Raw genomic sequence first — 55,165 nt, 5'->3', positions numbered from 1 at the left:
CAATCTCGCGGTATTCGAAGATCTCTTCGAGCTGCTGGAGATCGAACGGCGCGATGGCGTAGCCGCGCTCTGCCTTGACCACGAGCCCTTCGCGGATCAGTTCCGCCAGCGCCTGCCGGATGGGCGTGCGCGACACGCCATAGGCTGCCTCCAGCGAACGCTCCGAGACGACCTCGCCCGGCGCGAGCTTGAGCGACAGAACATCGCCGCGAATGCGCGACAGGACACGCTCGCCAAGCGGCTGTTCGGACATGTCGCGCGCGGCCTCACCCATGGGTCGTCTGTCTTCCTCCCGGATGCGCAGCCGAGTGCGTGGGCCGCGCCATTGTTCTTCCGGTCGCCATTTTCTGAAGGGCCATTGACCGGACTTTGCGAGACGGTATACCAATCCGGTCTACCGATGCAATCAGGTGGGAGGAAAAATCGTGACAGCAGCAACCGGCCACCATGTGAAGGGCTTCCCCGAGACCGTCAGCGTCATCGAGGTGGGGCCGCGCGACGGATTGCAATCGGAACCGGAATTCGTGCCGACGGACAGGAAAATCGCCCTCGTCAACGGGTTGATCAATGCCGGCATCCGTCATCTGGAGGTGACCTCCTTCGTCTCGCCGCGCGCGGTGCCGCAACTGCGCGATGCAGCAGACGTTCTGGCCGGGATCGACCGCTCGAAGGGGGCGGTGCTGACTGCGCTGGTGCCCAACGCAAAGGGCGCGGTTCGTGCAGCCGAGGCCGGCATCGACGCGATGGTCGTTTTCATGTCGGCGTCGGAGAGCCACAATCTGAAGAATGTGAACCGCACCCGCGCCCAGTCTCTGGAAGGATTTGCGGACATCGTGCGGATTGCCGGAGAAGCGAACATTCCCGTCTTCGGCGCGATTGCGACGTCTTTCGGCTGCCCGTTTGAGGGCAATCTGCCGGTGAGCGCCATCGTGGACATTGCACGGGCCTATCGGGACATGGGCATCACCACGCTTTCGCTGGGCGACACCACCGGCATGGCCACGCCGCCGCTGGTGCAGGAGCGCTGCCGCGCGCTTGGCGAGGCGGTGCCGGAAGCCGACATCGCGCTGCATTTTCACAACACGCGCGGTGTGGGGCTGGCCTGCGTCTATGCCGGGCTTCTGGAAGGCGTGACCCGCTATGAGGCAAGCATTGGCGGGCTCGGCGGCTGCCCCTACGCGCCGAATGCGACGGGCAATATCTGCACCGAAGATCTGGTTTACATGCTGGATGAATGCGGCGTGGAAAGCGGCGTCGATCTCGACAGGCTGATCAGGGTTTCGCGGGAGGCGGAAGCGGTGATCGGGCGCACCCTGCCCGGCCAGGTTATGAAGGCGGGGCCACGGCTTCAAACCTACGGCATGGACAGTGTTGCGACGGCCAATGGCTGACGGGATGACCGACATGAAAGCGCCTCTAGACGGTATCCGCGTCATCGACCTGACCCGCGTTCTCTCCGGCCCCTTCTGCACCATGATGCTGGGCGACATGGGCGCGGAAATCATCAAGGTGGAGCCCGCCAAGGGCGACCCTATCCGCGAACAGGGCACGCTGCGGGATGGGTTTTCCGCCTATTATGCGAGCTTCAACCGCAACAAGAAGTCGGTCGTCATCGATCTTTACAGCGATAGCGGCCGGCAGGTGCTGGAACGCCTGATCGCCAGCGCGGATGTGCTGGTCGACAATTTTCGCCCCGGCGTGATGGCCAAGATGGGCTTTGGCGAAGAGCGCCTGAACGCGCTGAACCCGAAGCTGGTGACCGCCAATGTGAACGGCTACGGCTCGACCGGCCCCTATGTGGAGCGCCCGGCTTTCGACTTCATCGCACAGGCGATGAGCGGGCTAATGGGCGTGAATGGTGCGGAAGGCGGGGAACCCATGCGGGTTGCGCAGCCGATCACCGATCTTGTGGCCGGGCTCTACTGCGCTTTCGGCATCGTCAACGCGCTGCGCGCCCGCGATCTTAATGGCGCGGGACAGCATGTGGAAACCGCCATGATGAATGGCGCAATCAGCATGATGGCCTATCTGGCGTCCGAATATTTCATCACCGGGGAACTGCCCGCCCGTACCGGCAACGACCACCCGCTGGTCGCCCCTTACGGGCTGTTCCGGGCGAGCGATGGCGAAATTGCGGTGGCTCCATCGAATGATGTGATCCTGAAGCGCTTTCTCGATGTGCTGGGGCTTGGCCATCTGCTTGAGGACGCGCGCTATGACACGAATGAAAAGCGTTTCGGCCGACGCGCCGAGCTGAACGAGATGATCAACGGCGCGGTCGGCGGCGACACACAGGAGGCCTGGATCGCGCGCCTGAATGCCGCCGGTGTGCCCTGCGGCAAGGTGCAGAACCTGGCCGAGGCGCTGAATGACCCGCAGACGCGCGCGCAGGAAATGGTTATCGAGGTGGACCAGCCGAACCATGGGCCGATCCGGATGCTGGGTTTCCCGGTGAAGCTGAGTGGAACGCCATGCCGATTACGCCACCCCGCCCCCGCACTGGGGGAAGACACCAGGGCGGTTTTGGAAACGAGTGGTTTCTCTGCGGACGAGATTGAGGCGCTGGCAAAAGAGGGCGCCATCGGCGGCGATTAGGCTGTGGCATTCAACGCGCCACCCTTGGATCGGCGTTGAACGGCACCCATATGCCGGGGAGTGTCCTGCCCCTCCGGAGTTTCCCCATGGTTCCGTTTTCCGTTCTCGATCTGGCTCCCGTTCCCGACGGTTCGAGTGTTGGAGACGCCCTGCGCAATACGCTTGATCTGGCGCGCCACACCGAGAGCTGGGGTTATCGCCGTTTCTGGCTGGCCGAACACCACAATATGAGCGGCATTGCCAGTGCGGCCACCGCAGTGCTTATCGGCCAGGTGGCTGCGGCGACACAGTCCATCCGCGTTGGTGCGGGCGGCGTGATGCTGCCAAACCATGCGCCGTTGGTCATCGCAGAACAGTTCGGCACGCTCGCGACGCTTTATCCCGACCGCATCGACCTCGGTCTTGGTCGCGCGCCCGGCACCGACATGGCGACGGCGCGTGCGCTGCGGCGCGGGCTGGAAGATGGCGACGGCTTTCCGCGCGATGTGATGGAACTGATGGCCTATCTCGGCGACGGGCAGCCCGGCCAGCAAGTGCGCGCCATTCCCGGCGCGGGCACGCATGTGCCGATCTGGATTCTCGGTTCAAGCCTTTATGGCGCGCAGCTTGCGGCGCATCTGGGCCTGCCCTACGCCTTCGCCTCGCATTTTGCACCCGCGGCGCTGGAACAGGCGAGCGAGATCTATCGCCAGACCTTCCGTCCTTCGGAGCATCTGGAGAAGCCGTATTTCATGATGGCGCTGAACGTTTTTGCAGCCGATACGGACGCGGAAGGCATGTTCCTGAAGTCCACAATGCAGCAGGCTTTTGCCAATCTGCGCCTCGGGCGGCCAGGCCCCCTGCCCCGGCCGATGGAGAATGTGGAAGCAACGTTCGACCCGGCAATCGCGGCAGGTGTGGCGCAGGCGCTGGCCTGCACGGCGGCGGGCAGTCCTGATACGGTGCGCGATGCGCTGCATGGTTTCATCACCCGCTACAGGCCGGATGAAATCATCATCACCGGCCAGATCCACGACCATGAGGCGCGCCTCAAATCCTTCCGGATCGCGGCGGAAATTCTTTCAGAAACCCGGACTTCGCAGGAGGTCTGAGCTCACAGGATGACCCCATAACAGCTCTGTTAGAGATATGCTTTAAGTCTGAACTGATCCAAGGATTTTGGAAAATTTGGTCTGATCGACCTTGAAATCGGCAAATTAAGACCAAACGAGTTTTTGCTCCTGTTATCGTCAAGTGAACAAGAGCGCGGGGAAAACGCGCCTTTCTTCGAACGATAATGGGAGAGAGACATGTCGTCCTCGCAAAAGGCATTGCCAAGCTTACCGCTTGCTCTGACGCCGGTGCTGCTCACGCTCATCGTGCTTGGCGTACAGCTATTCTACTTCGACGATTTTACCCCGCATGTGCCATTGGCCATAGGGCTGGCGATTACCGGCCTTGTCGGCGTCAAGCTGGGGTTTGACTGGGAAGACATCGAAAAGGGCGTGTTCCACGTCATCCACGTGTCGCTGCCTTCCGTTTCGGTTCTGATCACGGTTGGCATGATCATCGGCGTGTGGATCGCGAGTGGCACGGTGCCGACGCTGATCTATTACGGTCTCACCATCCTGTCTCCGCAGATATTCCTCGCCGCCGCCATGCTTTTGTGCGCGGTCGTTTCGCTGTCGCTGGGAACCTCGTGGGGTACGGTCGGCACGGTCGGCCTGGCGCTGATGGGCATTGGCGCGGGGTTCGGCATACCCGTCTACTGGACGGCAGGCGCGGTGGTTTCCGGCGCGTTCTTCGGCGACAAGGTTTCGCCGCTCTCCGACACGACGAACCTTGCCCCGGCGGTGACGGGTGTCGACGTGTTCTCGCACATCAAGAACATGATGCCGACCACCATTCCCTCCATGCTGATTGCGCTTGGTATCTACCTTTTCGCCGGCTATGCGCTGATCGAGTCCGGTGGTGCATCCTTTGACAAGATCACCGCGATCACCTCGTCGCTGCAGGACAATTTCGTGATTTCGCCCTGGCTGCTTCTGCCGGCCATTCTGGTGATCGCGCTGGCCGTGAAGCGCATGCCGCCGATCCCGTCTCTTTTTGCAGGCGTTCTGGCTGGCGGCCTGACGGCGATGCTCGTGCAGGGCGTTGGGCTGCATGATGTCTTCACCTATGCCAATAGCGGCTACAAGATCGACACGGGTGTGAGCGAAATCGACTCGCTGCTCAATCGCGGCGGCATCCAGTCGATGATGTGGACGATCTCACTGGTGCTGATCGCGCTGGGCTTTGGCGGGGCTCTGGAGAAGACCGGCTGCCTGGAGACGATCATCCGCGCCATCATGATGAAGGTAAAGAGCTTCGCCGGCATCCAGACGGCCGCCGTCGGCACCTCCATGGCGACCAATCTGGTGGCGGGCGATCCCTATCTTTCCATCGCGCTGCCCGGCCGCATGTATGCGCCGGTCTATCGTGGCATGGGCTATTCCACGCTCAACCTGTCGCGGGCGATCGAGGAAGGCGGTACGCTGATTTCGCCGCTGGTTCCGTGGAATGCTGGCGGCGCATTCGTCATCAGCGCGCTGGCGCTCGGCGTCTCGGACGGGCATCTGGAGAACCTGCTCTACATTCCGCTCGCCTTTGCCTGCTGGCTCTCACCGGTGATCGGGCTCGTCTATGCCTATACGGGGCTTTTCTCGCCACGGGCGAGCGAGGCGGAGATACAGGGCTGGCACGATAGCGGTGAGACCATCGCTGATCTGAGCGACCATGGCTGGGAGACACCCGCCATACCGAGCACGACACCGGCGGAATAAGCCGCTGTGACACGGACAGGCCCCTTGGATGGACGCGCGGCGATCTACGGGGCCTGTTTCACATTCAGCGGGCGGGGTAGTGAAACGGCTCGCCCGCAAAAGCTTCTGCGCCACGGCCGATCTGGTGGATCGCGCGGATCATCCGGCCTTCGCGCTCAAGGAGCCGGTCGCCCAGCGCGACGATGCGCCGATTGGGCGTGGCGCTCGGCGCGCGCTCGCGCAGCATCTGCGCAAGGGCGAATTCGTCCATCTCGCGGGCGAAGGCGTTGGCGATGACATAGGCGGCGGCGGTGGAGCGGCTGATGCCCGCATAGCAATGCACGACCATTGGCGAGCGCCAGTCCCAGTCCTGTGCGAAATCGAGCAGACGTTCGACATGATCGAGCTCCGGGGCGATGAGGCCGGGACGCAGATCCGCGATGTCGTGCATGGCGAGATGCAGGCGGTTCGGCACGGCGCTGGCATCATCCAGAGCCGGGGGCTCGCCGTTCGAGGTGAGCGAAATCATGTGCTGTGCGCCGGTGGCCTTGAGCATGCGCTGTAGATGCGCGCCGGGGCAGACATAAAGCATTATGCCCCTCCCCCGTCCCGGCTTTGAAGCGCGGCGCGCACGCGCTCGAAAGCCTCATCATCGCCCGGCAGGCCGATGCGCAGGCAATCCGGCCGTCCGGCGAAGCGCCGGACGAGAATGCCGCTGCGGCCAAGATGATCGAAAAGATCCGCCGCGCGCGGATGGCGCAGGAAGCGGAAGAGATCCGTTCCGCCGGCGATGGTCAGACCCTTTTCGTGAAAGAGCGCGTCGAGACGTAAGCGCTCTGTTTCGAGCCTCTGGCGCATGGCGCTTTGCCAGCCATGGTCTGCAAGCGCCTCGAGCCCGGCGTGGAGCGCCGGCCCTGCAACAGCCCACGGACCGAGCCAGCCTGAGAGTTTTTGGGCGCGTTCAGTGGAGGTGAGCGCGAACCCCAGGCGCAGGCCTGCGAGACCGAAGAACTTTCCGAACGAGCGCAGCACGAGGATGTTGCCGGCATCCAGATCGTCGGCGAGGCTTTCGGCCTGCGGGCCGACATCCATGAAAGCCTCATCGACCACCAGAACGCCGCCATCAGCGCGCATGCTTGTGGCGAGATCGAGAAGGTCGCTTCGACCGATCAGCCGCCCGTCGGGATTGTTTGGATTGACCACCACGGCGAGCCGCGCGCCACGAAGCGCATCGAAGCTCTCCACCTCTTCGACCGCATGACCGGCCAGTGCGGCTGCGCGCGCGTGTTCGGCATAGGTGGGGCCGAGAATGCGGGCCGGGCCGGGTGCGAGAAGCGATGCGACCAGCGGGAGAAGAAGCTGCGTTCCGGGCGCGGCGATGACGTTTGCCGCAGACGGCGCGCCGTAATGCCGGGCCGCGTGCGCGGTCAGCGCGGCAATGTCGGCTTCTTCGGGCAGGCGCTCGACGGCGCTGGCAGGCAGCGGCGAAAAAGGATAGGGGTGCGGGTTGATGCCGGTGGACAGGTCGAGCCAGGGTGTCGGCGCGTCTGGAAACTGCGCCGAAGCCCGAACGAGACTGCCGCCGTGATCGGTCACCTTCTCCGCCGCCCGGTCAGCCAGTCGAGGCCTGATGTCCATTCTGATCGCCCTTTCATCCATGCTGGTCGAGCTCGCCATCGGTTATCCGCAGCGGCTCTTTCGCCTGATCGGTCACCCCGTCACCTGGATTGGCCGTCTTATCGCGCTGGCGGACGCGCGATGCAATGTCGAAACCCTTTCGCCCGGTGCGCGCCACCTGAATGGCGCGCTTGCGCTGGTCGGCATTCTGATGCTCGCAGGTCTGGCCGGCTGGTTGATCCAGACGGCCCTTTCCGGCTGGGCCGGGCTGCTGGTCGCCGCTCTCGCCGGCAGTTCGCTGATCGCCCAGCGGAGCCTTGCAAGCCATGTGAAAGCGGTGGCGGACGGGCTGGACGCCGGCGGGCTTCCGGAAGGCCGAAAAGCGGTTTCGCAGATCGTTGGCCGGGACCCCGAAAGCCTCGACGAGGCCGGGGTTTCGCGCGCGGCCATCGAGAGCCTTGCCGAAAACTGCTCCGACGGCGTGGTTGCGCCGGTGTTCTGGCTGGCGGTTGGCGGACTGGCGGGCGGCGCGCTCTACAAGGCTGCGAATACGGCCGATTCCATGATCGGCCACAAGACCGCGCGGCATCTTCATTTCGGCTGGGCGGCGGCGCGTTTCGACGATCTGATCAACCTCCCCGCTTCGCGCCTGACGGCGTTTCTCTTCATTGCCGCCGCGTTCTTCATGCGTGATGCCTCGGCCGGAGCGGCGTTGCGTGCGGTGCGCCGCGATGCGCGCCATCATCGCTCGCCCAATGCCGGCTGGCCGGAAGCGGCGATGGCGGGTGCGCTGGGCCTCGCCCTTGCCGGCCCGCGCCGCTATGGCGGCGAGGTGGTGGATGACGCGGTGATGGGCGATGGCGGCCGCCGCGCGGCCAATGCCGGCGACATCCGCCGGGCGCTCACGCTCTATCGGATTGCAGACGGGCTTTTGATCGGGCTTGTGGCGCTTGCAGCCGGGCTCTGGCATCTGATTTGATCCGTGGCAGCGACGTGGTGCGTGGTTCGACAAGCTCACCATGAGGTAGGGAGAGACGCTGCAATTGCGTCTCCATGCTGATGAACAGGCTCGCAGGATACCGCTTCCCTCAAGGTGAGCTTGTCGAACCACACACCACCTCAAAGCAGGGCGATCTAAAACTCGATGCCCTTCTGCGCTTTCACACCAGCGGCGAAGTGGTGTTTTACCTGCCCCATTTCGGTGACGAGATCGGCGGCCTCGGTGAGTGCTGGCTTGGCGTTGCGGCCGGTCACGACCACATGAAGGTCGTCACGCCGGTTGGTCAGCGTGGTCACGACGCGTTCAAGATCGAGATAGTCGTAGCGCAGTGCGATGTTCAGCTCGTCGAGAACGACAAGACCGATCGTCGGATCGGCCATCAGTTCCTCGGCCTTTTCCCACGCCCGCTCGGCGGCGGCGATGTCGCGCTGGAGATCCTGTGTTTCCCAGGTGAAGCCCTCGCCCATCGTGTGCCAGGAGACCTGATCGCCAAAGGCGGCGAAGGCATCCTTCTCACCGCAATGCCATGCGCCCTTGATGAACTGCACGACACCGACGCGGCGGCCATGGCCGAGCATGCGCAGCGCAAGACCGAAGGCGGCGGTGGATTTTCCCTTGCCCGGCCCCGTATTGACGATCAGAAGACCCTTCTCGACCGTCTTGTCGCGCACCTCGGCGTCTTGGACCGCCTTGCGCTTGGCCATCTTTGCCTTGTGGCGCCCGGCTTCGTTTGCGTCGATCTCTCGCATGTCACTTCACTTTCATAGGCAGGCCGGCAACCACCAGCGTGACGCTGTCGGCAGCGGCGGCGACTTTCTGGTTCAGGAACCCCGCCTCATCGCGGAAACGGCGTCCGAGCGGGGTTTCGGGCACGATGCCGAAGCCGACTTCATTGGAAACGAGAACCGTGGTTCCCTCTCTTGCGGCAAGAGCTGCAAGCAGTCGCTCGGCGGCAGGTTTTAGCTCATGGTCGTTCAGCATGAGATTGCTGAGCCACAGGGTGAGGCAATCGACCAGAACCGTTTCGCGGGCCGGCAGGGTTTGAAGCACCCCCGGCAGGTCGAGCGGGGCGTCGTGCGTCTGCCACGCCCCCTCTACTTCCCCCGGCCCCGCCAATGCCCCTTTGCGCCGCGCGCGGTGAATGGCGATGCGTTCGCGCATCTCGTCATCGAAGGCCTGGGCCGTGGCGATGTAGTGCCAGGGCGCGGGTGCGGCTTCGATCAGCGTTTCGGCATGGCGGCTCTTGCCGGAGCGCGCGCCGCCCAGAACGAAATGAAGTGAACGCATCGTCAGATCCGCCGGCTCAGCCGACAAGCTGTCCGGCAAGGAAGGTTACGCCGACACCGACAATGGCGGCGCCAGCAAGCCGGGGCTGCATGGCCTCAACCGCCCAGCCGCGCGAGCGGACGAGAAAATAGACGCCAAGCGCGATGGCGCTCTGTATTGCGGCAAGGCCTGCGAGATAGGCGATGAGCGGCGTCTGTTCGCTGCCGACAATGGCTTCGCCGAAGGCATAGCCATGGAACACGCCGACCACCAGGAACAGAGCGAAGACGAGCATGTGGCTTTCCACGGCCCGACCGCGCGCCAGAAGCCAGCCGCCAGCAAGAACGCTTGCCGCGATGACGATTTCGGCTGCCGGAAGATCGAGCAGCATCAGGTGCAGGCCGACGCCGACAAGCGAGCCGGCAACAAAGAGAAGCGGCGCGAAAAGGCTCATGCCGGCGACGGCGGCAAACAGGCCGGCAGCGACGATGAAGGCCAGATGATCAAGCCCGATCACGGGATGGGCGAGCCCTGAAACCAGCCCTTCGTAAAGGGTCGTGGGCGTCTGCCCGTCCATGGCGTGATGGGCCTGGGCGCTGGTTGCGAAGAGCGATGCAAAAGCGAATGCGGAAAAAGTGCGCAGGAAACGCGTGTTCATGTCCGGTCCTTTCCCCTCCACCCGAGGGTTACGGTGTTTCTTTCAGGCCGTCGGCAGGTTTCCTGGCTCACGGGTCGATGCGTTTTCCAGCCTTCCCAAGGCGTCATGCCTCAGTGGCTATCAGGAAAACGCTCTCCGCTTACAGTTGCGGGGGCAGCCGTGGTTTTGGCGCGATTGCGCCGCACCACGTTCCCTCTGGGTCCGCTTCAGCGGAACCGACAGCGGGCGGAGCATACAAGAATCGCCACGCCCCGCAAACGCTTTGTTGCCCACATTGACAGACGTGGCAGGCGAGCCGTAAATGCGCAGCAGACGGTCCTTCTCCCGCAATGGAGAGGGCCAGGGTCAGGACCTATCAATATGACCACAATGGTCGGCCTGATTTGTGCGGATACGCGAAGCAAGACAGTAGGAAGACTTCATGTCTTTCAAGGTCTTGCGACAAAGTTGCCCGTGCAAAACAGGCCGATCCGAAGGACGCTCGATAGACCGGCGATCTGCCGCGTCAAACCCCTTGACCGGGGAGAGGCCCCGCTCTGCGGGCTTTTCCTCGCATCTCTTGGTCTATCGAACGCCATTGCGGTCATATTGATAGGTACTGACCCTAGAGGGAATGCGGTGCGGGCCTTGCCCAATGCCGCAGCTGTCCCCGCAACTGTAAGCGGAGAGCGCACCTGACACGCCACTGGGGTTTGCCCTGGGAAGGCTGGAAAGCGCATCGACCCGTGAGCCAGGAAACCTGCCGTCTGCGAATGAAATCCTGACCGCCTGGCGGGTGTCCCGGGCAAGGAGTGTGCATTGTGACTGCTGACAGCGCCGCTGCGCGCCTTCTCCCGACCATTCATGGTGTCTCTGCCAGTACGCGGCCGCAAAAGGCCCGTGCGCCCCTCACCCGCGTCTTATCGTTCTCCACACTCCATCACCTGAAGGATATCCCATGACCACGAGTTTCGACCGGGTTCCCTGCACCGTCGTGACCGGCTTTCTCGGCGCCGGCAAGACGACGCTGATCCGCAATGTTCTGGAAGGCGCGCATGGCAAGCGGCTGGCGATCATCGTCAATGAGTTCGGCGATGCCGGCATTGATGGCGAGGTGCTGAAAAGCTGCGGGCTGGACAATTGCCCCGAGGAAAACGTTCTCGAACTGGCCAATGGCTGCATCTGCTGCACGGTTGCCGATGATTTCGTGCCGGCGCTCGACCAGATCCTCGCACGTGAGCCGAAGGTCGATCACATTCTGATCGAGACGTCCGGTCTGGCGCTGCCAAAGCCGCTGGTGCAGGCCTTTCAGTGGCCGGCAATCAAGAACCGTGTGACGGTCGATGGCGTGATTGCCGTGGTGGACGGGCCGGCGCTTGCCGACGGTCATGTGGCTGCGGACATGGACGCGCTGGATGCACAGCGCGCAGCCGACGATTCGCTCGACCATGATGATCCGATCGAAGAAGTGTTCGACGACCAGGTGGCCTGCGCTGACCTGATCGTTCTGTCGAAGAACGATCTTCTGGATGAGGAAGCCGCCGGGCGCGCCCGCGCGCGGATTGCGGGGCATCTGTCGCGCAATGTGCAGATCGTGCCGAGCGCGCATGGCAAGGTGGACCCTGCCCTGCTGCTGGGTCTCGGGCTTGCCGTCGAGGACGACATCGAGAACCGCAAGACGCATCACGACGATGCGCATGACCATGAGCACGACGATTTCGATACATTCGTTGTCGATCTGCCATCGGTTCTGCGGCCCGAAGATCTGGAAGCGCGTGTCAATGCGGCGGTGGAGACCGGCGAGGTTCTGCGCCTCAAGGGCTTTGCGCATGTGAAGGGCAAGCCCATGCGCCTGCAGGTGCAGGCAGTCGGTCCGCGCGTGTCGCACCATTACGACCGCCCGTGGAAGGCCGGCGAAGCCGCCGAGACGCGGCTTGTCGTGATCGGTCTCAAGGGCATCGACCGCGCGCGTATCGAAAGCCTTCTCTCGGCCTGATCCGATGCACATCCTCGCCACCACCAGTGCCTCACTCGACGATCTGATCGAGCCTGTCGATCTGCAGCAGTCGCCGGCGGACATGGTGGCGCTGTCGTTCACCGACAGCGATCTGGCGGGGATTGCCTCTGCATGGCAGGCGCAGCGCGAGGCCCTGCCCGCGCTGCGCCTTGCCGCACTGCGCGACCTGAGACACCCCATGTCGGTCGATCTGTGGATCGACAACACGGCAGCGCATGCCCGCGTCATTCTGGTGCGGGTGCTGGGCGGCTATGAGTGGTGGCGCTATGGCTGCGACCGGCTTTCCGCACTGGCCCGGCAAAAGGGCATCGCGCTGGCGCTGCTTCCCGGCGAATGCCATCAGGACGACGCGCGCCTGGCCGAGCGCTCCACCGTTTCGCCGGAAGCGCGCGCGGCGCTGCTCGCCTGCTTCCGCGAAGGCGGACCGGACAATATGCGCGCGCTGACCATGCAGCTTGCGTGCCTTGCGGGGCGGGACATCGAAGCGCCGGAGGCGGAACCGGTGGCCAAGGCCGGTTTCTATGCGCCGGGCCATGGCATTGTCGAAGCGTCGTTCTTCCCGGCCAGTGCGAATGCCGACAGGCCTGTCGTGCCGATCCTCTTTTATCGCTCCATGCTGCTGGCAAGCGATGTTGCGCCCATCGACGCGCTGGTGGAGGCGCTTGAGGAACAGGGGCTGTGTGCGGTTCCCGTTTTCGTTTCCAGCCTGCGTGACCCGGTTGCCGCCGATCTCGTGCGCAACGCCGTGGAGGCGTTGGAGCCGCAGGCGCTCATCACCGCGACGGCCTTTTCGAGCGGCGCGGAGCCCGGCGAAAAAACGCTGTTCGACCGCTTTGGCGTGCCGGTTTTTCAGGTGGTCACCGCCACCACGCGGCGCGAAGCGTGGCAGGAAGGGCAGCGCGGTCTCGCGCCTGCGGACCTCGCCATGCATGTGGTGCTGCCGGAACTCGATGGCCGGCTGATGGCCGGCGCGATTTCCTTCAAGGATGAGGCGGCGCTGGATGAAGGGCTTTCCTTCGGCGTTCAGCGCAACCGGCCCGAACCCGCGCGCATCCGGCAGGTTGCGGCGAGGATCGCCGCCTTTCTGAAGCTCGGTGGCACTCCGGAGGCTGAGCGCCGCATTGTCGTTCTCATCCCGGACTATCCAAGCGCCCCCGGCCGCACCGGCTATGCGGTGGGGCTCGACGTGCCATCGAGCGTGCTCGCCATGCTGCATGACCTTGATGAAGCGGGTTATGCGGTTTCTGGTGTTCCGGAGACCCCAAGGGCGCTGATGCAGCAGCTTGAAGAGCCGTCGGAAGCGCTTTCGCTGGATGAATACCGGTGCGCTTTCGATGCGCTGCGCGAAGAAGCGCGTGAAACGCTGTTCGCCACCTGGGGACCGGCGGAAGGCGATGCGGAAGATGGCGTCTTTCCGTTCCGCGCGGCGCGGTTCGGCAATGTCACCGTGGCGCTTGCGCCGGATCGCGGGCGCTCGGCAGACCGACGCGTGGACTATCATGACCCGACGCTTGCACCGCGCCATGCGCTGGTCGCCTTCGGCCACTGGATGCGGGAGGGGCTCGATGCCCATGCGCTGATCCATGTGGGTGCGCATGGTACGCTGGAATGGCTGCCGGGCAAGACCGTGGCGCTGACGGAAACCTGCTTTCCGGAGATCGTGGCTGGTGCGCTGCCGGTGGTCTATCCCTTCATCGTCAGCAATCCGGGTGAAGCGGCGCAGGCCAAGCGCCGGATCGGCGCTGTGACGCTTGGGCATCTGACGCCGCCACTGGCGGGCGCAGGGCTTTCGCAGGACCAGCAGGAACTGGAACGGCTGGTGGACGAATATGCGCAGGCCGACGGGCTGGACCGCCGCCGCCGCGACCGGCTGGCGCAGCTGATCGTGGAAACCGCCGAGCGCACCGGTCTGACCCGTGATGCCGGCGTTGAGGACACGGGCGACACGGATGCGGCGCTGATGCAGATCGATGCCTGGCTCTGTGATCTGAAAGATTTCGCCATCAAGGACGGGCTGCACATCTATGGCCGGGGCAGCGGCATGGATGAAGGGCCTGAACGCAGCGCCTGCGCGGAGAGCGAAAAGCGCGCGCTTCTGGCCGCACTCGATGCCCGACACATTGCGCCCGGCCCCTCCGGCGCGCCGGCGCGGGGGCGTACCGATGTGTTGCCGACCGGCCGCAACATCTTCACCGCCGATCCGCGCACCCTGCCGACGCCGACCGCAACCGCACTGGGCAGGATGGCGGCGGATGAGGCCGTGCGCGGCTATCTGCAGGAGCATGGCGACTGGCCGCGCTCGCTGGTGATCGACCTGTGGGGCAGCGCCAGCCTGCGCACTGGCGGCGAGGAGATCGCACAGGGGCTGGCGCTGATGGGGTGCCGGCCGCAATGGGATCAGGCGACGGGGCGCGTGACGGGCATTGAAGTGCTGCCGCCGGCAAGCCTTGGCCGTCCGCGTATTGACGTGACGTGGCGCATCTCCGGCCTGTTTCGCGACATGTTCCCGACCCAGATCGCGTTGCTCGACACAGCGGTTGCCGCCGTGGCCGCGCGCGACGAAGACGAGAGCGAAAACCCGCTTGCCGCTGCTGCGCGCGTGGCCGGCAAGGCTCCGGCGCGCATTTTCGGCTCCGCGCCGGGCACCTATGGCGCGGGACCGGAAGAAAAGCTGGCGCGCGGAGACTGGCAGGAGCGCGCCGAACTCGGGCAGGCCTATCTGGACGCCGGCGCGTTTGCCTTCGGCGGTGCGGAGGGCGAAGGCCGGCGGGAAGATGGCGCGTTTGCGCGGCAGGTGGCGGATGCCGACATGCTCATCCATACGGGCGACGATGCCGGGCGGGACATTCTCGAAGGCTCGGCGGATGTGGCCTTTATCGGCGGGTTCGCGGCGGCGGTGGAAGCGCTGGGCGGCAAAGCCGATCTGGTGGTGCTCGACACAACCGATCCGGAGCGCCCGCGCGCCCGCTCGCTGGCGCAGGCCATTGCCCGCACGGTGCGCGCCCGTGCGGTCAATCCGCGCTTTATCGAGGGGCAGTTGCGCCATGGCCCGCGCGGCGCCGCGGAACTGACGGAAACGGTCGACCGGCTGATCGGCTTCGCCGAGACCACGGATGCGGTTTCAGGCAGCCTGATCGATGCCGTGTTCGATGCCTATCTCGGCGATGAGCGTGTGCGCGATTTCCTGGTTGCCGAGAATCCGGCGGCGGCCCGGGCGATGGCGGAACGGTTTTGCGCTGCGCGCAGGCGCGGCCTCTGGCACCCGCGGCGCAACTCTGTCGATGACGATCTGGCGGCACTACTCGCGGAGGCGACGGCATGACGATGCGGCGCGGCGCTTGCCCCACACTCTCCGCCCCCATGAAGACCGGCGACGGGCTGCTCGCGCGGATTGCGCCGGCCCATGGCGCACTGACGCCTGAGAAACTGGCGGATATCGCAAAAGCGGCGGGCCGCCACGGCAATGGAATTCTGGAAGTGACCGCGCGTGGAAAGCTGCAGATCCGGGGTCTGACGGCTGAGAGCGCGCCCCTGATTTGCGCGGAAATCAACGCGCTCGATCTTGGGGCCGTGGATGGCTTCGCGGTGGAGACGGGAGCGCTTGATGGTCTGGCGCAGGATGCGCTGGGTGACCCGATGGCGCTTGCCCGGCGGATCGATGAACATGCGGCAGCGCATTGCCTTGCCCCGCGCCTTGCCCCCAAGGTCTCGGTGACGGTCGATGGTGGCGGGACGCTGCATCTCGACGCCATCGGAGCCGACATCAAGCTTTTGGCGCTGGGAGACGGTCTCTGGCAGATCGGTGTCGGCGGCAATGGCGCGACGGCGGGCTGGTTAGGCCAGGGCGATGAGCAGGCGGTGGGCGCTGCAGCGCTTGCGGTTCTTGATCTGCTGGCGCAGACCGGCGGACGCGCGCGTAATTTTTCGCAGGCGCAGAAGGGTGCGCTCCGGGCCGGGCTTGAGCCATCAGTGCAGTATTCCGCGCGGGCTGACAGCGCACCGGTTGGCCGGTTTGCGCTGAAAGACGGGGACAGCGCGCTCGGGATCGCGCTGCCCTTCGGTCAGATCGCTGCGGAGGCGCTGGTCGCGCTTTGCGAGGCCGCCTCGGATGCCAGGGAAATACGCCTTGCGCCGCGCAGCGGCCTGCTGCTGATCGGGCTTGATGAGCCCCGGCAGGATGCGCTGTCGCGGGGGGCTGAGGCTCTTGGCTTTGTCACGGACGGGCATGATCCGCGGCTTTCCATAGCGGCCTGCGCCGGTGCGCCGGCCTGTGCCTCGGCGCGGTTCGACGCCAAGGCGCTTGCCGCCGAGGCGGCGGAAGCCGGTCTGCCGGACGGTTCGTTTCGTCTGCACCTCTCGGCCTGCGAAAAATGTTGCGCACAGCCCGCCGGGGCTGCGGTGAACCTGATCGCGGCCGAGGGTTGCTGCACGCTTTCCTCCGTTGGTGTGGAGCCTTCCGAACGTCTTCGCACCTTCCTCATCGAGCGCGGCGAGAAGCTGCGCGCCGCCCTTCTTCGAAAGACAGGCTGAATGCAAGAAACCGAGTACATACGCGACGGCAACGCCATTTATGAAAAGTCGTTCGCGATCATACGCGCCGAGGCCGATCTCGTACGCTTCAGTGCGGAAGAGGCCGATGTCGCCATCCGCATGATCCATGCCTGCGGGCTTGTCGAGGCGGCGGAGCATTTCGTCTTTTCCGAAGGGTTCGTTGCGGCAGGTCGCGCGGCGCTGAAAGCCGGCGCGCCGATCCTGTGCGATGCGGAGATGGTGGCGCGGGGTGTGACCCGCACGCGGCTGCCCGCCGACAATGAGGTGATCTGCACCCTGCGCGATGCGCGCACGCCGGAGCTTGCGCGGGAGATCGGAAACACGCGTTCTGCCGCTGCACTGGAACTGTGGCGCGAACACATGGAAGGAGCGGTGATCGCCATTGGCAATGCGCCGACCGCACTCTTCTACCTGCTCGACATGCTGCGCGCCGGTGCGCCGAAGCCTGCCGCCATCATCGGCATGCCGGTCGGTTTCGTGGGCGCGATGGAATCCAAGGACGCGCTCGCCGAGAGCGGGCTTGGCATTCCCTTTGCCATCGTGCGCGGCCGCATGGGCGGCAGCGCCATGACGGCGGCGGCGATCAACGCACTTGCGAGGGCGGGACTATGAGCGGAACCCTGATTGGCGTCGGCACCGGACCCGGCGATCCCGAACTCATCACCGTTAAGGCGTTGAAGGCGCTGGAGCGGGCGGACGTGGTGGCGCATTTCGCAAAGCGCGGACGCCGGGGCAATGCCCGCAAGATCGTCGACGACCTCCTGCCGGAGGCGGCGGTGGAGCTGCCGCTGGAATATCCGGTTACGACCGAAATCGACAAGAACGACCCGCGCTACATCGAAGCCATCACCGGCTTTTACGAGGAGTCGGCGCGCGCGGTGGAAGCGCATCTGAAAGCGGGCCGAACGGTTGCGGTTCTGAGCGAGGGCGATCCGCTGTTTTATGGCTCCTACATGCATCTGCATGTGCGGCTTGCCGCGCTCTACCCGACGGAGGTGATCCCCGGCATCACGGCCATGTCCGGCTGCTGGTCGCAGGCGGGCATCGCGATCGTTCAGGGCGACGACATCTTGACCGTCCTGCCCGGGACACTGGATGAAGACGAGCTTTTGCGCCGTGTGAGCGACACGGAAGCCTTTGTCATCATGAAGGTGGGGCGCAATCTGCCGAAAATCCGCCGGGCGCTGGCGCGGGCCGGCAGGCTCGTCGGTGCGGTCTATGTGGAACGCGGCACGATGGACAATACCAGCATGACGCCGCTTGCGGACAAGGCTGACGACACCGCCCCCTATTTCTCGCTCGTGCTCGGACCGGGCTGGCAGGCCAGGCCGCAGGAGGGCGCGGCATGAGCGGGCGTCTCGTCGTCATCGGCACCGGCCCCGGAAAACCGGCACAGACGACGCCGGAGGCGCGCGCAGCCATTGCGGCGGCAAGCGATTTCTTTGGCTACGGTCCCTATCTCGACCGGCTTGAACTGAATGACGGCCAGACCCGTCACGCCTCCGACAACCGGGAAGAGCTGGCCCGCGCCAAGGCGGCGCTCACCATGGCCGCTGAAGGCAGGCATGTGGCCGTGGTTTCGGGCGGGGATGCCGGTGTTTTCGCCATGGCGGCGGCCGTGTGCGAGGCCATCGAGCAAGGGCCGCAGGAATGGCGCGCGCTCGATCTGGAGATCGTGCCGGGGCTGACGGCCATGCTTGCGGTGGCCGCCCGCGTGGGCGCGCCACTCGGTCATGATTTCTGCGCCATATCGCTTTCGGACAATCTGAAACCCTGGGAACTGATCGAAACCCGGCTTGCGGCTGCTGCCGGTGCGGGCTTTGTGATCGCGCTCTACAATCCGATCAGCCGCGCCCGGCCCTGGCAGCTTGGCCGCGCCTTTGAACTGTTGAGCGGCATTCTGCCGGCCTCCACGCCTGTCGTGTTCGGCCGCGCCGCAGGCCGGCCCGACGAGCGCATGGCGATTGTTCCGTTGAATGAGGCGCGCGGCGAGATGGCCGACATGGCCACCTGCGTCATCATCGGATCGCCTGAAACGCGGATCATCGAACGCCCCGGCAAACCGCCGCTGGTCTATGCGCCGCGCTCGGCGACGGGAGCCGCCAGGTGAGTGTTGATCGCGCCCATCGCATCTTCGATGTCGGCCACGACGGCTGCGCCAGTCGGCTTTGGCCGGTCGATCATGATCACCGGCAGGTCGAGTCTGCGGGCGGCTGCGATCTTGCCATAGGTCGCAGCACCGCCGCTGTTCTTGGCCACCACGATCTCGATGCGGTGATCGGCGAGCAGCGCGATTTCATCGTCTTCAGAGAACGGACCACGCGCCAGAATGCATGCGGCGTTCGCCGGCAGGTGGGACGGTTCTACCGGCTCCACGCTGCGCACCAGATAATGATGCTGCGCGGCCGTGCGAAACATTTGAACTTCCTGCCGGCCAATGGCCAGAAAGACGCGCCGGGGCTCAGGGCCGAGCAGCGTTGCCGCTTCGGCCATGCCGGCCGCGATCTGCCAGTTGTCGCCGGCGACCGGCTGCCAGGCGGCGCGCATGAGCGTGATGAGCGGCACGCCGGTCAGGCTGGCGGCTTCCGCTGCATTGCGGGCCATGCGCGCGGCGAAGGGATGCGTGGCGTCCACCATCAGGTCGATGCCCTCGTCCTCGAGATAACGCGCAAGCCCCTCAGCACCGCCGAAACCGCCCACACGCACCTCACCCTGCAAGGCTTCCGGTGTGCGGGTGCGCCCGGCAAGCGAGGTGATGACGCGCAGCGAGCTGCGCGCGCAAAGCCGCTCCGCCAGAAGCCGCGCTTCGCCTGTTCCACCAAGAATGAGAAGGGTCTGCTTTGCCATGACGTCTTCTAGAGCATTTTGCAGTCAGGCGGAAACCTCAAGGCGCTGGCTTGCCATCGTGGGGATCAGCGAGGACGGTATGGCCGGGCTCGGTGAGGAAGCACGCCGCGCGATTGCCGATGCGGAGATCGTGTTCGGCGGTGCGCGGCACCTCGAACTGGCGGCAGACCAGATTTCCGGCGAGACGCGGCAGTGGCCCTCCCCCTTTGGCAAGGCGCTTGATGAGATCGAAGCGCTGAGAGGCAAGAAGGTCTGCGTGCTCGCCTCCGGCGATCCATTTCACTTCGGTGTGGGCGCGACGCTGACGCGGCGCATTCGGGCGGACGAGATGCGTGTCTTTTCCGCGCCTTCTTCCTTTGCGCTCGCTGCTGCCCGGCTTGGCTGGCCGCTGCAATCGGTCGAGACGGTTTCACTGCACGGCAGGCCCATTGCGCTGATCCGCCCGCTGCTTCATCCCGGCGCGCGCATTCTCGCGCTCACATCCGATGGTGCGGCTCCGGCTGAGATTGCAGAGCTGATCACGGCAGAGGGTTTTGGCCCCTCCCGCTTTCACGTGCTGGAAGCGCTGGGTGGACCGCGCGAACGGCAGGTAAGCTTCATGGCTTCCGCGCTTTCCGCAGACAGTTTTGACGATCTGAATGTGGTCGCAATCGAGGTGGCGGCGGATGAGAATGCGCGCATCCTGCCGCTTGGAACCGGGCTTGAAGATGCGCTTTTCGAGCATGACGGGCAGATCACCAAATCGGAGGTGCGGGCCGTCACCCTGTCGGCGCTTGCCCCGAAACGCGGTGAACGGCTCTGGGACATCGGAGCGGGTTCAGGCTCCATTTCCATCGAATGGCTGCGGCTGCACCCATCGCTCAGCGCCATCGCCATCGAGGCGGACGGGGAGCGCGCGGCGCGCATTGCCCGCAACGCGGAGCGCATGGGCGTGTCGCAGCTCACCGTGGTTGAGGGAAAGGCTCCCGCCGCGCTCGCAGACCTTGCCGCGCCCGACGTGGTTTTCATCGGTGGCGGGGCGACTGCGACAGGGCTGATGGAGGCGGCGATGGCCGCTCTTGGAACCGGGGGGCGTCTTGTCGCAAACGGGGTGACGCTCGAAACGCAGGCGCTTCTGATCGACTGCCACGGGCGGCACGGCGGAGAACTGATCGAGATCGCCGTCGCGCGCGCCGCGCCCGTTGGCGGCATGACGGCGCTGCGCCCGGCTATGCCGGTGCTTCAATGGCGCTGGAGGAAACCATGATCTGCGCCGGGTTTGGAGCCAGAAAAGGCGTCACGCGCGATGCTGTTCTTGCCGCGCTCGACGCCGCTTTGACAACGCATGACATCGCGCGGGACAGGCTCGATGCGGTGGCGACCGTGCCACGGAAGCGGGACGAGCCCGGCCTGACGGACGCTGCAAAGGCGCTCGGCCTGCCGCTTGTCATTGCCGATGATGCGGCACTTCAGGCGGCGGTGGCGCATTGCCTGACCCGCTCGGAACAGGCGCGCTCAGCCACGGGCCTTCCATCGGCCTCAGAGGCGGCGGCGCTGGCCGTCTGCGGCCCGGCAGGCCGGCTTCTCGGCCCGAGGATCACACTTGACGGCGTGACCTGCGCCATCGCGACCACCGGAAGAAAATCATGACCGTTCATTTCATTGGCGCCGGACCGGGCGCTGCCGACCTCATCACCGTTCGCGGCCGCGACCTGATCGCGCGCTGCCCGGTCTGCCTTTATGCCGGTTCGCTGGTGCCGGAGGAGTTGCTCGCACACTGTCCGCCGGGAGCGCGCATCGTCAACACCGCACCCATGTCGCTTGAAGAGATCGAGGCGGAATATATCCGCGCCCATGAAGCGGGTGAGGATATCGCCCGGCTGCATTCGGGCGATCTTTCCGTCTGGAGCGCGGTGGCCGAGCAGATCCGCCGTCTTTCGACGCTCGGCATCGATTACACGCTGACGCCGGGCGTGCCTTCCTTCTCGGCGGCTGCGGCGGCGCTGGGACGCGAGCTGACCATTCCGGAAGTGGCGCAGAGCCTTGTCCTGACCCGCATTTCCGGCCGCGCCTCGAAAATGCCGGAGGGTGAAACGCTCGCCAATTTCGCGGCCACCGGCACGACGCTCGCCATTCATCTCGCCATTCATGCGCTGGACCGGGTGGTGGCGGAGCTGACCCCGCATTACGGACCCGACTGCCCGGTCGCCATTGTTGCCCGCGCAAGCTGGGCGGATGAGCGCATTCTGCGCGGCACGCTTTCCACCATCGAAGCGGAGATGGCGAAAGATCCCATCGAGCGCACGGCGCTCATTCTCGTCGGGCCGGGGCTGGGCGCCAAGGATTTTCGCGAAAGCGCGCTCTACAGCGCCGATTATCAGCGCCGGTTTCGCGGGCGGGAGGGATTATGAGCTTGGCTGAAGCGCTCAACCGCCTGCCTTTTGAACCAACGCCCTTTGAGCCGGGCCATGTGTGGCTTGCGGGTGCCGGGCCTGGTGGCTTTGGCTGCCTGACGCTCGGCGTTCTGGCTGCGCTCGATGCGGCGGATGTGGTGATCTATGACGCGCTGGTGGATCCGGATATTCTGAAGGCCGCGCCGGACGCCCGGCACATTTTCGTCGGCAAGCGCGCCGGCCAGCCCTCCACGGCGCAGGATGAAATCAACCGGCTTCTGGTGGAACACGCCGAGGCGGGACAGCGGGTGCTGCGCCTGAAAGGCGGAGACCCCAACATGTTTGGCCGTGGCGGGGAAGAAGCGCTGGTGCTGGCACTCGCCGGCATTCCCTTCCGCTTTCTGCCAGGCGTCACCTCGGCGGTGGGGGCGCTCGCCGATGCGGGCATTCCCGCCACCATGCGCGGCGTGAACAAGGCGGTGATCTTCGCGACCGGCCACGCCGCCGGCACGCCGGACGATCTGGACTGGGCGGCGCTGGCGAAAACGGGTCAGCCCATCGTCATCTATATGGGGATGCACAAGCTCGCCCTGATCGTGGACGCGCTCACATCCGGCGGCATGGCGGGCGATACGCCGGCGGCGCTCATCATGAACGCGACGAAACCGGAAGAACGCATTCTGACGACGGCGCTTTCCACGCTTGTCTCCGACGCATCGGTGGAAGGGTACGGCTCGCCGTCCATCATCGTGATCGGCGGCATCGTGGCGCTGCGCGAGGCGCTGATATGACGGCGCGGGCGATCATCATCGGCGCGGCCCGTTCGGGTTCGGGCAAGACCAGTGTGACCATCGGCCTGATGCGCGCGCTCAAGAGGCGTGGCCTCGCCGTGCATGGCGCGAAATCCGGTCCCGATTACATTGATCCCGGCTTTCATCAGGCGGCGACCGGGAAGCCCGGCGTGAATCTCGACAGCTGGGCCATGCATCCGGATCTGCTCGCCCATCTGGGGAGCCGTCAGGGCGAAGACGCCGACATGCTTTTGATCGAAAGCGCCATGGGCCTGTTTGACGGTATCGTGTCGGAGCCGGGTCGTTCTGGCGCTGCGGCGGACATTGCGCGCCTTTATGACGTGCCCTGCATTGTCATTCTCGATGTGTCCGGCCAGTCGCAGACCGCAGCCGCGCTCGCAAAGGGGTTTGCAGCTTACGACCCGAAGGTGCGGATTGCCGGTGTGGTGCTCAATCAGGTGGCGAGCCCGCGCCATGAAGCGATGGCGCGCGACGCCATTGAGGCCATCGGCATCAGGGTTCTGGGCGCGGTCTACCGCAACCCGGACATGGCGCTGCCGGAGCGGCATCTGGGCCTTGTGCAGGCGAGCGAACATGCCGCGCTCGAAGCCTTCATCGAGCGGCTTGCGGATGTGATGGAGCAGTCCATCGACCTCGACGCCGTGATGGAGGCCGCCGTGCCGCTTTCCATGCAGGCGGGCGATGCGGCGCGGCTTCTGCCGCCGCCGGGGCAACGCATCGCCATCGCGCAGGATGCCGCTTTCAGCTTTGTCTATCCGCATCTCGCCCGGCACTGGCGCGAGGCGGGAGCAGAACTCCTGCCCTTCTCGCCGCTTGCCGATGAAGGACCGGCGGAAAGCGCCGACGCCTGCTGGCTGCCGGGAGGGTATCCCGAACTTCATGCGGGGCGGATTGCTGCTGCCGAGAACTTCCGCGCTGCGATGGAGGCATTTGCGGAGACGAGGCCCGTTCACGGCGAGTGCGGCGGGTTCATGGTTCTGGGCGAGGCGCTGGAGGATGCCGAAGGCGTTCGCCACGCCATGCTGGGGCTGCTCGGTCATGTGACGAGCTATGCGAAGCGCAAGATGAACCTCGGCTACCGGCAGGCAACGCTGATGAGTGACTGCGCCATCGGCAGCAAGGGCGAGACGATCCGTGGTCATGAATTCCACTATTCGCGGCTTGTGGAGCCCGGCAGTGATGCGCCGCTCGCCATGCTTGCGGATGGACAGGGCCGCGCTCTCGGCCCATCCGGTGCGCGGCGCGGGCATGTCTCCGGCACCTATTTTCACGCCATAGCGCGGAGCTGACGCGATGGCCGGACCCCGCTCGACGCTTGTGACAGCCCTTCGCGATGTGGCCGCCTGTCTCGGCTTCTACACGCGGCTGCCGCTGCCTGCGTTCGAGATGCCGGCGCACGGGTTTGCGGCCGCCCAGTGGGCAGCGCCTCTGGCCGGTCTGGTGGTCGGCGCGATTTGCAGTGCGGTGCTGATCGGCGCGGCGATGCTTGGCCTGCCGGCCACGATTGCAGCCGCCCTCGCGCTTGCAGTGGGGACGCTTGTGACCGGCGGGCTGCATGAGGACGGGCTTGCAGACGTGGCCGATGGTTTCGGCGGCGGTTCGACGCGTGAGAAAAAGCTCGCGATCATGAAGGACAGCCGCATCGGGTCCTATGGCGTTGCCGCACTGATCCTGTCGTTTCTCATGCGCTGGACGGCGCTTTCGTCGCTCGGGCTTGTCGCGGTTCCCGCCCTTCTGATGGCGCACACGGCCTCGCGCGCCCTGATGCCGGCGCTGATGCGCCTTTCGCCAGCGGCGCGCGAAAACGGGCTCTCGGCAGGTGCAGGGCGACCGGAAACGGCTACCGTTCTCGTGGCGCTCGCGATTGGTGGCGCGCTGCTTTTCATCTCCGGTCCCGGCTTTGTGCTTGTGACCGCGCCGCTTCTTTTGCTGGCGCTCTTCTTCATCAAACGGCTCGCCGAAAAACAGATCGGCGGACAGACGGGCGATGTGCTCGGCGCGCTGCAGCAGCTTGCCGAAACCACCGTGCTCATCGCCGCCGTCGCTTATTTCATCTGAAGGACTTCCATGACCCGCTTTCTCAAAATCGACGATCTGCGCGCCGCCTGTAATGTCCGTCCCAGTGGCGATGAGGACGCCGCGCAGGCTGCAACCGCCCACCAGGCAGTGCTGACCAAACCGCCCGGCAGCCTTGGCCGGCTGGAAGACGCAGCCATCCGGCTTGCCCGCTGGCAGGGACGCGAAAAGCCTGCGCTTGAGCGGGTTCATGTGCTGATCTTCGCTGGCTCCCATGGCGTGACTGCACGCGGTGTTTCGGCTTTTCCGGCCGAGGTGACGGCGCAGATGGTGGCGAATTTCTCCGCCGGGGGCGCGGCCATCAACCAGCTCGCGAAACAGACGGGGGCGAGCCTCACCGTCACGTCGCTCGAGATCGAGCGTCCCACGGCGGACTTCACGGAAGCGCCGGCCATGGATGAAGCGGATTTTCTGAAGGCCGTTCAGACCGGTTTCGATGCGGTGACGGAGGGAGCGGATCTCATCTCACTCGGGGAAATGGGCATCGGCAACACCACTGCCGCAGCGGCCCTTGCCGCCGCGCTGTTCGGTGGCCGGGGAGCCGACTGGGTCGGCCGGGGCACAGGCGTTGACGATGCCGGCCTTTCGCGCAAGGCTGAGGCCGTGGATGCAGCGCTTGCCTGCCACGGCGAGGCGCTTTCCGATCCGCTGGAGGCGCTGCGCCGCGTCGGCGGTCGCGAGCTTGCGGCCATGTTCGGTGCGGCCCTTGCCGCGCGGCAGAGGCGCATTCCGCTGCTGCTCGATGGTTTCGTGTGCGGATCGGCAGTCGCCCCGCTTGCGCGCCTTGGCGAAGACGGTCTGGCGCATGCCATTGCCGGCCATGTTTCCGCCGAACCCGGCCACCGCAGGCTGCTTGGCGAGCTGGGCCTCAAGCCGCTGCTCGATCTCGACATGCGGCTTGGCGAAGGTTCTGGCGCATGCCTTGCGATCAACATTCTGCGCGGCGCGCTTGCCTGCCACAACGGCATGGCGACCTTTGCCGAAGCCGGCGTTTCGGACGGCTGATCATGCGCACGCTTTCGCTCATCGGCATTGGCACCGGCAATCCCGAACACATGACGGTTCAGGGCATCAATGCGCTGAACCGGGCTGACGTGATCCTTATCCCCCGCAAGGGGGAAGCGAAGGAGGATTTGGCCGATCTGCGCCGTGTCATCTGCGAGCGGTTTCTGGAAACCCGGCAGACGCGGATCGTGGAATTCGACCTGCCGGTGCGTGACGCCGCCAATCCGAGTTATCGCCGGGGCGTGGACGAATGGCATATGGCCATCGCCCGCGCCTATGGCGATCTGCTTGCGGCGCATACGGGCGAGACGGGCCGCGCGGCGTTTCTCGTCTGGGGCGATCCTTCGCTCTATGACAGCACGCTGCGGATCATCGAGCACATGCGCCGGGAAGCCGGGCTTGACGTCGCGCTGGAAGTGGTGCCGGGGATCACCAGCATTCAGGCGCTCGCGGCCAGCCACCATATGCCGATCAACACGATTGGCGGTTCGATCCTGATCACCACCGGTCGGCGGCTGAAAGCGGAGGGCTTCCCGCCGAATGCAGATACGCTTCTCGTCATGCTCGACGGCGACTGCGCCTTTCAAATGCTCGATGGCGATGCCTACGAGATTTACTGGGGCGCGTATCTGGGTACGCCGGATGAGCTTCTGATCGCCGGGCCGCTTGGGGATGTTGCCGGGCAGATTGTGGAGGCGCGGGTTAGAGCGCGGGAAGACAAGGGCTGGATCATGGATACCTATCTTTTGCGGGTCAGGGGGTAGGTTCGGCGGACTTCATGCCGCCCTCGCCCTTCGCCCTTCGACAAGCTCAGGAGGCTCAGGATGAGGGCTGTGTGGTGCGCCAAATGCTTTCATGCTCCTGCGGGGTCTCTGGCTGTAAGTTATAGCTACTGAGCCCCTGCATCAGTCTCAGCTTTTGCCTGCCTTCTCCCTCATCCTGAGCCTGTCGAAGGGCGAGGGAGAAGGCAACCACCTCCCCTCAGGCGGCCTGCGCGCGCTGCCATCGCGGGAAAGGGTCCGCCAGCGCACGGTGCTGCGCTGGCTCGAAGTCGGTTTCACTGCCCACCAGCGCATCGTCCAGCGCTGCGGTGATGCGTTCGCGGTTCATGCCTGTGCCGATGAAGACCAGCTCCTGACGCCGGTCTCCGTAGGGTTCGCTCCAGTAGCGGTCCATGAAGGCTTTCGCTTCCGGGTGGTTTGGCCAGCGTTCGCGCGGTACGGCCGCCCACCAGGTGCCAAGCGGCTTCACGCTGGATAAAGCGCCGGCGAGGCTGAATTCGGCAACCCAGTCGGGCCGGGTTGCGATCCAGAAATGACCCTTGGCGCGGATGACGCCGGGCAGCGGGGCATTCAGCACCGCATGCACTTTCTGCGGATGAAAGGGACGCCGCGCGCGATAGACGAAGGAGGAAACGCCGTATTCCTCGGTCTCCGGCACGTGATCGGCAAAGCCATAAAGCTCCTTGGCCCAGAGCGGGTGCTGGTGAGCCGTCTCGAAATCGAAAAGGCCTGTATCGAAGATGCGGGCGGGCGCGACGCGGGAATGGTCTGTCTCGATGATCTGCGCATCGGGATTGAGCGCGGTGACGATCTTGCGCGCCGCATCAAGGCGCTCCGGGCCGGCGTCGCTGACCTTGTTCAGGATCACGATATCGGCAAACTCGATCTGGTCGACCAGCAGGTCCACAAGCGTGCGCTCGTCCCCCTCGCCCGCGACCTCGCCCCGGTCGCGCAGGAAATCATGGCTGGCGTAGTCTTCGAGCAGGTTCAGCGTGTCGACCACCGTGACCATCGTGTCGAGCCGCGCGACATCGGACAGGCTGTGGCCCTGCTCGTCGCGAAACTCGAATGTGGCGGCCACAGGCAGCGGCTCGGAAACGCCGGTGGATTCGATCAGCAGGTAATCGAACCGCCCTTCCGCCGCCAGACGCCGCACCTCTTTCAGAAGGTCGTCGCGCAGCGTGCAGCAGATGCAGCCATTCGTCATCTCCACCAGCTTTTCGTCTGTCTGCGACAGGTTCGCCCCACCCTCGCGCACGAGGTCGGCGTCGATGTTCACTTCCGACATGTCGTTGACGATCACCGCGACGCGCCGTCCTGCCCGGTTGTTGAGCACATTGTTCAAGAGCGTCGTCTTGCCCGCCCCCAGAAACCCGGAAAGCACGGTGACGGGCAGGCGTTTGTCCTGGTTCGGCATGTTTGGTTCCTTTGCTGCGATATGGTATGTAATATCATAACAAATGCGAAGCGCAAGACGTGCCTTAGGGCCTAGGGGCCTAGGGGCCTTGAGGTGTGGAGGTGTGGAGGTGTGGAGGTGTGGAGGTGTGGAGGTGTGGAGGTTCGCTCCTGCCCTGGGTGATGGCAAGCGGTTTCTGTGGTTCGTGCCAGCCTGGAGGTGGAGACCGAAGGCATGCTCCGAAGCCGGATTCAATGCTGCCGATCATCGTTTCCCGAAGTTGCATGGCTCCAGCCGGCAATGCAGCGTTCTCCGGAAGATGGACACCGGGTCGGAAAATGCCGGGGCGCACACTTTGGCGCGCCCCGGTTTTTGCAGAAGTTCGATATCATCGAACAAGGGCGGAGAGTATCAACCACCCTGCCCTGAAATCAGATGGTCACGCCGCCATCCACGAGAACGGCCTGACCGCTGACGAAGCGGCTTTCGTCCGACAGAAGAAACACGACCAGCGGCGTGATGTCGTCGACCGTTGCAAGCCGCCCCATGGGCTGGCGCGCGATAAAATCCTTCTCGGCCTGAAAGGGATCCGGCGCAGCGGCGATGCGACCGCGCAGCGATGGCGTGTCGACCGTGCCGGGGCAGAGCGCATTGCAGCGCACGCCCTGCTTTACGAAATCGGCCGCAACGGACTTTGTGAGGCCGATCACCGCCGCCTTCGTGGCGCCGTAGACCGCGCGGTTGACGAAGCCTTTGATGGATGACGCCATCGACGCCATGTTGAGAACGGACACGCTGCCCGCCTCTTCGGCCCGTTCCAGCATGCCGGGTAGAAACGCCTGCGTCATGCGAACCATGGAGGTCACATTGAGATCCATGCTGAACGCCCAGTCGTCCTCGGAGACATCGAGAATGCTGCCGTGATGGACGAAGCCGGCGCAATTGAAGAGGCCATCGAGCTGGCCGACCCTGCCGGCGAGCGCATCGATTGCGCTGCGGTCGCGCACATCCAGCTGGTGCGTTTCGATGGACGCGTTTTCAGCGGCAAGAGAGGCAAGCCCTTCCTCGTTGATATCGACGGCCACGACCGACGCCCCCTCTGCTGCGCAGGCCAGCGCGCTTGCCCGGCCGATGCCCTGAGCTGCTGCCGATACCAGAATCCGCTTCCCCTGAAGTCGCATGCAAAGTTCTCCCCTCACTGTCGGACAGCAGCCCGCTACAAACGTTTGCATACAAGCAGCCTTTTCGCGTGGAACAAATGGGCCAGAGAGGATAATTTGTGCGCTAAACACTGATGTCCGCGCAGGATCATCAACATTGACGGTCCGTTAGACTGATTTTTGTTGCCGACCGGTCATCGCGCTGTAACATGGCGGGAATAACCGCTGCGATATCAACGCAGAAACAATGGGAGTGCTTTCATGACTTTGATCAAACGACGCAACTTCATCAAGGGCGCGGGCGCTGTGGCAGGACTGTCGCTGGCGGCGCCGCTCATCTCGCGCAGCTATGCGCAGGGTTCTTCCGGCGCGGTCAACATCTTCGCCTGGGCCGGTTACCTCAACGACGACATGATCGGCGCTTTCGAAAAGGCGACGGGCATCAAGGCCAATTACACCCCCTACGGCACCAATGACGAACTGCTGAACCAGCTTCGCGCCAACAATGGCGGCGGGTTCGACATCATCTGGCCGACAGTCGACCGCGTGCCCAACTATGTCGAGTTCGAGCTGGTGCAGCCGATCGACGAAAGCAAGGTCAACGTCGACAACTGCCTGCCGAGCGCCTGGAAGAATTCTGAAAATCTCGGCGCGGTCATCGACGGCAAGCGCTATCAGGTGCCCACCGACTGGGGTACGGAAGCGGTTTCCTTCGACAAGGATCAGGCTCCGCTCGAATACGGCACCGCCTCCTATGGCGACATCTGGAAGCCGGAAATGAAGGGCAAGGCCACCGTGCGCGGCCATTCGGGTCTTGTCGGTCTCGGCCTCTGGCTCGAAGCCGAAGGCAAGCTGCCCATGCCGATGGCGGACGCCTTCAAGTCCGAAGAGAACATGGTCAAGATCTATGACGTGATTCTCGAGGAAGCGATTGCCCGCAAGGCCAACATCGCGCAGTTCTGGTCCAACGAGAACGAAGCGCAGGGCGCATTCCGCATCAATGGCTGCACCATCGGCCAGACGTGGGATTCCACTGCAGCGGCTCTCGGCAAGGAAGGTCTTCCCGTCGGCTTCATCGCGCCGAAGGAAGGCGCGCTGGCGTGGATGGAAGGCGTTGCAATCCCGAAGGGTGCGGAAAACCTTGAGCAGGCCTATGCCTTCATCAACTGGTTCCTGACGCCGGAAGCCGGCGCCATGTACACCAATGCAACCTCGATCAACTCCACCGCCGTTGGCGCTGCCGACAAGACGACGGACGAGGCCAAGGCCTTCTTCGCCGCCGCCTATCCCGGCGACGCGCTGGACAAGCTGTGGTGGTGGCCGATCCAGGAAAGCTGGTTCGTCGCCAAGCGCAACGAATATCAGGACCGTTTCCTCTCGGCGTAAGGCCTTGAACAACGGACGATGGCGCTCGCCCCTCATCCGCCTGCCGGCACCTTCTCCCCGCGTACGGGGAGAAGGACGAAGCGGAGGGGCGAGCGCCGACATATCCAAAAGAACGCGGACTATAATACCGCGCGCATCAAAATCGGGGGACCATGTCACATTCCGTAGAGCTCGATCATGTCGGCGTTACTTTCGGGGCGACCCGTGCCGTTGACGACGTTTCCTTCACGGTCGAAGGCGGAGAGTTTTTCTCCATTCTCGGCCCCTCCGGCTGTGGCAAGACCACTCTGCTGCGGGTGATCGCCGGCTTTTTGAAGCCGACCGAAGGCCGCGTTCTGATCGGCGACAGGGACATGACCCCGCTGGGGCCCAATCAGCGCCCCACCGCGATGATCTTCCAGTCGCTCGCGCTCTTCCCGCTGATGCCAGTCTGGGAAAACATAGCCTTCGGGCTGGAGGCGCGTGGCATCGCAAAGGCCGAGCGGCGCAAAAAGGCCGACGAGCTTCTGAAACTGATCGCGCTTGAAGGCTATGGCGACCGTATGCCGGGCGAGCTTTCCGGCGGACAGCGCCAGCGCGTGGCCATTGCGCGCGCGCTCGCGGTCGAGCCGCAGGTGCTGCTTCTCGACGAGCCGCTTTCCGCGCTTGATCTCAAGCTGCGCCAGCACATGCGCGCCGAGCTGCGGGCGCTGCAGAAACGCACGGGCGTTACCTTCATCTACATCACGCACGATCAGTCCGAGGCGCTCGCCATGTCGGACCGCGTTGCGGTGATGAGCGCCGGCGTGGTGCAGCAGGTGGGCGCACCGCGCGAACTTTACGACAATCCGGCCACGCCTTTCGTCGCCACCTTCGTTGGCGAGACCAACGCCCTGCCCTGCACGGTGAAAGGCATCGAGAACGGCATCGCCACGGTGGAGAGCGCCCATGGCACGCTGAGCGGCCGCGCGGGCGACGGGCTTTCAGCGGGTGCGACAGCGAAGCTTTATGTGCGCCCCGAGGCGCTGAAGCCGAACGGTGGAACCAACCGGTTGGCCGCCACCATCGAGCGGATCGATTTCGAGGGCGCTTTTGCACTCGCGCACGGCATGGCCGGGGACGGCATGCCGCTGGTTGCCTCCATCGCCAGCACGGAACTCGCAGCCGCACCTGCCATTGGCGAGAAATCCGGTTTCGGCTTTGAGAGCGCAAACGCCGTGGTGCTGCCCGATGTCTGATCTCTACAGACGTTTTGGCGGGGGGCTTGGCACGCTGTTTCTGGCGCTGGTCGGCGCGTGGCTCGCCGGCATGGTGCTCGCGCCCAATGTGATGATGATCGACTACGCGCTGCGGCCCAACCTGCCGCCATCGCAGCTCGGCGGGCCGAATGATGTCTATTCGCTCGACAACATTCTCTACCTCGCGAATGAGGGCGTTCACCGCGCGATCTTCTTCAAGACCGTGTGGGCGAGCGCGCTTGTCGCTTTCATCACCTTTCTGGTGTGTTATCCGATGGCTTTCTGGCTTGCCCAGAACGCGACGGTGAACCAGACGGCCATCGTGCTTCTCGCGCTGACCATTCCGTTCTGGATCAACGAGGTGTTGCGTACGCTTGCCTGGTATATCCTGCTTGCGTTTCGCGGTCCGCTGAACGCCTTTCTTCTGTCGCTCGGCATCATTGATGAACCGGTGCGCTGGTATGGCGATGGCGGCGTGCTGGCCGGCATGACCTACGCCTACATCCTGTTCATGCTGTTTCCGATCTACAACGCGATTGAGTCTCTCGACAAATCGCAGATCGAGGCAGCGCGCGATCTCGGCGCATCCACCTGGCGCATTCATTGGCGGGTGGTCATCCCGCATGCCAAGGCGGGCATCGCCACGGGCTGTGTCTTCACCTTCATGCTCGCCGCCGGCAGCTATGTCGCGCCAGCCCTTCTCGGCGCGCCCGGCAGCCGCTGGTTCACCGAGATCATCTACAACTGGTTCTTCGAAGGCGGTGACTGGAACCGGGGCGCCGCCTATGCGCTGGTTCTTCTGGTGCTGTGCCTGGCAGTGGTTCTGATCACGCTGCGCATCGCCCGCGTGAGCCTGACGGAGGTGGCGAAATGAGTCTGGCGTTCATTCGTCCATGCAGGCGCTGCCCCTCATCCGCCCTTCGGGCACCTTCTCCCCGCGCACGGGGAGAAGGAAACGCGCCGAGATATCCGCAGCCTTTCCTCGCCCCGTTTACGGGGAGAGGATGCCGGCAGGCAGGTGAGGGGCAGCGCCAGCCTCTCTGGACAGCGCCGGAGGTTCGCGCATGAGTGCCGCCGACCGCATCGCCCGGGCCATGTTCGGCTTCTATATGGTGGCGTTCTTTCTCTACCTGTTCGCGCCGCTCGCGATCATGGGCATCGCCACATTCAACACCAGCCGCTTCCCGACCGTGACGCCGTGGCGCGGCACGACGCTTCAATGGTTCGATGCGCTGTGGAGCGACAGCGGCATGTGGCAGTCGCTGTGGACCTCCTTCATCGTCGCCTTTTTCGTTGTGATCACCGTTCTGCCCATCGGCACGGCGGCAGCGCTTGTTCTAACGAGCCTGCATGCGCGCGCCCGCAGCTTCATGTATGCGGTCATGGTGTCGCCGCTGCTCACGCCCGGCGTGGTCATCGGCATCGCCACACTGGTTCTGTGGCGGCAGCTCGGCGTCGGCGGCGGCGTGTTTCTGATCGTGGTGGCGCAGGCGAGCTTCATCATCTGCTATGTCATGCTGATGATCACGGCGCGGCTCCAGCGCTTCGACCCGACACAGGAAGAAGCGGCCCTTGGTCTAGGCGCATCGAAATTCATGGTGTTCCGCCGCGTGCTCCTGCCCTTCCTGAAACCCGCGCTCATCGCAGCCGGTTTCCTGGCGATCCTGCAATCCATCGAGAACTACAACACGACGCTGTTCGTGCGTGGTTTCGATACGCCGCTGACGGTCTACATCGCCACCAAGGTGCGCACGGGCCTGACGCCCGCCGTGAATGCGCTGGCGTTGATCATGATCGCGATCACGGTGCTTGGAGCCATCGCCTATGAGGTCGCCCGCCGCCGCAGCGCCGCGCGGATGGCGGCGGATTAGAGCAATTCCGGACGGAAAAACCGGGACCCGCTTTTTCCGGAATTGCTCTAGCCCAGCGATCTAACGATCAATCCGCGTCGACAGGATGATGGAGCTCATTGTCCGGTCGACGCCCTTCAGTGCGCCAATCGTGTCGATCACCGCATCAAGCTCGGCTACCGACGGCGCTTCGACGACGATGATCATGTCGAACGAGCCGCTGACGGAATGGACCGCGCGCACGGCCGGCATCTTCTCCATGGCTGCGATGACATCGCCGGAGAGCTTTGGCGAAACCGTTACCAGAAGATGCGCGCGGATCTGCGCGGCGTCATATTCGCCTGAGAGCCGCACCGCATAGCCGGCGATTGTGCCGCTGCGCTCCAGCCGCTCGAGCCGGCTTTGCGCAGTGGAGCGCGAGACCCCGAGCCGTCGTGCGATTTCCGACACCGATATGCGGGCATTCTCACGCAGGAGAGCGATCACCGCACGATCCGCTTGCGATACCGTCATATTGTCCAATCTTATCGTCAATATGTTTAAAATGATAAGTCAAATTACCCGATTTATCTCTTCGATTCAACGCAGATCGGGGTGACACTTGGTGCACATTCTACAGAATCGAAAGGGAACGGAATGAAGGAAATCGTCGTCACCGGAGCCGGGCGCATCGGCGCTGCCATTGCTGACATGCTGGTCGCCTCGGGCGATTATTCGGTCACCGTTGCCGACCGTTCGGCCGAACAGCTCGCGGCCCTGCCCGAGCACCCGCAGATTGCGGGTGTCGAGGTCGACCTTTCCGACACGAAGGCGCTGGCTGCCGTTCTGAAGGGCAAGTTCGCCCTGCTCAACGCCGCGCCCTACAATCTGACCGTTCCCATTGCCGAGGCCGCAGCCGAAGCCGGTGTGCATTACCTCGACCTTACCGAGGATGTGAAAAGCACGCGTCGCGTGAAGGAGATCGCGGCGACCGCCGACACGGCCTTCATTCCCCAGTGCGGTCTCGCGCCGGGCTTCATCACCATCGCCGCCAATTCGCTCGCCAAGCGCTTTGACGAGCTGCACGATGTGCGGATGCGCGTCGGCGCGCTGCCGCAGTTTCCGGCCAATGCGCTCAACTACAATCTCACCTGGTCGCCGGAAGGCGTGATCAACGAGTATTGCGAATCCTGCGAGGCCATCGTCGATGGCGAAATGAAGGAAGTCGCGCCGCTTGAAGGGCTGGAAGAGTTCTCGCTGGACGGCGTGCGCTACGAAGCGTTCAACACGTCCGGTGGCCTGGGCTCCATCTGCGAGTCGCTCAAGGGACGTGTGCGCAATCTCAACTACCGCACGATCCGCTATCCCGGCCATGCCTCGATCATGAAGATGCTGCTGAACGATCTGCGCCTGATCGAGCGCCGCGACCTGTTGAAGGAGATCTTCGAGCACGCACTGCCGACCACCATGCAGGACGTGGTGGTGATCTTCGTGACGATCACGGGCCTGAAGAATGGCCGTCTGGTGCAGGAGAGCTACGCCAACTCCGTGTTCGCCGATCCGGCAGGGCCGCATGCGCGCAGCGCCATCCAGAAGACGACGGCAGCCGGCATCTGCACCGTGCTTGACCTGCTCGCCAATGGCAAACTTCCCGCAAAAGGCTTCGTGCAGCAGGAAGACATCGCGCTGGAAGACTTTTTGGCAAACCGCTTCGGCCGCACCTATCAGCCGGACAGCGGCCCGCAGGCAAAAGCGGCCTGATCGGACATTTTTCGGCCAGCGGCGAAATAGGTCGCTGGCCGTACCGTTTCGGCCTCATGTGACATTGCGCGGGTCAGAGCCCGTCCATAATCTCGCGCGATGACAAACGACCGGCCGCTAGTCGGCATCCTCCTGATGATCGGTTTCTGCGCGGTCGCCCCTCTGGGCGACTCGATTGCGAAACTGTTGGGCGAGACCATTCCGCTGTTCGAGCTTCTGGTCGTGCGTTTCGCCGCACAGGTGGTCTTTCTTCTGCCTATCGTCTGGTGGAGCGGCACGCGGCTCGCACTGCCCGGATACGTCATGCGGCTGACGGTGCTGCGCACGGCGCTCCACATCACCGGCATCGGCGCAATGTTCATGTCGCTGCGGTATCTGCCGCTGGCCGACGCCGTGGCAATCGCCTTCGTCATGCCGTTCATCATGCTCGCTTTCGGAAAGTTCTTTCTTGGCGAAGCGATTGGCCCAAGGCGTCTGGCCGCCTGCACGGTCGGCTTCATCGGCACGCTTCTGGTCGTGCAGCCGAACCTCGTGACCGTGGGTGCGCCGGCATTGCTGCCGCTGGTCGTCGCCTTTGCCTTCTCAGGCTACATGCTGGTGACGCGAAAGATCTCGCGCGTGGCCGACCCGATTGCGCTTCAGGTGGTGAGCGGCATTTACGCCGTCATCGGTTTTGCGGCGGTCGCGTTCATTAATCTCGGCTTCGACCTGCCGCAACTGCGCATGGTGCAGCCAGACCTGCGGGAGACGCTGCTCCTGATCGCATCGGGCTTTTTCGGAACGTTCGGGCACCTGCTCATGACCTGGTCGCTGCGCTTTGCGCCATCGGCCACCGTGGCGCCGATCCAGTATCTGGAGATTCCCTTCGCCACCGTGATCGGCTGGCTGATCTTCCGCGACCTGCCTAACGGGCTCGCCGCTCTCGGCATCGCCATCACCATTGGCGCGGGGCTCTACATCGTTTTCCGCGAGCGGGCCATTGCAAGGGATATGCAGACTCAGCCCTTGCCGGACGCGCAGTAGATTCCGTAGAGGGTCTGGAGCACCTGCTCCACTTCCTGTGCGGCAAGGCTGTAATAGATTTGCTGGCCGTCTCGCCGCGTCTCCACCAGCCCCAGCGCCCGTAACTTGCCGAGCTGCTGGGATAAGGCCGACTGGGACATGCCAACCGCTTCCGCCAGCGCATTCACGCTCGCTTCGCCATCGAGCAGGTGGCAAAGGATCATGAGCCGGTTCTGGTTGGCCATGGCCTTGAGGAGGTCCGAGGCTTGCCGCGCCTTGCTTTCAAAGGCGGCGATGTCGTTTTCGTTCATCTGAATACATGAATTTATGAGCATCTCAGATGTCGGGTGCGCGGGCAGTCATGTCAAGCGCTCTCGCGGGCTGCTGCACAATCCGATCCATGTCGTTGCGGGAAAGTTCAAATCATCGGGTCTTGCATTTCACTCTTATATTAATATATGAAGACATCATAATATTCAAGGAGGCATAGCCATGACACTCGATCGCGCAGTTCTCGCCTTTGCTGGCATCATGATACTTCTCTCCGTGGTTCTGACCATGTGGGTCTCGCCGCTGTTCATCTGGTTCACGGTCTTTATCGGCCTGAACATGCTACAGTCGGCTTTCACGGGCTTCTGCCCGGCAGCGTTCCTGTTCCGCAAGCTGGGCGTGAAGTCCGGCACCGCGTTTTAATCACCACAGTGAGGCTCCGATGCGCGCCATACTTCTTCTCGCCGGGTTTCTTTCAGCAGGCCCGGCACTCGCCGAAAACATCACCCTGACGCCAACTGCGATAACCGAGTGGAAGCCGGTCTATGGCCGCGTGGAAGCCCGGGATACGGTGCCGGCGCGTGCGCGCATCGGTGGCATCGTTGTCGAACTGAATGTCAGCGAGGGCGACAATGTCACCTCCGGGCAGCAGATCGGCACGATCCGTGACGACAAGATCGCATTCCAGATCGCCGCTCTAGACGCGCAGCTGCGCGCGCTGGAGGCGCAGATGGAAACGGCGGAATCAGAACTCGCCCGCGGCCAGACACTGGTGGAACGCGGCGTTGTTACCACCCAGCGGCTCGACCAGCTGCGCACGCAGGTGGACGTGATCCGCAACCAGATTGCCGCCACCGAAGCACAGCGTTCGGTGATCGAACAGCAGGGTGCCGAGGGCGCAATCTTTGCGCCGCTCGATGGCCGGATCCTGACGGTTCCCGTCACAAGGGGCGCCGTGGTTCTGCCCGGTGAACCGATCGCCACGATTGGCGGCGGTGGGTTCTTCCTGCGTCTTGCAATCCCCGAACGGCACGCAGCTGCGCTCGAAGAAGATGCAGCCATTCACATCACCAGCCAGGGGCAGGAAGTGGAAGGCCGTCTCGCCAAGATCTATCCGCAGATCGAGAATGGCCGCGTTATCGCGGATGTGGAGGTGGAAAGTCTCGACACTGCCTTTGTCGATGCGCGTGTGCTCGTGCGTGTGCCGGTGGGCGAACGCGAAGCGCTGCTCGTTCCCGCCGCTGCCGTCACCACGCGCTCGGGCATCGATTTCGTCACCGTTGAAGCAGGCGGGGCAACCATCGAACGCACGGTGGTTCCGGGCGAAACCGTTACCCGCGACGATGGTGACTTTGTTGAAATCCTGAGCGGCCTCGCTGCCGGAGACACGGTCATCGCGCCATGAACCAAGCACCAGAAAAGCTGGGTATTGCCGGTGTGCTGACGCGCACCTTCATCAATTCGCCCCTCACCCCCCTCTTCCTGATCGCGGCTTTCGCCTTCGGTCTCGTGGCGCTTGCCACCCTGCCGCGCGAGGAAGAGCCCCAGATCTCCGTTCCCATGGTGGACATCCACGTCCAGGCCAACGGGCTGAAGGCGGAAGACGCCGTCAAGCTCGTGACCGAGCCGCTGGAAACCATCGTCAAGGGCATTGACGGTGTCGAGCACGTCTATTCGCAGACCGGCGACGACCGCACCATGGTCACCGCGCGTTTCGTTGTCGGCACCTCGTCCGACGCCGCAGTGCTGCGCGTGCACGACAAGGTGCGGGCCAATATGGACCGCATTCCCGTCGGCATTCCCGAACCGCTGATCGTTGGACGCGGGATCGATGATGTCGCCATCGTCTCGCTCACCCTGTCGCCGAAGCCCGAGGCTGCCGACAGCACCACGGCGACTGATCTGACCCGGATCGCCCGCGAGCTGCGCACCGAGATCGCCAAGATCGAGGATGTCGGCCTGACCTATCTGGTTGGCGAAACCGGCGAGGTGATCCGCATCGCGCCCGATCCGCGCCGCCTGGCGCTCAACGGTATCACGCTGCAGCAGCTGGCCGGCAAGGTGTCGGGCGCAAACCGCGCCTTCCCCGTCGGGCAGGTGCGCGATGCGGGTGAGCAGATCACCGTTGTTGCGGGCGAAACGTTGCGCACGCCGGCCGAAATCGGCAATCTGCTGCTGACCGCGCGTGACGGACGCCCCGTCTATGTGCGTGATGTGGCCGATGTGAGCTTCACGACGGATGCCAGCGAAGCGCTGGTCTCGACCGTGACCCGCAGCGAGGATGGCGCAATCGAACGCGTTCCGTCCGTCACCCTGGCAGTCGCCAAGCGCGCCGGCGCAAACGCCGTGACCGTGGCGCACCAGATTCTGGAGCGTGTGGAGCTGCTCGAAGGCAATGTCATTCCCGACAGTGTCTCCGTGGAGATCACCCGCGATTATGGCGAAACGGCCAATGAAAAGGCCAATGAGCTGCTGTTCCACCTGGCTCTTGCGACGATTTCGATCATCGCGCTCGTGTGGGTTGCCATTGGCTGGCGGGAAGCGATCGTGGTGGCCATCGTCATTCCGGTCACCATCCTGCTCACCCTGTTTGCCGCCCGCGTGATGGGATACACGCTGAACCGCGTCTCGCTGTTCGCGCTGATTTTCTCCATCGGCATTCTGGTGGACGACGCCATCGTGGTGATCGAGAACATCGCACGCCACTGGGGCATGGGTGACGGGCGCGACCGCCGCCGCGCGGCCATTGAGGCCGTGGCGGAAGTGGGCAACCCGACCATCGTTGCCACGCTGACCGTGGTGGCCGCCCTTCTGCCGATGCTGTTCGTGTCCGGCATGATGGGGCCCTATATGAGCCCGATCCCGGCCAACGCCTCGGCTGCGATGATCTTCTCCTTCTTCGTCGCCGTCATGGTCACGCCGTGGCTGATGATGAAGACCGCCGGCAAGGCCCCCATCGCTGCGCATGGTGGCGACGGTCATCACCAGGGCGGTTCGCTCGGGCGCATCTATAGCTGGGCTGCCCGGCCGATCCTCAAGACCAAGGGGCGGAGCTGGTTCTTCCTCATCGCCGTTGGTCTCGTGACGCTTGGCTCGCTCGGTCTGTTCTACACCAAGGACGTGACCGTGAAGCTGCTGCCGTTCGACAACAAGTCCGAACTGGCCGTGCTGATCGACCTGCCCGAGGGCTCTTCCGTGGAAGCCACGGATGCGGTTGCCCAGGCGGTTGCGCGCAACGTGCTCGAACTGCCCGAGGTTCGCTCGGTGCAGACCCATGCGGGCTCGGCCGCTCCGTTCAACTTCAACGGGCTGGTGCGTCACTACTTCCTGCGTGCAGCCCCTGAACAGGGCGACGTGGCGCTGAACCTGACCGGCAAGGGCGAGCGCGACCGCGCCAGCCATGACATCGCGCTTGACATTCGCGAGCGCCTTGCCACGCTGCCGGTGCCCGAGGGCACGAGCCTGAAGGTCGTTGAGCCGCCGCCCGGCCCGCCGGTCATGGCGACGCTGCTGGCCGAGATCTATGGTCCCGACGCTGAAACGCGCCGCCAGGTGGCGGAGCGGGTAGAGGCTGCGTTCCGCTCTGTTCCCTTCGTGGTGGACGTGGACAACTCCTTCGGCAATCCGGCCAGGCGTCTGCGCGCCACGGTCTCGACCGACGATGCGGAATTCTACCGTGTTGAAGAGAGCGACGTGTTCGACACGCTGGCCATCCTCAATGGCGGCCAGACCGTTGGCTATTCGCATCGCGGCGAAGGCCGACAGCCGATCCCGATCCGTGTTGAGCGGCCGAAGGGCGAGAAGACGCTGGACGAGGATTTCCTGACGACGCCGATTCCCGCCAATGTGCTGCCGGGCAGCCGCGGCGTGGTGGAGCTGGGCGATGTCGTGCAGATTTCCGAGGAGCGCGCCTCCTATCCGGTGTTCCGCCACAATGGCCGTGCGGCCGAGATGGTGACGGCGGAACTGGCCGGCGATTTCGAGGCTCCGCTTTATGGCATGATGGCCGTGCAGGAGGCGCTGGATGCGCAGGACTGGACGGGGCTCGAAAAGCCGACCATCAGCCTGAACGGCCAGCCCTCGGACGAAAGCACCCCCACGCTTCTGTGGGATGGCGAGTGGGAAGTGACCTGGGTCACCTTCCGTGACATGGGCGCTGCTTTCATGGTTGCCCTGCTCGGCATCTACATTCTGGTGGTGGCGCAGTTCGGCTCGTTCAAGGTGCCGCTGGTGATCCTGACGCCGATCCCGCTGACCTTCATCGGCATTCTCGGCGGGCACTGGCTGTTTGGCGCGCCCTTCTCGGCCACGTCGATGATCGGCTTCATCGCGCTTGCCGGCATCATCGTCCGAAATTCGATCCTGCTGGTGGACTTCATCCGCCATGCGGCGTCGCCCGAGCGGCCGCTGACCGAGGTGCTGATCGAAGCCGGTGCGATCCGCTTCAAACCGATCTTGCTCACCGCCTTTGCGGCGATGATCGGCGCGGCGGTGATCCTTGCGGACCCGATCTTTCAGGGGCTGGCGATCTCGCTCCTGTTCGGTCTGGCGTCTTCGACGCTGCTGACCGTGCTGGTTATCCCCGCGATCTACCGTGTGCTGCGCACCTGATTGCGGCGAAAGCCCTCGCCTTCCCCCTCATACGGGCGCACATGTGCCCGTCAGGGGGAAGGCACTTCTCCCCTCCCCCTGACGCATTGTTTTTACGAAATTCCGGACGGAAAACCGGTTCCCGCTTTTCCTGGAATTTCTTTAGTGCGCTAACAGAAGCGGTGCGGGCGCGCTTTGGAGCATGGTGCGGGTGACACCGCCGAGGACAGCCTCGCGGAAGCGGGAATGAACGAAAGCGCCCATCACCATCAGCTCCACCTGCTCTGCCGACAGAAACGCATTCAGCCGCGCCGTGACATCGCCATCAATGGCGGTGAGTGTTTCAATCTGCGGCTCATTGACCCCGTGGCGGACGAGATAGGCGGCAAGGTCGGCCCCCGGCGCCATGCGCGAGAGATCCTTCTCTCCGGTCACTGAAACGATGAACACCTGCTCTGCTTCCTGCAGGAAGGACAGCGCATCGTCCACCGCGCGCGCCGCACGGGCGCTGCCGTCCCAGGCAACCGCAACGCGCTTCGGCGCGGGGTTACCACCCGCCTGCGGCACCAGAAGCGCAGGCCGGCCGCTGTCGAACAGCACATCCTCGACCACATCGCTTTTCATATCCGAGCCTTCGCCCGGCGCGTCGAGTACGCACAGATCGTTGACCCTTGCGAGGCGCGCAAGGCGTGCGCTGCGTGGCTCAAGCCGCGAAAGCGACTGCTCGGTCACGCATTCCACGCCGGCCCCTGCGGCAAGCCGCGCTGCAGCCTTTGCGGTTTCGCGCGTCGTGGCTTCCAGTGCGTCCAGCTCTTTCTTGACGATGCTGGCCAGACCGCCACCGGTGCGCGAGATCGGCAGGTAGATGGATGGCGGCAGCGCGCAGACCGTGAGACAGGAACCATGATGGGCGGCAAGCGCCACCGCATAATCGAGCGCCGGCGTGGAGGTGAACCCCTCGCTGGCCTCAAGGCCGACGAGAATGCATTTCGGTTTATCGGCCATGGTTCTTCTCCTTCTTAAAAAAGCGCTACTGGAGCGTGGCGAGATAAGTCAGGATCGCGTCGATCTGGTCAGGCTCGGCGATGAAGACCGGCATGTCGGGATGGCCCACGACAATGCCTTCTGCAAACGCCTCTTCCAGCGCCTCCAGCGGATAGCGCTGCGAGAGCTCGCGGAAGGGCGGCGCCTCCGGATGCGTGCTCTCATCGGTCGCGCCGACGGCATGGCAACTGGAGCAGTTCGTCTCGATCAGCTCCCGGCCATAGGCCACGAGTTCATCAGCTTCGTCTGCCATCGCCTGAGCGCAGGCTGCTGCGAAGAGCGCCGCGAAGACGCCCGTGCGGAGCGTGAAGTTCTGCATTTCCAGCCTTTCAGATCATAATTGATTCAAGAACTATCAGCTTTAGCATAGCAAACTTTGATGCGGGTCAAGGAACAGCGGCAAACAATGACTTGATCTTTGTCAAAGCGCCTTCAGAATTGCCTTTCTAGGGTGGTGAAGAACGAAAGGATCCAGCATGACCACAGTTTCTGACCTCTCTCCGAAATTTCGCCATGTCCGGCTCGAACTCGCCCGCGAAAAAGGGCACCCGATGGGTGAGCATGACGAGGGCTACGATCTGCTCGTACCGCTGGACACGGAGGGCCGCCTCGACCCCGTGGAGTGGAAGAAGCACCAGATGCAGTGCCGCGTGCGCCGCTTTGAACCGGACGCGCAGGACAAGATTGGCCGGTTGCGCCGCAAGCCCGGCGGCCAGTGGTATTTCGACTATGAGGAAGGCGAGCGCGATGACGAGATCGGCTTCCGCCTCGGAGAGGAACGCTTCCGGCAGGGCGAATATGTTTCCATCTCCCGTGAAGGCCAGATGCACACCTTTCAGGTGAAGCTGGTCGAACGGCTTTAGCGGCCCGATGACCCGGCGCATCGCCATCGTGCTGGGGCATCCCGACCCCAGCCCCGACCGGCTCTGCCGCGCCTTCGCTGCCGCCTATGCGGAAGGGGCGCAGGGGGCCGGGCATGTGGTCGACATCATCGATCTGGCGGCGCTGGACTTCCCGCTTTTGAAGTCACAGCAGGATTTTCTGCACGGAGCCCTGCCAGACGCGCTGAAACCGGCGCAGGAGGCGGTGACCGCCGCCGAACATGTGGTGTTCATCTACCCTCTGTGGCTCGGCACAATGCCGGCGCTCCTGAAGGGCTTTCTCGAACAGCTCCTGCGTCCGGGCGTTGCCTTTGCCTACAAGGAGAAGGGGTTTCCCGAAACGCTGCTCAAGGGCAAATCGGCGCGGGTTATCGTCACCATGGGCATGCCGGCGCTGATCTACCGGCTCTGGTTCTTCTCGCACAGCCTGCGCAGCCTTCGCCGCCACGTGCTGAAATTCGTCGGTTTTTCGCCTGTGCGCGAAACCCTGTTCGGTGCAGTGGAAGAAGCGACTGAAGAAAAGCGCAAAAGCTGGATCGAAGAGGTCCGCGTGCTGGGCAAGAGTGCTCTCTAGTTGTGAAATCCACACCGCCCGGGGTGACAGACCCGGCATAACAAAGCATCTTGCGCATATGGATTCACGGATCCAGACGTGACGACGCATCATCATCAGGAGGGCATCCGCAATGGCGGGAAAGTTCGAACTCTACAAGGACAAGGCGGGTGAATTCAGGTTTCGCCTGAAAGCCGGCAATGGCGAGATCATTCTGGCCAGCGAAGGCTACAAGCAGAAGTCGAGCGCGGAGAACGGCATCGAGTCCGTTCGCACCAACTCTCCCAAGGACGAGCGCTACGAGCGCAAGGATACTTCTTCGGGCAAGCCCATGTTCAACCTGAAGGCCTCCAATGGCCAGGTGATCGGCACGAGCGAATCCTACAGCAGCGAAAGCGCGCGCGAGAACGGCATCCAGTCCGTGAAGAACAACGCCCCGGACGCTAAGCTGGAAGATCTGTCGGCCTAGAGCAATTCCAGGAAAAGTGGGAACCGGTTTTCCGACCGGAATTGCGTAAAAACAATGAGTAGGGCGTTTTCGCGATTCAACGAAAAGCGGAAACGCTCCAAGCCCGGCTTTCCCTTTAGTGCTCCATGACCTTGCGTGGAGTGGAGGTCGCCTCCGCTCCACCATTCAGAATGCGTATCCCCGGCACGGGCAGCGGCAGGCCTGAATTACGCAGGGCCGCATCGATCTCGGCGAAGATCGCATCCCGGCAGTCGATGTCATCGGCGAAGCTGGGCACCCAGAACCGCACATTATAGCGAATGCCTTCCGGATCGTATGACGCGACCCGAACGTCCGGCGCCGGCGTCTGAACGATGATCGGTGAACGGCTGGCGGCCTCGGCCAGAAGCTTGCGCGCATCGCTGACAGCAAAGGCGTGAGACAGCACCACTTCCACCTGCGTCCGGTATTTCCGGTTCGGAGCGCTGTAGTTGGTGAGCTTCTGCCGTGCGATCTGACTGTTGGGCAGGATCACATAGGTGTCGTTGCGGGTGAACAGGCGCGTGGTGCGCCAGCCGATCTCTATCACCCGCCCGCGCGTCTGGTCGTCGATGGAAACCCAGTCGCCTATGCGATATGGCGCTTCGATGCCCACCGCGATGCCGGCGAAGACATCCGCCAGCGTGCTGCGCAGCGCGAAGCCCAGAATTGCGATGATAAGCCCGGAACCGGCCAGCGCGCCGCTCCAGCTCTGTCCGATCACCAGCATCACCGTCGCCAGCGTCGCGGCCAGGAACAGGGCAGCCGAGATCAGTTCCGGCAGAAGCTTCGGCACCTGACGGCGCTTTCGCCCGGCCCGCTCCAGCGCCATGGCGACAAGACGCCCGCCCAGCCACGCCGCCGAAAAATAGGCGACAGCGCCTGTCAGCACGCGAATGGGTTTGGGCGGGATGCCCAGTTCCAGCCACTCCATGACCGGCTGGTGCAGCATATAGGCGGCAATGGCGAGCCCGGTGCAAAGCAGCGGCCAGAGTATGCGCAGGAAGGTTTTGCGGATCGCACTCATATCAGGCTCACCTCCAGGTCGACATGGCGGAAGCCGCGACCGGGGCGCTCGCGCGGGCGCGCAGGCAGTTTGACCGGCTGATCGTCCGGGCGAATGGGGCTCAGGCAGTGAAGGCACCGCGAAGCGGCGCGCGGAGACAGGCTTCCGCAATGCGCGCAAACCAGAGGCTGAATTTTTCTCGACATTGGTGATCTCTTCCAGGCACTTGGATCGCCGTGCATCCATTCGGACGCACCAAAGACGGTCCAGAGTTTCGATGGAGCATCGGAGGAAACCGAAAACCGGCTTCCACTTTTTGGATCGATGCTCTGGCTGGCACCCGGGACGGAAGAGAACTTATGCTTATCTCAACGACACACCGCCCCGGGAGAAACATGAGTTTCCCGGGCGCACCTGATCGTCGCGTTTTTCAGATTCATAAGCATGGTTTTGATTTAATTATAAAAATTTGGTTTTCAAGCTCAGAAGCCAATAATAATCAGAAACCATCGCTCAAATGAGACATTCGCTTATGAATGGAGCCATTTGTTTGGTTTTTATTGGCATTTCCCGTCTGATTAATTTCCATGAATTGTGGTTGATTGACAAATTTCTTGAATCTGAAATTTTCTATTGCCCTTACGTAAGGAAAATGCAGATTCACTTCATTCATTTCACTCGCTGAAAACCACGCTTCACTGGCATGAACGACCGGCTTGCCTCCACTTCCGATTTCCTGCTCGAACTCTATTCGGACGCGGCCGACTGCCATCCCGAGGCCTTTCGGCTTCGTACGCTGGAGCGGCTCACAAAGCTGATCGATTTCGATTTTGCGGTCTGGGGCGGCGGAGCGGCTGAAAGCCGCGACGTGACGGATCTGGTTACCTATGAGCAGTCGCCCGAGATACTCTATGATTGGTCTCAGGTGGCCGATCAGGATGCCTTCTGCGACATCACGCTGGGGCAATTAGGAAAAGCCGCCCGTTTCGACGATATCCGGAATTATCGGGACAGCATCGCCTATAATGATCACTGGCGGCGCTTTGGAGCGCGGCAGATGATGGCGACGATCTCGGCCGAGCCTCTGGATGGCTATGTCAGCTTTGTGGGCCTCTGTTCCGAAGCCAGAACAAACGTCTTCTGCGACGCCTCCCGGATGATGAAGAACGTGATCGTGCCGCATCTCTCTGCAGCGCTTCGCATCAACCGGCAATCCTCGCTCATGCGTCACGGCCGCGAGAGCGAAGCCATCGGCCTTGTGGATCGGGGCGGCTGGATTCTGGTGGGCCTCGACCGGTTTTCGGAGCTGGCGCGCGAGGAAGGTGCGCTTTCCAACCGCTTGCCGCATGGGATGTGGGAGGGGCTTGTGCAGACCGGCGCCTGGCAGGGCACGGCGCTTCTTGCCAGCGCCGAGCGCCGGGGTGCGCATTATCTCGTGCGGCTCACACCACTTGGCGCATTTGCGCGCCTGACCCCTCGCGAAATGGAGATCGTGCGTTCCTACGTGACCGGGCTGACTTTTCGGGAAATCGCGACGGAGCTGGCCATCGCCCCTTCCACGGTGCGCAACCACATCGCCAACATTTTTGAAAAACTGCACATCGCCAGCCGGACAGAGCTGGTGCAACTGCACCTGGCGACCTTTGGCCAGTTCACCGCTCCGGACACACCGAAAGCCCCGGGCGCAAGACCGTAGTGCATCTGCACTATTTCCTTTTGTCTTTATCGCCGCTTCTTTCGCCCTGCCCGGCCGAAGCGCGCCGGCGGGCGAAAACGAAGCAAAGGCACGATGGAATGAGAAAACTGATCGCGGGGTTTCTGTTTGCGCTGACAGCGATGTCGGCCCCGGCTTCGGCTGAAATCGACGGGCATGGGCCCGATAGCTGGCGGGTGGTTGGTGTCTCCAGAAATGACGCGCTCAACGCACGTATGGGCCCGGGCACACGCTATCCGGTGATTGAGCGTTTCCGCAGCAATGAAGGCGGCCTGAAACAGGTCACATGCGTTCCATACATCCCGCCGGCACATTTTCAGCGCATGAGCGAAGCGCAGCGCCGGGCGTTGCCGCCGCGCTGGTGCCTGATGCAGGATCGCGCTCTGATCCGGGCGGGATGGGTCAATGCGAACTATCTGCGGCCTGATTTTGGACAGCCAGCAAAACCACAAAAGCCGGCCAAACGCGTTTCCGTGGAGCCTGGCGGCGACCTGATCGCCAGATCGGAAGGGCTGGTGCGCGCGCTGTACGAACTGCGTTCGCTTGAGGATCAGGGTATTCGAACCGAGCTTTACACGCGCACGGGGGCCGGGCGGTTCTTCCAGAAAGCCATCGTGCAGCGCTTCATATCCGGCGCTGCGGGGGCCGACCCCATTTATGGCGCTCAGGATTTCGACGGCGCATGCGAAGAGCCGCGTCGCCATCCCACGCAGCCCATGTATCGCGGCATGATCACCGTCATTGTGGACTGTGTGAATTTCGGGCGGGCGCAGCGCACCGAATACGCCCTGCGTATTGATCCCGATCAGCCGGACGGTACACCGCGCATTTTCCGCATCAGCCACAAGGACTGGGATTTCCCGTGATTCCGGTCCCCTCACCTTTCCCTGAACAACCCAGGAGCACTTACATGAAGCCCACTCTGCGCCTTCTCTTGCTGGCAGGTTCGCTCGTTACATTCCCCGCCATGGCGCTGGAAGGCGAAAGGATCGGCAGCGTGACGGCAACGATCGATGGAACCGGATATACGGGCGAGACACTGGCGTTCCCCTCCGAAGGCTCGGCCATGGCGACCTTCGTGCCTGTTGGCCCCTCCGTGACTGTCTCGGTTCAGGCAATGGACCCGCAAGCAGAGTCGCGCCTCAACAACATGCTGGTGATCGACTTTACGGCGCTGGGAACGGACGCCACGGCGCAGATGATCACCGGCAGCATCAGCTGGTGGCCGGAAGGGATGGACAGCCCCTTCTATATCAGTGACGAAAATGCGGGGCATGCCGGCATCACGCTCGACAGTCTCAGCCTTGATGGCGAAGCGCGTGTGACAGGGAGTTTCGACACATCCATCTGCCGCAAGGACGGGCCGTTTTCCGAAGCGGATACGAGCAAATGCGTGAAGGTGTCGGGCACGTTCGACACGGCGCTCCATGCGCAATAGCAGTGCTCCGCGCGTGAGTGCCTGGAGCAATTCCGGAAAAAGCGGAAATGCTTTAGAAGCGGAAAAAGGAATCCTGCAGCGCCGAGTTGGAATATTCGACCGGCGTTCCATCTTTATCGACCACGACGCGCTGTACCCGAAGCAGCGGCGAGGCCTGTGGGATCGATAGCGCTTCGGCCTCTTCCGCCGAGGCCGTGAGCAGCGAAACATGTTCGCGGGCGAGGAATATCTCGCCTGCGAGCGCCGTGCGAAGCATGGTGTAGAGCGACGTGTCCGCGAGTTTGGCAACGTCCAGCCGCCGGGCCAGAGCCGCGGGCAGAAGCGAGGTCTGGTGAACCACCGGACGGCCCTCCAGTAGGCGCACCCGGCGGATCTCGAACACCTCGCTTCCAAGCGGAAGGTTCAGCGCGTGGGCGGCTGACAGGCATGCCTGACGGCGCGCGGTGGAGACGAGCCGTGTGGAGGGGCGAAAGCCCGCTTCGCGCGCAGCGGTGGGGAAATCCACCAGCTTTTCGCTGCTGCGCCCGATGGCGCGTTCACGGTAGACCGTGCTGCGCCCCTGCCCTTTGGAAACGAAGCCCTCGCGCTGGAGAAGCTCCAGCGCCTGACGCACGGTGCGCCGTGAGACGGCATAGGCCGTGGCCAGCGCGTTTTCCGATGGCAGCGGATCGCCATTGCGCCACAGGCCACCCGTCAGCTCGCTGATGAGCCGGTTGGCGAGACGCTGATAGGCGTGGTCCGCACCCATGCGCTCAGGCCGTCCTGCCGCCGATGTTGCGCACCAGCACCGCGCCGATGATGATGAGGCCGGTGAAGATGTCCTGCAGGTAGTTCGGCACACCGAGAATGGTGAGACCATTGGCGACCACGGCGATGATCGCTGCGCCCAGAAGCGTGCCGAGCGCATTCGCCTGCCCGTCGCGGAAGGCGGTCATGCCGAGGAATACAGCCGCATAGGCCTGAAGCAGGAAACCGTTGCCGCCGGTCGGATGGGCGCTGCCAAGGCGCGCTGTGAGAAGCAGGCCCGCAAGGGCGGCAAAGAGCGTGCAAAGGCCGAAGGCCCACACACTGTTGGGCACAATGCGCACGCCGGTCAGGCGCGCGGCCTCACGGTTGCCGCCAATGGCGAGGATGCGGCGGCCAAGCTCCGTGTGGTCGAGGATGAAGGCCGCAAACAGTGTTGCCGCGAGTGCCCAGAGGGTCAGAACGGGAATGCCGGCGAGATAGCCGCGGCCCAGATCGCGGAAGCCCACCGGAATGTTTCCGAAGAGCGTTGCGCCATCGCTGATCCAGTAGGTGATGCCGCCGACAATGGTGCCCATGGCAAGCGTGACGATGAAGCTGGGCATGCGATAGGTGGCGATGGCGAGCCCGCTGACTGCGCCGACGGCGAAACCCGCAATGAGCGTGACCAGCATGACCGGCACGATGCCCCACCCCGTCCCGAACAGCGTGACGGAAACAATGCCCGCCATGGAAACCACCGCGCCGACCGAAAGATCGAATTCCGACAGCGACATGACGAATGTGGCCCCCAGCGCAACGATGGCCAGAAGGGACATCTGCTGGGTGATGTTGATGAGGTTCGAGCCCTTGGCGAATGCCTCCGGCGACAGCGCCGCAAACAGGGCGACGATGGCCAGAAGGCCGATCAGGGTTCCGTAGCGGGCGGAAAAGCTCAAGGTCGTGTCTCCGGCTGGGAAGGCGCAGGCGGCGGGGCATGGAAGGTGGCGTCGATGACGGACTGGCGCGTGACGGCGCTGTTGGGCGCATCAAGCGTGACGGCCCCCTGCGCCATGACCACGACGCGGCTTGCGAGCATCAGGAGTTCTTCAAGATCGCTGGTGGCGAAGAGAACGGCCGCGCCCTCGCCCGCAAGGCGATTGCACAGTGCATGGATTTCGGCCTTGGAACGCACATCCACGCCGCGCGTCGGCTCATCGAGCAGGAACAGTTTCAGCGATGGATCGAACCAGCGGCCGATCATGATCTTCTGCTGATTGCCGCCCGACAGGGTCGAGATGCGGTCGCCGAGACCGCCATATTTGACGCTGAGCCCTTCAAGCGCGGAGCGAACGCCGGCCCGCGCCCGCCGCCAGGAAACGACCGGCAGGGCCTCCATCGCGCGATGCCGCTCCAGATGCGGCAGGACGGCATTGTCGAGAATGGAATGGTGCATGACGAGACCGGTGTTGCGCCTGTCTTCGCAGACATAGGCGACGCCGGCGCGTTTGCGGCTTTCAATGCCGGAGGGTGGGAGCGATGCTCCTTCGAGCGCGATATGGCCCCGCGCCTGTCCGGCCGCCCCCCAGATCGCCTGCAACAGGCTTGAGCGCCCGCTGCCGACCACGCCGTAGAGCCCGACGATCTCGCCGGCGCGCACGGTCAGATCGATGGGCGACCGCCCGGAGCCCGCGCGAAAATTCGAGAGCTCCAGAACGGGTTCGCCCGGCGCGCGCGCATCGCCATGGCGCTCATGGCGAAACGCCTCGCCCGCCATGAGCGCGACGATCCCGTCGCGCGACGTCTCGGCGATCCGCCCGCTGCCGACAGCCCGGCCATTGCGCAGCACCGTGTAGTCATCTGCCAGCGCGAACACCTCGTCAAGCCGGTGCGACACGAAGATGATGGCGCAGCCCTGATCGGCCAGATCGCGCACGATGCGGCGCAGGACGGTCGCTTCATCCTCGCTCAGCGAGGCGGTGGGCTCGTCCAGGATCAGCACCTGCGCATCGTCCATCAGCGCGCGCAGGATCTCCACGATCTGGCATTTGGCAACCGAGAGGCGACCAACCGGCGCGTCGATATCCAGATCGAGACTGTAACGGTCCCGCAGGGCGGCGAAGCGCGTGCGCATCGCCTTCCAGTCAACGCGGCCGAAACGGCGGGGATAGGCCCGGCCCACATAGGCGTTTTCATAGGCCGTGAAGCCGGGAACGAGATTGAGTTCCTGATGCACGGAGCGCAGCCCGGCGGCTTCCGCCGCGCGCGGGCTGGCAGGTTCATAATCCCTGCCGGAGAGGCGCATTGCGCCGGCATCCGCCCGGTGCACGCCGGAGAGGCATTTGAGCAGGGTGGACTTGCCGGCCCCGTTCTCCCCCAGAAGGGCATGCACACGGCCGGCGGCGACGTTGAGCCGCACGCCATCGAGCGCCGTGACGCCGCCAAACCGTTTCGTGAGCCCTGCGATCTCCAGCATCTTTGCGGGTTTTACTCGCAGTTTGAGCCGAGCGTTTCGCGGTCGATCACCTTGGCCTCCACGAAAATCTCGCGGGAGGAAGGTTCGCCGCCGCCCAGAACGGTTTCTATCTCACCGACTGCGGCGCTCGCAATGCCCGGAAAATCCTGCCGCACCGTGGCGGCGAGGTTGGTGCACTGTTCGATCAGGTCGATCGCCTGCGGGTTGCCGTCAATGCCGGCGATGACGATGTCCGCATCGGGCATGTCGCTCTGGATGGCGAGCAGCGCGCCAACGGCAGGCTCATCCCAGGCGGCCCAGACGCCGTCGATCTCCTCGCCATACTGGCGAATGAAGGTCTCCATGGCTTGGCGCGCATTGTCGATGGGGCCCGGCACCTGCACGTAATGCTCGGCAATGACCTCGAAATCCGGATCCTTCTTCAGCGCTTCATCCAGCGCCAGCTCACGCTGGCGAACGCCCGGATGCGCAGAGTGGAAGAATTTGACGATTTTGCCTTCACCGCCCAGCGCCTCGAACAGATAGTCCGAGAGGATGGTGCCAAGCGCGAAATTGTCGGTGGTGATGTTGGCGGTCACGCCATCGGCAAGCGCGCCGTCCAGCACGAAAACGGGAATGTTCTTGCCGGCCGCGGCTGCAACCTGATCGCCGATCTGGTTGGGATCGACGCTGACCAGAACGATGGCGTCCGCGCCCGCATTGGTGACGTCTTCCACACGGCTTGCGAGCTGCTGAAAGTCGCCGCGCGTGTCGACCACATTGACCGTCCAGCCCTTCGCCTGCGATTCCTTCGTGAAGGTCTCGACCATTTCATTGGTGGCAACGGAGCTCAAATAGGGCGTCAGCACCGCGATGTCCTCGGCATTGGCCGTAGTTGCGTGAGCGAGACCGGCCAGTGCGGCTGTGGTGAGAAGCAGGCGTTTCATCATTTCCTCCGATCCGTTGAACGGTTTTCGTTTCTTTCGTTTACGTCAGCAGGCGGGCCTGTTCCCGCGCGAAACGGGATGCTGCGAGATAGACCTCATAGCGGCTGTCGCAGCGCTGGGCATGAGGGGCGTCATTGGTTGTATCCGGTGCGAGAACGGGCGGCGCATCCATGGCGGCAAGCGAGAGACCGGCCTTTGCGGCGATCATGCGCAGCGCGCCCAGCGCCGTCATCTCCTGACTTGCATCGGGAAAGGCGATCTCGCGCTTCAGAACACCGGCGAGCGTGCGCCGCTGGAGCGCATCGCGCGCCGCGCCGCCAATGACGGTGAGCGGCGACGGCGGCAGGCCGGCGGTTTCCAGATTGTGGCGGATGGCGAAGGCCACGCCTTCGAGCACGGCGCGCGCCATTGCGCCCTTGCCATGGGTGCGGTCGAGGCCAAGGAATGCGCCGCGCACGCGCTGATCCTCGAATGGAGCGCGCTCGCCGGAGAGATAGGGCAGGAAGAGCGGCGCGGCGCGCGCATCGTCCGCCGTCGCAGCCGCTTCCAGCAGGGCTTCGACATTGTCGCCCGTGATTTCGGCGAGCCAGTCCATGGCCGCGCCCGCCGTCAGAAATGGCGAGATGATGATTGCGCGGTCGGGATGGACCGGATCGGCAAGCGTGTAGATGTCACGCGGGGGCGCGGCATCCTGCATGGTGAGCGTGGCTGCGACCCAGCCGGTAGTCCCGAGATAGGCGTAGGCCCGGCCCGGCTCGTCAGCGGCGGCGCCCCAGGTGGCGGCCGCGGCATCGCCCGCGCCATTGAACACCGGGATGCCCGCGACAAGGCCGAGCGCTGCGGCAGCTTCCGCGCGCAGTGGACCGACGATAGCATCGGCCGGGAGGATTTCGGGCAGGCGCGGCGCCTCGACACCGGCAGTGGCGAGCAGTCCGGCATCCCAGCACCGCTCTGCGATGTTCATCAGGCCGGTGGTCGACGCGACGGTGGGATCGATCACGGCCCGGCCCGTGAGCCTGAATGTGACGGCATCCTTCGCGCCGAAGAAGAAGCGGTGTTCGCCCGGAAGATCCGGTGCGAAACGGTCAATCCGCATGAGCTTGAAGATCGTGTGCGCAGGGTCCGGACGGTTGCCGACGCGCTTTGCATAATCGCCCGGCAGGCGGGCTTCGAGCGCGGCAATCTCGTCTTCATCGAGGCGGCGGTCGGAATAGAGCGCGGCGGGCGCGAGTGCTTCGCCTTCGGGCGAGAGAACAATCAGGTTCTGCATGGAGCCGGTGAAAACCAGCGCCGCGACATCCGGCCTGTGTGGCATATCGGCAAGCGCGCTGACCAGCGCGGCCCACCAGTCTGCCGGGTTCTGGGTCTGCGAACGGTCTGCACCGGAGACGGTGGAGATCGCCGCCGAGCGCGTGGCAAGCATTGCGCCGTCCTGCGAAAACAGAACGGCTTTCAGGGCCGAAGACCCGATATCGATTGCCAGAACAGCCCGGCTCAAAACCACCCTCCCTCTCACGGAGTGGACAAAACAATGTTGCCCACCGTGTCGCCGCGCACGCGCCTTTTTGCAAGGTCAGTTCCCGTTTTTTCTTGCGCGGTGATCCGTGAGTGCAGGTCTGGACGCGTCCCGTGTCAACGCCGGGGCGGCGCGCCGTTGCATTTCGCTTCCCGAATGGGACAGATGCTTCCGAAAATGCGTCAGGAAAGGGTTCTGGAGCGTGCGGGGCTGTGCCCGCAGTAACGCCGAAAGGCGGCGGCGAACCGTCCCGCATGGGCGTATCCGACGCGGGCGGCGATTGTGGCGACCGGCAGATCGCCATGCTCGAGCAGAAGCCGGGCATGCTCCATGCGGCGCATGGTGAGATAATCATGCGGGGAGAGCCCGGTGAACCGTCGCATGCCTGTGGTCAGCGTGCGCTGGGACACCTCAAGCCGCTCGCACAGCGTCGATACGGTGAGCGGCAGCGCGGACGGATCGTCGAGCAGCGCCTTGAAGCTCAGCACATAGTGCGGCAGCGGACCGGCGGCGGCGAGAGCCGAAGGCTCTGCCTCGCGGCAGGGCACATGGGCAAAGAGCGTTTCCAGAACCGCATTGACGAGAGGCATGGGCGAAAGAGCCGTGCTGTCGGCGGCCTCGATTTCTTCCGCGACCATGAGCCCGAAGAGACGCGCCAGCCGCCGCCCGACCGGCGTGTCGAGGTCGATCTCCGGCTTGAAGAACGGCGTGCGGCGCACCGGATCGCCCGTGTAACGCTGCCAGGAACGCTCGACGAAATCGCGCTCCAGCCGCAACATCACCTGCGTGGTGCCCGGACGCCAGTTGGAGCGCACGAACGGCCCGGGAGACAGGATGAGGCCATGACCCGGACGCGACGCGACACGGTCGCGCCCATAGAGAATGTCCACCCCGCCGGAAAGCGGGAACTCCAGCATGTAGAACGTGTCGAAAATGCCGGCTTCCACCTCGATGTCGGGGCCATAGCGCAGGAGATTGAGAGAAGCCCCCTCGCCCGCGACGGCATGGTGCCGGAAGTCGAGCGATGCTTCGCCGGACGGCATCAGAAGGCGATGCGGCCTGTAGCGCGCGCCGATAGCGGCCTCGGCCTCCGCAACGTCAAGCGAATGCAGGCCGGGAACCCGGCCAAGCCTTTGCGACGCGTCGATGAGATCAGTCACCACCATGGGGCGTGAAGATATCAGGCGGGATCATCCTGTCCACTGGAAGCTGAGCCGCGAAAGGGACAAGTCGCGGGTAACCGAACATCGGCGGACGGTGATTTCGGTAGGTATTTCAATAAATTGCTGAAAGTCTTGCGGTGAGACATGTGTTTGACTTGTCCCTGTCCGCCATGTGTGAATGGGCGAAAAGCAACAAGGGGACGCGCACGCATGACTGCACCCATTGAACCCAATTCCTTCCGGATTGGCCCGGATGATGACGGCATGTTC

At 63.9% G+C, this 55,165-nt stretch carries 53 protein-coding genes, 2 pseudogenes and 2 riboswitches (1 of these 57 cut by a window edge); of the genes and pseudogenes, 35 read left to right on the top strand and 20 right to left on the bottom strand.

The window, feature by feature from the left end; all coding sequences use genetic code 11:
* On the bottom strand, nt 1-274 hold the beginning of the coding sequence (locus NDI72_RS16640) for a GntR family transcriptional regulator (protein WP_113157026.1). 419 nt of this gene lie to the left of the window's left edge; only the first 274 of its 693 coding nucleotides appear in the window; its start codon is at nt 272-274; the stop codon falls past the left edge of the window.
* Between the two features lie 151 nt (nt 275-425).
* Between NDI72_RS16640 and NDI72_RS16635 the strand changes: the two genes are divergently transcribed.
* The 4 genes from NDI72_RS16635 to nhaC all read left to right on the top strand — a co-directional run bounded on the left by NDI72_RS16635 (nt 426) and on the right by nhaC (nt 5,396).
* On the top strand, nt 426-1,391 hold the full coding sequence (locus tag NDI72_RS16635; RefSeq protein WP_283801049.1) for a hydroxymethylglutaryl-CoA lyase: 966 nt from the start codon (nt 426-428) through the stop codon (nt 1,389-1,391).
* Nucleotides 1,392-1,404: 13 nt separating this feature from the next.
* Nucleotides 1,405-2,595 carry a CaiB/BaiF CoA transferase family protein gene (locus NDI72_RS16630; protein ID WP_283801048.1) on the top strand — a complete coding sequence of 397 codons (1,191 nt, stop codon included), beginning with the start codon at nt 1,405-1,407 and terminating at the stop codon, nt 2,593-2,595.
* Between the two features lie 86 nt (nt 2,596-2,681).
* Nucleotides 2,682-3,686, top strand: coding sequence for an LLM class flavin-dependent oxidoreductase (locus NDI72_RS16625; RefSeq protein ID WP_283801047.1), 1,005 nt, complete (start codon nt 2,682-2,684; stop codon nt 3,684-3,686).
* Between the two features lie 198 nt (nt 3,687-3,884).
* A complete protein-coding gene (nhaC, locus tag NDI72_RS16620; RefSeq protein ID WP_206546436.1) occupies nt 3,885-5,396 on the top strand; it encodes a Na+/H+ antiporter NhaC in 1,512 nt (503 codons plus the stop codon).
* Nucleotides 5,397-5,460: 64 nt separating this feature from the next.
* Here the strand turns inward: nhaC and NDI72_RS16615 are convergent, their stop codons facing one another.
* Nucleotides 5,461-5,967, bottom strand: coding sequence for a tyrosine phosphatase family protein (locus NDI72_RS16615; RefSeq protein ID WP_113157022.1), 507 nt, complete (start codon nt 5,965-5,967; stop codon nt 5,461-5,463).
* Nucleotides 5,967-7,013, bottom strand: coding sequence for a threonine-phosphate decarboxylase CobD (cobD, locus tag NDI72_RS16610; protein WP_283801046.1), 1,047 nt, complete (start codon nt 7,011-7,013; stop codon nt 5,967-5,969). Before cobD ends, NDI72_RS16615 begins: the two co-directional genes overlap by 1 nt.
* On the opposite strand from cobD, the gene cbiB reads away from it, so the two are divergent.
* On the top strand, nt 7,006-7,971 hold the full coding sequence (gene cbiB / locus NDI72_RS16605) for an adenosylcobinamide-phosphate synthase CbiB (protein ID WP_283801045.1): 966 nt from the start codon (nt 7,006-7,008) through the stop codon (nt 7,969-7,971). The genes cobD and cbiB overlap by 8 nt on opposite strands.
* 155 nt (nt 7,972-8,126) lie before the next feature.
* Here cbiB and cobO read toward each other — a convergent pair whose 3' ends face one another.
* The 3 genes from cobO to NDI72_RS16590 are packed head-to-tail and all read right to left on the bottom strand — an operon-like array spanning nt 8,127 to nt 9,916.
* Nucleotides 8,127-8,741, bottom strand: a complete 615-nt coding sequence (gene cobO, locus NDI72_RS16600) for a cob(I)yrinic acid a,c-diamide adenosyltransferase (protein ID WP_206546433.1) — start codon at nt 8,739-8,741, stop codon at nt 8,127-8,129.
* 1 nt (nt 8,742) lies between these two features.
* The gene (gene cobU, locus NDI72_RS16595) at nt 8,743-9,279 is read right to left on the bottom strand and encodes a bifunctional adenosylcobinamide kinase/adenosylcobinamide-phosphate guanylyltransferase (protein ID WP_283801044.1); all 537 of its coding nucleotides are present in this window, start codon (nt 9,277-9,279) and stop codon (nt 8,743-8,745) included.
* Between the two features lie 16 nt (nt 9,280-9,295).
* Nucleotides 9,296-9,916: a HupE/UreJ family protein gene (locus tag NDI72_RS16590; protein WP_283801043.1), complete on the bottom strand. Its 621-nt coding sequence runs from the start codon at nt 9,914-9,916 to the stop codon at nt 9,296-9,298.
* A gap of 35 nt (nt 9,917-9,951) precedes the next feature.
* Nucleotides 9,952-10,151: riboswitch (cobalamin riboswitch) on the bottom strand.
* 328 nt (nt 10,152-10,479) lie between these two features.
* A riboswitch (cobalamin riboswitch) is annotated at nt 10,480-10,677 on the top strand.
* Nucleotides 10,678-10,853: 176 nt separating this feature from the next.
* Between NDI72_RS16590 and cobW the strand changes: the two genes are divergently transcribed.
* From cobW to NDI72_RS16560, 6 genes are read left to right on the top strand one after another with little or no spacing between them, the layout of a single operon-like run.
* A complete protein-coding gene (gene cobW, locus NDI72_RS16585) occupies nt 10,854-11,891 on the top strand; it encodes a cobalamin biosynthesis protein CobW (RefSeq protein WP_206546430.1) in 1,038 nt (345 codons plus the stop codon).
* 4 nt (nt 11,892-11,895) lie between these two features.
* The gene (cobN, locus tag NDI72_RS16580) at nt 11,896-15,234 is read left to right on the top strand and encodes a cobaltochelatase subunit CobN (protein ID WP_283801042.1); all 3,339 of its coding nucleotides are present in this window, start codon (nt 11,896-11,898) and stop codon (nt 15,232-15,234) included.
* Complete coding sequence (gene cobG / locus NDI72_RS16575; protein WP_283801041.1) at nt 15,231-16,442, top strand: precorrin-3B synthase; 1,212 nt, start codon at nt 15,231-15,233, stop codon at nt 16,440-16,442. The genes cobN and cobG overlap by 4 nt, the downstream gene beginning before the upstream one ends.
* On the top strand, nt 16,443-17,075 hold the full coding sequence (locus NDI72_RS16570; RefSeq protein ID WP_283801039.1) for a precorrin-8X methylmutase: 633 nt from the start codon (nt 16,443-16,445) through the stop codon (nt 17,073-17,075).
* Complete coding sequence (locus NDI72_RS16565) at nt 17,072-17,812, top strand: precorrin-2 C(20)-methyltransferase (RefSeq protein ID WP_206546426.1); 741 nt, start codon at nt 17,072-17,074, stop codon at nt 17,810-17,812. Before NDI72_RS16570 ends, NDI72_RS16565 begins: the two co-directional genes overlap by 4 nt.
* Entirely contained in the window at nt 17,809-18,573 is a 765-nt protein-coding gene (locus tag NDI72_RS16560; protein ID WP_283801038.1) for a precorrin-3B C(17)-methyltransferase, read from the top strand. The genes NDI72_RS16565 and NDI72_RS16560 overlap by 4 nt, the downstream gene beginning before the upstream one ends.
* Here the strand turns inward: NDI72_RS16560 and NDI72_RS16555 are convergent.
* On the bottom strand, nt 18,537-19,310 hold the full coding sequence (locus tag NDI72_RS16555; RefSeq protein WP_283801037.1) for a cobalt-precorrin-6A reductase: 774 nt from the start codon (nt 19,308-19,310) through the stop codon (nt 18,537-18,539). The genes NDI72_RS16560 and NDI72_RS16555 overlap by 37 nt on opposite strands.
* Here NDI72_RS16555 and cbiE point away from each other — a divergent pair.
* From cbiE to cobF, 8 genes are read left to right on the top strand one after another with little or no spacing between them, the layout of a single operon-like run.
* Nucleotides 19,309-20,556: a precorrin-6y C5,15-methyltransferase (decarboxylating) subunit CbiE gene (cbiE, locus tag NDI72_RS16550; RefSeq protein WP_283801036.1), complete on the top strand. Its 1,248-nt coding sequence runs from the start codon at nt 19,309-19,311 to the stop codon at nt 20,554-20,556. The genes NDI72_RS16555 and cbiE overlap by 2 nt on opposite strands.
* Nucleotides 20,535-20,939 (top strand): cobalamin biosynthesis protein, encoded by a 405-nt coding sequence (locus tag NDI72_RS16545; RefSeq protein WP_283801035.1) that lies wholly within the window; start codon nt 20,535-20,537, stop codon nt 20,937-20,939. Before cbiE ends, NDI72_RS16545 begins: the two co-directional genes overlap by 22 nt.
* Complete coding sequence (cobM, locus tag NDI72_RS16540; protein ID WP_283801034.1) at nt 20,936-21,700, top strand: precorrin-4 C(11)-methyltransferase; 765 nt, start codon at nt 20,936-20,938, stop codon at nt 21,698-21,700. Before NDI72_RS16545 ends, cobM begins: the two co-directional genes overlap by 4 nt.
* On the top strand, nt 21,697-22,473 hold the full coding sequence (cobA, locus tag NDI72_RS16535; protein WP_206546421.1) for a uroporphyrinogen-III C-methyltransferase: 777 nt from the start codon (nt 21,697-21,699) through the stop codon (nt 22,471-22,473). The genes cobM and cobA overlap by 4 nt, the downstream gene beginning before the upstream one ends.
* A complete protein-coding gene (locus NDI72_RS16530; RefSeq protein ID WP_283801033.1) occupies nt 22,470-23,783 on the top strand; it encodes a cobyrinic acid a,c-diamide synthase CobB in 1,314 nt (437 codons plus the stop codon). Before cobA ends, NDI72_RS16530 begins: the two co-directional genes overlap by 4 nt.
* Before the next feature lie 4 nt (nt 23,784-23,787).
* Nucleotides 23,788-24,552, top strand: a complete 765-nt coding sequence (gene cobS / locus NDI72_RS16525; RefSeq protein ID WP_283801032.1) for an adenosylcobinamide-GDP ribazoletransferase — start codon at nt 23,788-23,790, stop codon at nt 24,550-24,552.
* Between the two features lie 9 nt (nt 24,553-24,561).
* Nucleotides 24,562-25,575 carry a nicotinate-nucleotide--dimethylbenzimidazole phosphoribosyltransferase gene (gene cobT, locus NDI72_RS16520; RefSeq protein WP_283801031.1) on the top strand — a complete coding sequence of 338 codons (1,014 nt, stop codon included), beginning with the start codon at nt 24,562-24,564 and terminating at the stop codon, nt 25,573-25,575.
* Nucleotides 25,576-25,577: 2 nt separating this feature from the next.
* Nucleotides 25,578-26,339: a precorrin-6A synthase (deacetylating) gene (cobF, locus tag NDI72_RS16515; protein ID WP_283801029.1), complete on the top strand. Its 762-nt coding sequence runs from the start codon at nt 25,578-25,580 to the stop codon at nt 26,337-26,339.
* A 217-nt stretch (nt 26,340-26,556) separates the two neighbouring features.
* Here the strand turns inward: cobF and NDI72_RS16510 are convergent, their stop codons facing one another.
* Nucleotides 26,557-27,774, bottom strand: a complete 1,218-nt coding sequence (locus NDI72_RS16510; protein WP_113157003.1) for a GTP-binding protein — start codon at nt 27,772-27,774, stop codon at nt 26,557-26,559.
* A 410-nt stretch (nt 27,775-28,184) separates the two neighbouring features.
* Nucleotides 28,185-28,934: an SDR family oxidoreductase gene (locus NDI72_RS16505; protein WP_283801026.1), complete on the bottom strand. Its 750-nt coding sequence runs from the start codon at nt 28,932-28,934 to the stop codon at nt 28,185-28,187.
* Between the two features lie 240 nt (nt 28,935-29,174).
* On the opposite strand from NDI72_RS16505, the gene NDI72_RS16500 reads away from it, so the two are divergent.
* The 4 genes from NDI72_RS16500 to NDI72_RS16485 all read left to right on the top strand — a co-directional run bounded on the left by NDI72_RS16500 (nt 29,175) and on the right by NDI72_RS16485 (nt 33,387).
* On the top strand, nt 29,175-30,299 hold the full coding sequence (locus NDI72_RS16500) for an extracellular solute-binding protein (RefSeq protein WP_113157001.1): 1,125 nt from the start codon (nt 29,175-29,177) through the stop codon (nt 30,297-30,299).
* Nucleotides 30,300-30,451: 152 nt separating this feature from the next.
* Entirely contained in the window at nt 30,452-31,516 is a 1,065-nt protein-coding gene (locus tag NDI72_RS16495; RefSeq protein ID WP_113157000.1) for an ABC transporter ATP-binding protein, read from the top strand.
* Nucleotides 31,509-32,390 carry an ABC transporter permease gene (locus NDI72_RS16490; protein ID WP_113156999.1) on the top strand — a complete coding sequence of 294 codons (882 nt, stop codon included), beginning with the start codon at nt 31,509-31,511 and terminating at the stop codon, nt 32,388-32,390. The genes NDI72_RS16495 and NDI72_RS16490 overlap by 8 nt, the downstream gene beginning before the upstream one ends.
* A gap of 190 nt (nt 32,391-32,580) precedes the next feature.
* The gene (locus NDI72_RS16485; protein WP_206546414.1) at nt 32,581-33,387 is read left to right on the top strand and encodes an ABC transporter permease; all 807 of its coding nucleotides are present in this window, start codon (nt 32,581-32,583) and stop codon (nt 33,385-33,387) included.
* 60 nt (nt 33,388-33,447) lie between these two features.
* Here NDI72_RS16485 and NDI72_RS16480 read toward each other — a convergent pair whose 3' ends face one another.
* A complete protein-coding gene (locus NDI72_RS16480; protein ID WP_283801025.1) occupies nt 33,448-33,879 on the bottom strand; it encodes an Lrp/AsnC family transcriptional regulator in 432 nt (143 codons plus the stop codon).
* A gap of 123 nt (nt 33,880-34,002) precedes the next feature.
* Here NDI72_RS16480 and NDI72_RS16475 point away from each other — a divergent pair, with 123 nt between their 5' ends.
* Both NDI72_RS16475 and NDI72_RS16470 read left to right on the top strand, forming a co-directional pair.
* Nucleotides 34,003-35,106, top strand: a complete 1,104-nt coding sequence (locus tag NDI72_RS16475; protein ID WP_113156996.1) for a saccharopine dehydrogenase family protein — start codon at nt 34,003-34,005, stop codon at nt 35,104-35,106.
* Between the two features lie 99 nt (nt 35,107-35,205).
* Nucleotides 35,206-36,129, top strand: a complete 924-nt coding sequence (locus NDI72_RS16470; protein ID WP_206995881.1) for a DMT family transporter — start codon at nt 35,206-35,208, stop codon at nt 36,127-36,129.
* Here NDI72_RS16470 and NDI72_RS16465 read toward each other — a convergent pair.
* On the bottom strand, nt 36,105-36,419 hold the full coding sequence (locus NDI72_RS16465; RefSeq protein WP_113156994.1) for an ArsR/SmtB family transcription factor: 315 nt from the start codon (nt 36,417-36,419) through the stop codon (nt 36,105-36,107). The genes NDI72_RS16470 and NDI72_RS16465 overlap by 25 nt on opposite strands.
* A gap of 181 nt (nt 36,420-36,600) precedes the next feature.
* Between NDI72_RS16465 and NDI72_RS16460 the strand changes: the two genes are divergently transcribed.
* The 3 genes from NDI72_RS16460 to NDI72_RS16450 are packed head-to-tail and all read left to right on the top strand — an operon-like array spanning nt 36,601 to nt 40,989.
* Entirely contained in the window at nt 36,601-36,801 is a 201-nt protein-coding gene (locus NDI72_RS16460; protein WP_113156993.1) for a YgaP family membrane protein, read from the top strand.
* Nucleotides 36,802-36,820: 19 nt separating this feature from the next.
* Nucleotides 36,821-37,783, top strand: coding sequence for an efflux RND transporter periplasmic adaptor subunit (locus NDI72_RS16455; protein ID WP_113156992.1), 963 nt, complete (start codon nt 36,821-36,823; stop codon nt 37,781-37,783).
* Complete coding sequence (locus NDI72_RS16450; RefSeq protein ID WP_283801022.1) at nt 37,780-40,989, top strand: efflux RND transporter permease subunit; 3,210 nt, start codon at nt 37,780-37,782, stop codon at nt 40,987-40,989. Before NDI72_RS16455 ends, NDI72_RS16450 begins: the two co-directional genes overlap by 4 nt.
* A gap of 141 nt (nt 40,990-41,130) precedes the next feature.
* Here the strand turns inward: NDI72_RS16450 and NDI72_RS16445 are convergent, their stop codons facing one another.
* Both NDI72_RS16445 and NDI72_RS16440 read right to left on the bottom strand, forming a co-directional pair.
* Complete coding sequence (locus NDI72_RS16445; protein ID WP_283801020.1) at nt 41,131-41,973, bottom strand: universal stress protein; 843 nt, start codon at nt 41,971-41,973, stop codon at nt 41,131-41,133.
* A gap of 25 nt (nt 41,974-41,998) precedes the next feature.
* Nucleotides 41,999-42,331, bottom strand: coding sequence for a c-type cytochrome (locus NDI72_RS16440; protein ID WP_113156989.1), 333 nt, complete (start codon nt 42,329-42,331; stop codon nt 41,999-42,001).
* A 157-nt stretch (nt 42,332-42,488) separates the two neighbouring features.
* Between NDI72_RS16440 and NDI72_RS16435 the strand changes: the two genes are divergently transcribed.
* The 4 genes and pseudogenes from NDI72_RS16435 to NDI72_RS22090 form a co-directional block, all read left to right on the top strand.
* Complete coding sequence (locus NDI72_RS16435; RefSeq protein WP_206546410.1) at nt 42,489-42,875, top strand: hypothetical protein; 387 nt, start codon at nt 42,489-42,491, stop codon at nt 42,873-42,875.
* 7 nt (nt 42,876-42,882) lie between these two features.
* The gene (locus tag NDI72_RS16430; RefSeq protein ID WP_283801019.1) at nt 42,883-43,467 is read left to right on the top strand and encodes an NAD(P)H-dependent oxidoreductase; all 585 of its coding nucleotides are present in this window, start codon (nt 42,883-42,885) and stop codon (nt 43,465-43,467) included.
* Nucleotides 43,468-43,579: 112 nt separating this feature from the next.
* Nucleotides 43,580-43,741: pseudogene (locus NDI72_RS22095) on the top strand (YegP family protein); the annotation flags it as partial.
* 33 nt (nt 43,742-43,774) lie between these two features.
* Nucleotides 43,775-43,915, top strand: a pseudogene (locus tag NDI72_RS22090) (YegP family protein); the annotation flags it as partial.
* Between the two features lie 115 nt (nt 43,916-44,030).
* Here NDI72_RS22090 and NDI72_RS16415 read toward each other — a convergent pair.
* A complete protein-coding gene (locus NDI72_RS16415; RefSeq protein WP_206546407.1) occupies nt 44,031-44,960 on the bottom strand; it encodes a mechanosensitive ion channel family protein in 930 nt (309 codons plus the stop codon).
* Between the two features lie 682 nt (nt 44,961-45,642).
* Between NDI72_RS16415 and NDI72_RS16410 the strand changes: the two genes are divergently transcribed.
* The 3 genes from NDI72_RS16410 to NDI72_RS16400 all read left to right on the top strand — a co-directional run bounded on the left by NDI72_RS16410 (nt 45,643) and on the right by NDI72_RS16400 (nt 48,091).
* Entirely contained in the window at nt 45,643-46,635 is a 993-nt protein-coding gene (locus NDI72_RS16410; protein ID WP_283801017.1) for a helix-turn-helix transcriptional regulator, read from the top strand.
* 98 nt (nt 46,636-46,733) lie between these two features.
* On the top strand, nt 46,734-47,519 hold the full coding sequence (locus NDI72_RS16405; RefSeq protein WP_162742445.1) for an SH3 domain-containing protein: 786 nt from the start codon (nt 46,734-46,736) through the stop codon (nt 47,517-47,519).
* A 44-nt stretch (nt 47,520-47,563) separates the two neighbouring features.
* Nucleotides 47,564-48,091 carry a hypothetical protein gene (locus NDI72_RS16400; protein WP_283801015.1) on the top strand — a complete coding sequence of 176 codons (528 nt, stop codon included), beginning with the start codon at nt 47,564-47,566 and terminating at the stop codon, nt 48,089-48,091.
* A 52-nt stretch (nt 48,092-48,143) separates the two neighbouring features.
* On the opposite strand, the gene NDI72_RS16395 is transcribed toward NDI72_RS16400, so the two are convergent.
* The 6 genes from NDI72_RS16395 to NDI72_RS16370 form a co-directional block, all read right to left on the bottom strand.
* Nucleotides 48,144-48,839: a GntR family transcriptional regulator gene (locus NDI72_RS16395; RefSeq protein WP_206548989.1), complete on the bottom strand. Its 696-nt coding sequence runs from the start codon at nt 48,837-48,839 to the stop codon at nt 48,144-48,146.
* 4 nt (nt 48,840-48,843) lie between these two features.
* Nucleotides 48,844-49,773, bottom strand: a complete 930-nt coding sequence (locus tag NDI72_RS16390) for an ABC transporter permease (RefSeq protein ID WP_283801014.1) — start codon at nt 49,771-49,773, stop codon at nt 48,844-48,846.
* Nucleotides 49,770-51,290, bottom strand: a complete 1,521-nt coding sequence (locus tag NDI72_RS16385; protein WP_283801013.1) for a sugar ABC transporter ATP-binding protein — start codon at nt 51,288-51,290, stop codon at nt 49,770-49,772. Before NDI72_RS16385 ends, NDI72_RS16390 begins: the two co-directional genes overlap by 4 nt.
* Before the next feature lie 11 nt (nt 51,291-51,301).
* A complete protein-coding gene (locus NDI72_RS16380) occupies nt 51,302-52,216 on the bottom strand; it encodes a sugar ABC transporter substrate-binding protein (protein WP_224873706.1) in 915 nt (304 codons plus the stop codon).
* Nucleotides 52,217-52,256: 40 nt separating this feature from the next.
* Nucleotides 52,257-53,720 carry an FGGY family carbohydrate kinase gene (locus NDI72_RS16375; protein WP_283801011.1) on the bottom strand — a complete coding sequence of 488 codons (1,464 nt, stop codon included), beginning with the start codon at nt 53,718-53,720 and terminating at the stop codon, nt 52,257-52,259.
* 194 nt (nt 53,721-53,914) lie between these two features.
* Entirely contained in the window at nt 53,915-54,898 is a 984-nt protein-coding gene (locus NDI72_RS16370; protein ID WP_210346640.1) for a helix-turn-helix transcriptional regulator, read from the bottom strand.
* Between the last annotated feature and the right edge of the window lie 267 nt (nt 54,899-55,165).

This window comes from Nitratireductor sp. GZWM139, assembly GCF_030068685.1.
Lineage (GTDB): Bacteria > Pseudomonadota > Alphaproteobacteria > Rhizobiales > Rhizobiaceae > Nitratireductor > Nitratireductor aquimarinus.
The sequence above is the reverse complement of the archived record's forward strand: the minus strand, read 5'-3'. Positions and strand labels throughout refer to the sequence as shown.

What these genes read in the sequence shown, in the direction of transcription:
- NDI72_RS16630 (WP_283801048.1), top strand. Translation starts at nt 1,405, where the DNA reads ATGAAAGCGCCTCTAGACGGTATCCGCGTCATCGACCTGACCCGCGTT.
- NDI72_RS16625 (WP_283801047.1), top strand. Translation starts at nt 2,682, where the DNA reads ATGGTTCCGTTTTCCGTTCTCGATCTGGCTCCCGTTCCCGACGGTTCG.
- nhaC (WP_206546436.1), top strand. Translation starts at nt 3,885, where the DNA reads ATGTCGTCCTCGCAAAAGGCATTGCCAAGCTTACCGCTTGCTCTGACG.
- NDI72_RS16615 (WP_113157022.1), bottom strand. Translation starts at nt 5,967, where the DNA reads ATGCTTTATGTCTGCCCCGGCGCGCATCTACAGCGCATGCTCAAGGCC.
- cbiB (WP_283801045.1), top strand. Translation starts at nt 7,006, where the DNA reads ATGTCCATTCTGATCGCCCTTTCATCCATGCTGGTCGAGCTCGCCATC.
- cobD (WP_283801046.1), bottom strand. Translation starts at nt 7,013, where the DNA reads ATGGACATCAGGCCTCGACTGGCTGACCGGGCGGCGGAGAAGGTGACC.
- cobO (WP_206546433.1), bottom strand. Translation starts at nt 8,741, where the DNA reads ATGCGAGAGATCGACGCAAACGAAGCCGGGCGCCACAAGGCAAAGATG.
- cobU (WP_283801044.1), bottom strand. Translation starts at nt 9,279, where the DNA reads ATGCGTTCACTTCATTTCGTTCTGGGCGGCGCGCGCTCCGGCAAGAGC.
- NDI72_RS16590 (WP_283801043.1), bottom strand. Translation starts at nt 9,916, where the DNA reads ATGAACACGCGTTTCCTGCGCACTTTTTCCGCATTCGCTTTTGCATCG.
- cobW (WP_206546430.1), top strand. Translation starts at nt 10,854, where the DNA reads ATGACCACGAGTTTCGACCGGGTTCCCTGCACCGTCGTGACCGGCTTT.
- cobN (WP_283801042.1), top strand. Translation starts at nt 11,896, where the DNA reads ATGCACATCCTCGCCACCACCAGTGCCTCACTCGACGATCTGATCGAG.
- cobG (WP_283801041.1), top strand. Translation starts at nt 15,231, where the DNA reads ATGACGATGCGGCGCGGCGCTTGCCCCACACTCTCCGCCCCCATGAAG.
- NDI72_RS16570 (WP_283801039.1), top strand. Translation starts at nt 16,443, where the DNA reads ATGCAAGAAACCGAGTACATACGCGACGGCAACGCCATTTATGAAAAG.
- NDI72_RS16565 (WP_206546426.1), top strand. Translation starts at nt 17,072, where the DNA reads ATGAGCGGAACCCTGATTGGCGTCGGCACCGGACCCGGCGATCCCGAA.
- NDI72_RS16560 (WP_283801038.1), top strand. Translation starts at nt 17,809, where the DNA reads ATGAGCGGGCGTCTCGTCGTCATCGGCACCGGCCCCGGAAAACCGGCA.
- cbiE (WP_283801036.1), top strand. Translation starts at nt 19,309, where the DNA reads ATGACGTCTTCTAGAGCATTTTGCAGTCAGGCGGAAACCTCAAGGCGC.
- NDI72_RS16555 (WP_283801037.1), bottom strand. Translation starts at nt 19,310, where the DNA reads ATGGCAAAGCAGACCCTTCTCATTCTTGGTGGAACAGGCGAAGCGCGG.
- NDI72_RS16545 (WP_283801035.1), top strand. Translation starts at nt 20,535, where the DNA reads ATGGCGCTGGAGGAAACCATGATCTGCGCCGGGTTTGGAGCCAGAAAA.
- cobM (WP_283801034.1), top strand. Translation starts at nt 20,936, where the DNA reads ATGACCGTTCATTTCATTGGCGCCGGACCGGGCGCTGCCGACCTCATC.
- cobA (WP_206546421.1), top strand. Translation starts at nt 21,697, where the DNA reads ATGAGCTTGGCTGAAGCGCTCAACCGCCTGCCTTTTGAACCAACGCCC.
- NDI72_RS16530 (WP_283801033.1), top strand. Translation starts at nt 22,470, where the DNA reads ATGACGGCGCGGGCGATCATCATCGGCGCGGCCCGTTCGGGTTCGGGC.
- cobS (WP_283801032.1), top strand. Translation starts at nt 23,788, where the DNA reads ATGGCCGGACCCCGCTCGACGCTTGTGACAGCCCTTCGCGATGTGGCC.
- cobT (WP_283801031.1), top strand. Translation starts at nt 24,562, where the DNA reads ATGACCCGCTTTCTCAAAATCGACGATCTGCGCGCCGCCTGTAATGTC.
- cobF (WP_283801029.1), top strand. Translation starts at nt 25,578, where the DNA reads ATGCGCACGCTTTCGCTCATCGGCATTGGCACCGGCAATCCCGAACAC.
- NDI72_RS16510 (WP_113157003.1), bottom strand. Translation starts at nt 27,774, where the DNA reads ATGCCGAACCAGGACAAACGCCTGCCCGTCACCGTGCTTTCCGGGTTT.
- NDI72_RS16505 (WP_283801026.1), bottom strand. Translation starts at nt 28,934, where the DNA reads ATGCGACTTCAGGGGAAGCGGATTCTGGTATCGGCAGCAGCTCAGGGC.
- NDI72_RS16500 (WP_113157001.1), top strand. Translation starts at nt 29,175, where the DNA reads ATGACTTTGATCAAACGACGCAACTTCATCAAGGGCGCGGGCGCTGTG.
- NDI72_RS16495 (WP_113157000.1), top strand. Translation starts at nt 30,452, where the DNA reads ATGTCACATTCCGTAGAGCTCGATCATGTCGGCGTTACTTTCGGGGCG.
- NDI72_RS16490 (WP_113156999.1), top strand. Translation starts at nt 31,509, where the DNA reads ATGTCTGATCTCTACAGACGTTTTGGCGGGGGGCTTGGCACGCTGTTT.
- NDI72_RS16485 (WP_206546414.1), top strand. Translation starts at nt 32,581, where the DNA reads ATGAGTGCCGCCGACCGCATCGCCCGGGCCATGTTCGGCTTCTATATG.
- NDI72_RS16480 (WP_283801025.1), bottom strand. Translation starts at nt 33,879, where the DNA reads ATGACGGTATCGCAAGCGGATCGTGCGGTGATCGCTCTCCTGCGTGAG.
- NDI72_RS16475 (WP_113156996.1), top strand. Translation starts at nt 34,003, where the DNA reads ATGAAGGAAATCGTCGTCACCGGAGCCGGGCGCATCGGCGCTGCCATT.
- NDI72_RS16470 (WP_206995881.1), top strand. Translation starts at nt 35,206, where the DNA reads ATGACAAACGACCGGCCGCTAGTCGGCATCCTCCTGATGATCGGTTTC.
- NDI72_RS16465 (WP_113156994.1), bottom strand. Translation starts at nt 36,419, where the DNA reads ATGAACGAAAACGACATCGCCGCCTTTGAAAGCAAGGCGCGGCAAGCC.
- NDI72_RS16460 (WP_113156993.1), top strand. Translation starts at nt 36,601, where the DNA reads ATGACACTCGATCGCGCAGTTCTCGCCTTTGCTGGCATCATGATACTT.
- NDI72_RS16455 (WP_113156992.1), top strand. Translation starts at nt 36,821, where the DNA reads ATGCGCGCCATACTTCTTCTCGCCGGGTTTCTTTCAGCAGGCCCGGCA.
- NDI72_RS16450 (WP_283801022.1), top strand. Translation starts at nt 37,780, where the DNA reads ATGAACCAAGCACCAGAAAAGCTGGGTATTGCCGGTGTGCTGACGCGC.
- NDI72_RS16445 (WP_283801020.1), bottom strand. Translation starts at nt 41,973, where the DNA reads ATGGCCGATAAACCGAAATGCATTCTCGTCGGCCTTGAGGCCAGCGAG.
- NDI72_RS16440 (WP_113156989.1), bottom strand. Translation starts at nt 42,331, where the DNA reads ATGCAGAACTTCACGCTCCGCACGGGCGTCTTCGCGGCGCTCTTCGCA.
- NDI72_RS16435 (WP_206546410.1), top strand. Translation starts at nt 42,489, where the DNA reads ATGACCACAGTTTCTGACCTCTCTCCGAAATTTCGCCATGTCCGGCTC.
- NDI72_RS16430 (WP_283801019.1), top strand. Translation starts at nt 42,883, where the DNA reads ATGACCCGGCGCATCGCCATCGTGCTGGGGCATCCCGACCCCAGCCCC.
- NDI72_RS16415 (WP_206546407.1), bottom strand. Translation starts at nt 44,960, where the DNA reads ATGAGTGCGATCCGCAAAACCTTCCTGCGCATACTCTGGCCGCTGCTT.
- NDI72_RS16410 (WP_283801017.1), top strand. Translation starts at nt 45,643, where the DNA reads ATGAACGACCGGCTTGCCTCCACTTCCGATTTCCTGCTCGAACTCTAT.
- NDI72_RS16405 (WP_162742445.1), top strand. Translation starts at nt 46,734, where the DNA reads ATGAGAAAACTGATCGCGGGGTTTCTGTTTGCGCTGACAGCGATGTCG.
- NDI72_RS16400 (WP_283801015.1), top strand. Translation starts at nt 47,564, where the DNA reads ATGAAGCCCACTCTGCGCCTTCTCTTGCTGGCAGGTTCGCTCGTTACA.
- NDI72_RS16395 (WP_206548989.1), bottom strand. Translation starts at nt 48,839, where the DNA reads ATGGGTGCGGACCACGCCTATCAGCGTCTCGCCAACCGGCTCATCAGC.
- NDI72_RS16385 (WP_283801013.1), bottom strand. Translation starts at nt 51,290, where the DNA reads ATGCTGGAGATCGCAGGGCTCACGAAACGGTTTGGCGGCGTCACGGCG.
- NDI72_RS16380 (WP_224873706.1), bottom strand. Translation starts at nt 52,216, where the DNA reads ATGAAACGCCTGCTTCTCACCACAGCCGCACTGGCCGGTCTCGCTCAC.
- NDI72_RS16370 (WP_210346640.1), bottom strand. Translation starts at nt 54,898, where the DNA reads ATGGTGGTGACTGATCTCATCGACGCGTCGCAAAGGCTTGGCCGGGTT.